This window comes from Aquabacterium sp., assembly GCF_016234775.1.
Lineage (GTDB): Bacteria > Pseudomonadota > Gammaproteobacteria > Burkholderiales > Burkholderiaceae_C > Aquabacterium.
This window is the reverse complement of record NZ_JACRAH010000008.1, coordinates 1-57,671: the sequence shown is the minus strand read 5'-3', so window position 1 is coordinate 57,671 and position 57,671 is coordinate 1. Positions and strand designations below refer to the sequence as shown.

The 57,671-nt window shown below is 60.6% G+C and carries 54 protein-coding genes and 3 tRNA genes (1 of these 57 running past the window's edge); 31 read left to right on the top strand and 26 right to left on the bottom strand.

What is annotated here, in order from left to right; translation table 11 throughout:
- The 3 genes from HY836_RS03425 to HY836_RS03415 form a co-directional block, all read right to left on the bottom strand.
- Positions 1 to 86 carry the 5' end (the start) of a hypothetical protein gene (locus HY836_RS03425; protein ID WP_290673594.1) on the bottom strand. 2,770 nt of this gene lie to the left of the window's left edge, so 86 of the gene's 2,856 nt are visible here — the first part of the coding sequence; its start codon is at positions 84 to 86; the stop codon falls past the left edge of the window.
- Between the two features lie 259 nt (positions 87 to 345).
- Positions 346 to 1,704, bottom strand: a complete 1,359-nt coding sequence (locus HY836_RS03420; RefSeq protein WP_290673592.1) for a hypothetical protein — start codon at positions 1,702 to 1,704, stop codon at positions 346 to 348.
- Complete coding sequence (locus HY836_RS03415) at positions 1,704 to 2,414, bottom strand: hypothetical protein (protein WP_290673590.1); 711 nt, start codon at positions 2,412 to 2,414, stop codon at positions 1,704 to 1,706. Before HY836_RS03415 ends, HY836_RS03420 begins: the two co-directional genes overlap by 1 nt.
- Positions 2,415 to 2,713: 299 nt before the next feature.
- Between HY836_RS03415 and HY836_RS03410 the strand changes: the two genes are divergently transcribed.
- The 10 genes from HY836_RS03410 to HY836_RS03365 all read left to right on the top strand — a co-directional run bounded on the left by HY836_RS03410 (position 2,714) and on the right by HY836_RS03365 (position 12,740).
- Positions 2,714 to 3,220 carry a HipA domain-containing protein gene (locus tag HY836_RS03410; protein ID WP_367114615.1) on the top strand — a complete coding sequence of 169 codons (507 nt, stop codon included), beginning with the start codon at positions 2,714 to 2,716 and terminating at the stop codon, positions 3,218 to 3,220.
- Between the two features lie 374 nt (positions 3,221 to 3,594).
- On the top strand, positions 3,595 to 4,065 hold the full coding sequence (locus HY836_RS03405; protein WP_290673586.1) for a helix-turn-helix domain-containing protein: 471 nt from the start codon (positions 3,595 to 3,597) through the stop codon (positions 4,063 to 4,065).
- On the top strand, positions 4,065 to 4,646 hold the full coding sequence (locus tag HY836_RS03400; RefSeq protein WP_290673584.1) for a PIN domain-containing protein: 582 nt from the start codon (positions 4,065 to 4,067) through the stop codon (positions 4,644 to 4,646). Before HY836_RS03405 ends, HY836_RS03400 begins: the two co-directional genes overlap by 1 nt.
- A 239-nt stretch (positions 4,647 to 4,885) precedes the next feature.
- Positions 4,886 to 8,344: a type VI secretion system Vgr family protein gene (locus tag HY836_RS03395; RefSeq protein ID WP_290673582.1), complete on the top strand. Its 3,459-nt coding sequence runs from the start codon at positions 4,886 to 4,888 to the stop codon at positions 8,342 to 8,344.
- 41 nt (positions 8,345 to 8,385) lie between these two features.
- Positions 8,386 to 10,704 (top strand): phospholipase D-like domain-containing protein, encoded by a 2,319-nt coding sequence (locus tag HY836_RS03390; protein WP_290673580.1) that lies wholly within the window; start codon positions 8,386 to 8,388, stop codon positions 10,702 to 10,704.
- Positions 10,701 to 11,024 (top strand): hypothetical protein, encoded by a 324-nt coding sequence (locus tag HY836_RS03385; RefSeq protein ID WP_290673578.1) that lies wholly within the window; start codon positions 10,701 to 10,703, stop codon positions 11,022 to 11,024. Before HY836_RS03390 ends, HY836_RS03385 begins: the two co-directional genes overlap by 4 nt.
- 25 nt (positions 11,025 to 11,049) lie before the next feature.
- Entirely contained in the window at positions 11,050 to 11,421 is a 372-nt protein-coding gene (locus HY836_RS03380; RefSeq protein ID WP_290673576.1) for a hypothetical protein, read from the top strand.
- A 43-nt stretch (positions 11,422 to 11,464) separates the two neighbouring features.
- The gene (locus HY836_RS03375; RefSeq protein ID WP_290673574.1) at positions 11,465 to 11,638 is read left to right on the top strand and encodes a hypothetical protein; all 174 of its coding nucleotides are present in this window, start codon (positions 11,465 to 11,467) and stop codon (positions 11,636 to 11,638) included.
- Entirely contained in the window at positions 11,625 to 12,209 is a 585-nt protein-coding gene (locus HY836_RS03370; RefSeq protein WP_290673572.1) for a hypothetical protein, read from the top strand. The genes HY836_RS03375 and HY836_RS03370 overlap by 14 nt, the downstream gene beginning before the upstream one ends.
- Before the next feature lie 3 nt (positions 12,210 to 12,212).
- Complete coding sequence (locus tag HY836_RS03365; protein WP_290673570.1) at positions 12,213 to 12,740, top strand: hypothetical protein; 528 nt, start codon at positions 12,213 to 12,215, stop codon at positions 12,738 to 12,740.
- A gap of 765 nt (positions 12,741 to 13,505) precedes the next feature.
- On the opposite strand, the gene HY836_RS03360 is transcribed toward HY836_RS03365, so the two are convergent.
- Both HY836_RS03360 and HY836_RS03355 read right to left on the bottom strand, forming a co-directional pair.
- Positions 13,506 to 14,540 carry a site-specific integrase gene (locus tag HY836_RS03360; RefSeq protein WP_290673568.1) on the bottom strand — a complete coding sequence of 345 codons (1,035 nt, stop codon included), beginning with the start codon at positions 14,538 to 14,540 and terminating at the stop codon, positions 13,506 to 13,508.
- Between the two features lie 230 nt (positions 14,541 to 14,770).
- Positions 14,771 to 14,846 (bottom strand) — tRNA-Arg (locus HY836_RS03355).
- A 137-nt stretch (positions 14,847 to 14,983) separates the two neighbouring features.
- Here HY836_RS03355 and HY836_RS03350 point away from each other — a divergent pair.
- Positions 14,984 to 15,520, top strand: coding sequence for a c-type cytochrome (locus HY836_RS03350; protein ID WP_290673566.1), 537 nt, complete (start codon positions 14,984 to 14,986; stop codon positions 15,518 to 15,520).
- A gap of 107 nt (positions 15,521 to 15,627) precedes the next feature.
- Here HY836_RS03350 and HY836_RS03345 read toward each other — a convergent pair whose 3' ends face one another.
- The 9 genes from HY836_RS03345 to HY836_RS03305 form a co-directional block, all read right to left on the bottom strand.
- Positions 15,628 to 16,179 (bottom strand): DUF2946 family protein, encoded by a 552-nt coding sequence (locus HY836_RS03345; protein ID WP_290673699.1) that lies wholly within the window; start codon positions 16,177 to 16,179, stop codon positions 15,628 to 15,630.
- A 32-nt stretch (positions 16,180 to 16,211) separates the two neighbouring features.
- Entirely contained in the window at positions 16,212 to 17,237 is a 1,026-nt protein-coding gene (locus HY836_RS03340) for an alpha/beta fold hydrolase (RefSeq protein ID WP_290673564.1), read from the bottom strand.
- 20 nt (positions 17,238 to 17,257) lie between these two features.
- Entirely contained in the window at positions 17,258 to 17,716 is a 459-nt protein-coding gene (locus tag HY836_RS03335; protein WP_290673562.1) for a nuclear transport factor 2 family protein, read from the bottom strand.
- Between the two features lie 30 nt (positions 17,717 to 17,746).
- Positions 17,747 to 18,631: a formyltetrahydrofolate deformylase gene (gene purU, locus HY836_RS03330; RefSeq protein WP_290673560.1), complete on the bottom strand. Its 885-nt coding sequence runs from the start codon at positions 18,629 to 18,631 to the stop codon at positions 17,747 to 17,749.
- Between the two features lie 113 nt (positions 18,632 to 18,744).
- Positions 18,745 to 19,587, bottom strand: coding sequence for a PEP-CTERM sorting domain-containing protein (locus HY836_RS03325; protein ID WP_290673558.1), 843 nt, complete (start codon positions 19,585 to 19,587; stop codon positions 18,745 to 18,747).
- Positions 19,588 to 19,814: 227 nt separating this feature from the next.
- The gene (locus tag HY836_RS03320; RefSeq protein ID WP_290673556.1) at positions 19,815 to 20,030 is read right to left on the bottom strand and encodes a zinc-finger domain-containing protein; all 216 of its coding nucleotides are present in this window, start codon (positions 20,028 to 20,030) and stop codon (positions 19,815 to 19,817) included.
- Between the two features lie 20 nt (positions 20,031 to 20,050).
- Positions 20,051 to 20,974: a branched-chain amino acid transaminase gene (locus HY836_RS03315; protein ID WP_290673554.1), complete on the bottom strand. Its 924-nt coding sequence runs from the start codon at positions 20,972 to 20,974 to the stop codon at positions 20,051 to 20,053.
- Between the two features lie 106 nt (positions 20,975 to 21,080).
- Positions 21,081 to 22,286 carry an acetate/propionate family kinase gene (locus HY836_RS03310; protein ID WP_290673552.1) on the bottom strand — a complete coding sequence of 402 codons (1,206 nt, stop codon included), beginning with the start codon at positions 22,284 to 22,286 and terminating at the stop codon, positions 21,081 to 21,083.
- A 6-nt stretch (positions 22,287 to 22,292) separates the two neighbouring features.
- On the bottom strand, positions 22,293 to 23,702 hold the full coding sequence (locus HY836_RS03305) for a bifunctional enoyl-CoA hydratase/phosphate acetyltransferase (RefSeq protein ID WP_290673550.1): 1,410 nt from the start codon (positions 23,700 to 23,702) through the stop codon (positions 22,293 to 22,295).
- A gap of 173 nt (positions 23,703 to 23,875) precedes the next feature.
- On the opposite strand from HY836_RS03305, the gene HY836_RS03300 reads away from it, so the two are divergent.
- Both HY836_RS03300 and fdhD read left to right on the top strand, forming a co-directional pair.
- Positions 23,876 to 26,191, top strand: a complete 2,316-nt coding sequence (locus HY836_RS03300; protein ID WP_290673548.1) for an FdhF/YdeP family oxidoreductase — start codon at positions 23,876 to 23,878, stop codon at positions 26,189 to 26,191.
- The gene (gene fdhD, locus HY836_RS03295; RefSeq protein WP_290673546.1) at positions 26,188 to 27,000 is read left to right on the top strand and encodes a formate dehydrogenase accessory sulfurtransferase FdhD; all 813 of its coding nucleotides are present in this window, start codon (positions 26,188 to 26,190) and stop codon (positions 26,998 to 27,000) included. The genes HY836_RS03300 and fdhD overlap by 4 nt, the downstream gene beginning before the upstream one ends.
- Here the strand turns inward: fdhD and HY836_RS03290 are convergent.
- Complete coding sequence (locus tag HY836_RS03290; protein WP_290673544.1) at positions 26,984 to 28,201, bottom strand: GGDEF domain-containing protein; 1,218 nt, start codon at positions 28,199 to 28,201, stop codon at positions 26,984 to 26,986. The two genes, fdhD and HY836_RS03290, sit on opposite strands and share 17 nt — an antisense overlap.
- 219 nt (positions 28,202 to 28,420) lie before the next feature.
- Here HY836_RS03290 and HY836_RS03285 point away from each other — a divergent pair, with 219 nt between their 5' ends.
- The 16 genes from HY836_RS03285 to HY836_RS03210 all read left to right on the top strand — a co-directional run bounded on the left by HY836_RS03285 (position 28,421) and on the right by HY836_RS03210 (position 46,226).
- Entirely contained in the window at positions 28,421 to 29,983 is a 1,563-nt protein-coding gene (locus tag HY836_RS03285) for a DUF2306 domain-containing protein (protein ID WP_290673542.1), read from the top strand.
- A gap of 31 nt (positions 29,984 to 30,014) precedes the next feature.
- Complete coding sequence (locus HY836_RS03280) at positions 30,015 to 30,923, top strand: alpha/beta fold hydrolase (RefSeq protein ID WP_290673540.1); 909 nt, start codon at positions 30,015 to 30,017, stop codon at positions 30,921 to 30,923.
- 65 nt (positions 30,924 to 30,988) lie between these two features.
- On the top strand, positions 30,989 to 31,888 hold the full coding sequence (locus HY836_RS03275; protein WP_290673538.1) for a LysR substrate-binding domain-containing protein: 900 nt from the start codon (positions 30,989 to 30,991) through the stop codon (positions 31,886 to 31,888).
- Between the two features lie 76 nt (positions 31,889 to 31,964).
- On the top strand, positions 31,965 to 32,537 hold the full coding sequence (locus HY836_RS03270) for a hypothetical protein (protein ID WP_290673536.1): 573 nt from the start codon (positions 31,965 to 31,967) through the stop codon (positions 32,535 to 32,537).
- Between the two features lie 7 nt (positions 32,538 to 32,544).
- Positions 32,545 to 33,756, top strand: coding sequence for a glycosyltransferase (locus HY836_RS03265; RefSeq protein WP_290673534.1), 1,212 nt, complete (start codon positions 32,545 to 32,547; stop codon positions 33,754 to 33,756).
- Positions 33,757 to 33,924: 168 nt separating this feature from the next.
- On the top strand, positions 33,925 to 35,355 hold the full coding sequence (gene epsF, locus HY836_RS03260) for a chain length determinant protein EpsF (RefSeq protein WP_290673532.1): 1,431 nt from the start codon (positions 33,925 to 33,927) through the stop codon (positions 35,353 to 35,355).
- Positions 35,356 to 35,360: 5 nt separating this feature from the next.
- Positions 35,361 to 36,233 carry a polysaccharide biosynthesis tyrosine autokinase gene (locus HY836_RS03255; protein ID WP_290673530.1) on the top strand — a complete coding sequence of 291 codons (873 nt, stop codon included), beginning with the start codon at positions 35,361 to 35,363 and terminating at the stop codon, positions 36,231 to 36,233.
- A gap of 28 nt (positions 36,234 to 36,261) precedes the next feature.
- Positions 36,262 to 37,173 (top strand): exosortase B, encoded by a 912-nt coding sequence (gene xrtB, locus HY836_RS03250; RefSeq protein ID WP_290673528.1) that lies wholly within the window; start codon positions 36,262 to 36,264, stop codon positions 37,171 to 37,173.
- Positions 37,170 to 37,898, top strand: coding sequence for an exosortase C-terminal domain/associated protein EpsI (locus HY836_RS03245; RefSeq protein WP_290673526.1), 729 nt, complete (start codon positions 37,170 to 37,172; stop codon positions 37,896 to 37,898). Before xrtB ends, HY836_RS03245 begins: the two co-directional genes overlap by 4 nt.
- A complete protein-coding gene (locus HY836_RS03240) occupies positions 37,895 to 39,172 on the top strand; it encodes a hypothetical protein (RefSeq protein ID WP_290673524.1) in 1,278 nt (425 codons plus the stop codon). Before HY836_RS03245 ends, HY836_RS03240 begins: the two co-directional genes overlap by 4 nt.
- Complete coding sequence (locus HY836_RS03235; protein WP_290673522.1) at positions 39,169 to 40,359, top strand: glycosyltransferase family 4 protein; 1,191 nt, start codon at positions 39,169 to 39,171, stop codon at positions 40,357 to 40,359. Before HY836_RS03240 ends, HY836_RS03235 begins: the two co-directional genes overlap by 4 nt.
- Positions 40,331 to 41,380: a glycosyltransferase gene (locus HY836_RS03230; RefSeq protein WP_290673520.1), complete on the top strand. Its 1,050-nt coding sequence runs from the start codon at positions 40,331 to 40,333 to the stop codon at positions 41,378 to 41,380. The genes HY836_RS03235 and HY836_RS03230 overlap by 29 nt, the downstream gene beginning before the upstream one ends.
- Positions 41,377 to 42,564: a glycosyltransferase family 4 protein gene (locus HY836_RS03225; protein ID WP_290673519.1), complete on the top strand. Its 1,188-nt coding sequence runs from the start codon at positions 41,377 to 41,379 to the stop codon at positions 42,562 to 42,564. Before HY836_RS03230 ends, HY836_RS03225 begins: the two co-directional genes overlap by 4 nt.
- On the top strand, positions 42,564 to 44,177 hold the full coding sequence (locus HY836_RS03220) for a hypothetical protein (protein ID WP_290673517.1): 1,614 nt from the start codon (positions 42,564 to 42,566) through the stop codon (positions 44,175 to 44,177). Before HY836_RS03225 ends, HY836_RS03220 begins: the two co-directional genes overlap by 1 nt.
- Positions 44,178 to 44,185: 8 nt before the next feature.
- A complete protein-coding gene (locus tag HY836_RS03215; RefSeq protein ID WP_290673515.1) occupies positions 44,186 to 45,175 on the top strand; it encodes an acyltransferase in 990 nt (329 codons plus the stop codon).
- Between the two features lie 28 nt (positions 45,176 to 45,203).
- Positions 45,204 to 46,226 carry an acyltransferase gene (locus HY836_RS03210; protein ID WP_290673513.1) on the top strand — a complete coding sequence of 341 codons (1,023 nt, stop codon included), beginning with the start codon at positions 45,204 to 45,206 and terminating at the stop codon, positions 46,224 to 46,226.
- Here HY836_RS03210 and HY836_RS03205 read toward each other — a convergent pair.
- Both HY836_RS03205 and HY836_RS03200 read right to left on the bottom strand, forming a co-directional pair.
- On the bottom strand, positions 46,183 to 47,697 hold the full coding sequence (locus HY836_RS03205; RefSeq protein WP_290673511.1) for a DUF1501 domain-containing protein: 1,515 nt from the start codon (positions 47,695 to 47,697) through the stop codon (positions 46,183 to 46,185). The two genes, HY836_RS03210 and HY836_RS03205, sit on opposite strands and share 44 nt — an antisense overlap.
- 4 nt (positions 47,698 to 47,701) lie before the next feature.
- Complete coding sequence (locus HY836_RS03200; protein ID WP_290673509.1) at positions 47,702 to 49,576, bottom strand: DUF1800 domain-containing protein; 1,875 nt, start codon at positions 49,574 to 49,576, stop codon at positions 47,702 to 47,704.
- A gap of 154 nt (positions 49,577 to 49,730) precedes the next feature.
- On the opposite strand from HY836_RS03200, the gene HY836_RS03195 reads away from it, so the two are divergent.
- Positions 49,731 to 50,864 (top strand): glycosyltransferase, encoded by a 1,134-nt coding sequence (locus HY836_RS03195; RefSeq protein ID WP_290673507.1) that lies wholly within the window; start codon positions 49,731 to 49,733, stop codon positions 50,862 to 50,864.
- Here the strand turns inward: HY836_RS03195 and HY836_RS03190 are convergent.
- Together HY836_RS03190 and HY836_RS03185 are read right to left on the bottom strand one after the other, a co-directional pair.
- Positions 50,837 to 51,718, bottom strand: a complete 882-nt coding sequence (locus HY836_RS03190) for a glycosyltransferase family 2 protein (protein ID WP_290673505.1) — start codon at positions 51,716 to 51,718, stop codon at positions 50,837 to 50,839. The genes HY836_RS03195 and HY836_RS03190 overlap by 28 nt on opposite strands.
- Positions 51,711 to 52,211: a putative colanic acid biosynthesis acetyltransferase gene (locus HY836_RS03185; RefSeq protein WP_367114611.1), complete on the bottom strand. Its 501-nt coding sequence runs from the start codon at positions 52,209 to 52,211 to the stop codon at positions 51,711 to 51,713. The genes HY836_RS03190 and HY836_RS03185 overlap by 8 nt, the downstream gene beginning before the upstream one ends.
- 276 nt (positions 52,212 to 52,487) lie before the next feature.
- Between HY836_RS03185 and HY836_RS03180 the strand changes: the two genes are divergently transcribed.
- On the top strand, positions 52,488 to 53,747 hold the full coding sequence (locus HY836_RS03180) for a glycosyltransferase WbuB (RefSeq protein WP_290673501.1): 1,260 nt from the start codon (positions 52,488 to 52,490) through the stop codon (positions 53,745 to 53,747).
- A gap of 73 nt (positions 53,748 to 53,820) precedes the next feature.
- Here HY836_RS03180 and HY836_RS03175 read toward each other — a convergent pair.
- The 7 genes from HY836_RS03175 to rpsM all read right to left on the bottom strand — a co-directional run bounded on the left by HY836_RS03175 (position 53,821) and on the right by rpsM (position 57,670).
- A tRNA-Met gene (locus tag HY836_RS03175) sits at positions 53,821 to 53,897 on the bottom strand.
- Positions 53,898 to 53,992: 95 nt separating this feature from the next.
- Positions 53,993 to 54,069: transfer RNA gene (locus HY836_RS03170), tRNA-Met, on the bottom strand.
- A gap of 120 nt (positions 54,070 to 54,189) precedes the next feature.
- A complete protein-coding gene (gene rplQ / locus HY836_RS03165) occupies positions 54,190 to 54,570 on the bottom strand; it encodes a 50S ribosomal protein L17 (RefSeq protein WP_290673499.1) in 381 nt (126 codons plus the stop codon).
- A gap of 209 nt (positions 54,571 to 54,779) precedes the next feature.
- Entirely contained in the window at positions 54,780 to 55,766 is a 987-nt protein-coding gene (rpoA, locus tag HY836_RS03160) for a DNA-directed RNA polymerase subunit alpha (protein ID WP_035036291.1), read from the bottom strand.
- 142 nt (positions 55,767 to 55,908) lie between these two features.
- Entirely contained in the window at positions 55,909 to 56,532 is a 624-nt protein-coding gene (rpsD, locus tag HY836_RS03155) for a 30S ribosomal protein S4 (RefSeq protein WP_290673497.1), read from the bottom strand.
- Positions 56,533 to 56,876: 344 nt separating this feature from the next.
- A complete protein-coding gene (rpsK, locus tag HY836_RS03150) occupies positions 56,877 to 57,281 on the bottom strand; it encodes a 30S ribosomal protein S11 (RefSeq protein WP_035036296.1) in 405 nt (134 codons plus the stop codon).
- Between the two features lie 35 nt (positions 57,282 to 57,316).
- Complete coding sequence (gene rpsM, locus HY836_RS03145; RefSeq protein WP_290673495.1) at positions 57,317 to 57,670, bottom strand: 30S ribosomal protein S13; 354 nt, start codon at positions 57,668 to 57,670, stop codon at positions 57,317 to 57,319.
- Position 57,671 lies beyond the last annotated feature (1 nt).

Sequence of the window (57,671 nt, the reverse complement as noted above, 5' to 3'; positions counted from 1 at the left end):
ACGACGGGCAACGCTGATGCCACTGTTCCGGCCAGAGCCTGCAACAGAGTCAAGGCCCTGAGGCCCTTGCGGATAGGTTTGGTCATGGCTTGCTCCTCGGGCTCGCGCTGTGTCGCGCGATCAGTGACAGAACGAAAGGGACGCTCTGACTCTAAAAAGCGGCAAGAAGAGACGGAAGGCGGGAAGCGATGATTTCTACGTGCTCTCGCCCCATTCACCCCGACTTGAGGAGTGAATTCATGTACAGGAAGAATCTAACGGCAGATGGAAAACCCGCTTACTAACCCCTTCGGGCAGGCTCATCATCACGGTCGCTGCGAAGCCTGAATCACGAATCAAAGCCCGCTACTTCGAGCAAGTTTTCCAGGACTGTCCCATCCCGTATTTGGCGCAGCCGCAAGGCGTTCGGCCTGCGCTCACATCCGCCAGGCAGGCTGCGCGCTCCTTGTCGTCGAGCGCCTTCCTGCGTGCGTCTTCTTCCCGTTGGCGGGCCAACGTGTCGGCTTGCACCTGATCACGAGCCAGGTCCTGCTGGCGCAGGGCTTCGGTGGCCTTGCGTTGCTGTTCTTCGCGCTCACGCTCCTGCTCTGCCCGGTTGCTCACCAGCGTGAGTCCGCCCCCCGGCATCCTCGACGTACCAGACACCGAGCCCTTCCCGGTCATTGCCTTCCCTTTGGCATCGGCCACGGCACCCGAGCCTTTGACGGCCGTGGCGCCCGTCGCAGTCGACGAAGATGAATCTGAAGCCAAACTCGAATCCCCACCCGGCCGGCGATCATCGTCATCCGCCCGTGATGCCGACGTGGACGCGCCCCCCATCGACACACCGCCACCCCGATGCCCGATACCCAGGGCCGAATTCACCGCCCGCTGATTGGCTGCCTGCTGCCGGTTGACCGAATCGACGCCTTGCTGAATCGCGTCGCCGTTTTGAGCGATGAACTCCACACTCGCGGCGGCCACGTTGGCCGTGGCCCTGATCGTCTTGCCCACACCAAGCAACAAGGCCTCACCAATGGATCGCGTGTTGTCCACGTTGCTGTCAGCGGCCAGGGCCTGCAGCGTTACGGAGGCTTTTTGCCGGTCGACAGCATCGGCGTAATCGGCCCGGATGCGCAAGAGCAGCGACTGGATGTTGCGCTTGAGCACCTTGTCCAGCGTTTCGGTCAGGCGATCGTGCACGATGATGCGGTTCGATCCGGCCCGTGTTGCAACGGTCCAGCTTGCAAGCTGCTCGTCACCACGCATCAACTCATATCGGATCTTGGCCGCGGCCACCAGCGTGGCGCCGGTCACGATGCTCTCTTGCTCTGCCCGGCGCCCGGCCGTGCTGTTGCGTTCGAAGGCCAACAGCGTGGCGCGAATGGCAAGGCGGTCCTTCGCATCCGTAGAAAACAAGCCACTTTCCTGAAGCGATGTTTTCAGGAAATCTCGGAAAGTGCCCATGCGATCGCTCACCAGCATGTCATCGTGGCCATCTGCGTTGAAGTAGTCGCCGCAGTTCATGCAGACCTCGCCGCGCTCGAAGCTGACGCGCCCAAGGCGGAAGTTAAACAGCGCCTGCGGCGAGCGGGCCAGGGCCACCTCTTCGGCCGTCCACGCCAATGGCTCAAGCGCATGACTGGGCAGCGCGATCAGGGCCAGCGCGACCATCACACAGCCCCGAGCCAGCAAGCGTCGCAACAAGCCAGTGTGGCAGCTCATCACTTTTCCTCCAGCACGCCGTCGTCGTCGATCTGGATCAGGATGTTCTTCATGCAATTGGCCGCCAACGAGGCGTAGGCATCGGTCAACTGGCGCTTGTTGGTCTCCAGTTCGCGGGCATCCAGGTAGTCGACCTGGGCCAATTGCTTGGTGCAATTGAAGCGCAGAACCTTGCCTTTGCGCGGATAGACATCGACGACCACATCGAGCATGATCGGATCCACGCCGCTGAACCCGCGCGCGGCGTTGAAGCCCCATTCAAACACCTTGCCAATCGGGTTTTCGACGGCGGTGTAGGCCATGCCTGCGGAAGTTCCGCTGTAGCAGCCGATCCAGTAAGACATCTCAAGACCGCCCTTTCCCATGGGCTGCCCTGGAACAACGGGTTTGACTTGCGTGAACCCGGAGAAGAAGGATTCGACTGGCTGTTTCTCTTTCAGCCCCGCGCAATAGTCGAAGACGGCTGTCGAGTAGTTGAGCGTGCCACCAATGAGTTGCCGTTGTTGGGATACATAGACCCCGCGGATGTGAAGGGCGCGCCCATCAAGGGCCTCGCGTACATCCCGCTGGGCACGCTGATACCGCGTCTCGTCAACGTTGACGTGCTCGGCGCGGGGTATGGGCATGGTCGCCTGGCCGCAGGCCGTGAGCAAACAGACGCTCATCAGGGCGACAGCGACACCCCGCATGGACAAAACTCGATCGCGCATCACACCAGCCTGCATCGAAACGACCTTTCTTTGACTGCTTTGCCAGTCAAGTCTAGCTGAGTCGGTGATGCTGACGGCACCCGTCGCATGGTCCAACTGCACATGGCAAAACGCGGCGTTGCCTGCCGGTGGACAAAATGCAAAGAAATACCGGGTCGCAGGCTTGGCCAACACAGGCAACCGGCTGATCGTCAACATTGAAAATGCAAGCCGACAGTCCAACGCCAGAAGGTCCTTGACTTGCTGGACATCCTCGGCCTGGAAGTGATCGTCCAGCCCAAGACATCCAGAACGCTGGGATGCAGAGAACAAGGGCCTGGATGTCTTCTACGGAGATCCGCCAGCACAGCACACGCGCCGCCGTGGATCTGCAGGCCCTGGTTCAATGGATTTTCTTCACCATCTATGTGGGCAACAACGACAGCCACGCGAAGAACTTGTCGATGTACACCCTGCCTGGCGAAGGCGTTCGTCTCACCCCGTTTTACGACTTGATGTGCACACGCCTCTACCCAGGGCTGTCCAAAGAATTCGCCGTCAACATCGGGGAGCAGGTGCCTCCCGGCCAGATGGGACATGCGGCGTTACAAGGCCTGGCGAAAAAACTGGGCATGAAGCCTCGATACATTCAAACCGTCGCGCAGGAACTCGCCACCAAAATCCCCATGGCCATTGATCAGGCCATTGAGGAACTCACGCCAACGCTCTCGGCAGGAAGCCGCACCTTCGCAACGCACTGGGGACACGAGGTCAAGTCGAACACCCAAGAAGCGGCGACTCGATTTCAAGAGAACACCAAGGCCTAGTCCCCGACTCTCAAGAAAAAAGCACCTGACCTTACGGGCAAGTGCTTGATTTCAATGACATTCATTGGCGCGCCCGGCTGGGATCGAACCAGCAACCCCTGCCTTCGGAGGGCACTCCGACACCCGCGGGAGACACTAAAAACCCCGCTAAATCAACAACTTGCGTTATCGACATGTACCGGATTATACCGGGACATCACCGACAAAGTGTCGGAAAAGTGTCGGAGCGCCGGGGGTTCGACGCTGGCGCCTGGCGCTTTTCACTTGATTCACATGCTGCATTTATTGCACTTATGGATTAAAGTGCCGATATCGAACAGACAGCCTTGAGGCCTCCATCGGAGGCCCGCAGATGGCTGCACCGGAGGCCCAGAATGTCAACACTAGAGCGCAACGGAGAGATCCTGCCCCCAGCCATGTCTGCGCAAGACGCGGAGATGGCCCGTGCCGCACAGCGATGCATCATGGCTGCCCTGGATCACTCCCGGGCGGCATCCATCATGCTGACCGACGACGAAGGTAATCAGCCCGTCATCCAGGTGCCCCCTCAGGCCCTCAAGATCATTGCTCAGGTGCTCGGCGCCATGAGCGAGCGTCGGCCCATCGTCGTCATGCCATCCAAGCAAGAGGTCTCGACCGTGGAAGCGGCCAACTTTCTGAACGTCTCGCGCCCCTTCGTCATCAAGGAAATCGAGCAAGGGCGACTGCCCTACCGGATGGTGGGCACGCATCGCCGCATCGCGTTTGACGACCTCACTCAGTACGCCGAAAAAATGCGAGCGCACCAACAGTCGGCGTTGGATCGCATGGCTGAAAACGCCAATGAACTGGGCCTGGACTACTGATGGCTGGTCACGCACGCTACACAGCGGTGTTGGACGCTTGCGTGCTGTACCCGTTGGCTTTGTCAGATGCATTGATGAGCCTCGCGTCCAAAGGACTGTTTGCAGGGAAATGGACCACGAGGATTGAAGATGAGTGGATTCGCAACCTGGAGAAGCAGCGCCCCGATCTGGTCGGACGCTTGACAACCCGGCGCGACGCCATGCGGGAAGCCGTCCTGGACTGGGAGGTGCCAGAAGCAGCCTGGCAGGCGCTGGCGCCTTCGCTGGAACTGCCAGATCCTGACGATGTGCATGTGCTCGCTGCGGCCATCGCTGGTCATGCAGATTGCATCGTGACAGCCAACCTCAAGGACTTCCCTGTCGAGCAGGTGGGCCAGTTCGGCATCGAGGTCATTCACCCTGACGACTTCATCGTCAAGCAACTTGATCTGGACCTGTTCACCGCCCTGGCCGCGTTCCGCGACATGCGCGCACGTTGGAGACGGCCCAACGCCACACCGGAAGAATTCGCCCAAGCCATGGAAAAGAATGGCCTGGTCGCTACGGCTGAAAGGCTGAGGCAGGCGCTCAGCCTGTTGTGAAGCCCAGACCTGGAATTTCAAGGCAAGCTTGCTGGACTGCACTCAAGCGCTGGCGCACACGCCATATCGACCGATCCGCCGCGGAACGCGGCACCTTGGCCGACTTCCCGTGCACTTGCATCGCAGCGACCGTTACAGGCCGTTGCATGTACACCCTTAGGAGGTAAGCGCCCTCGCCTCCCAGGCGCTCAAAATCCTGCCTGAAGTTCAATTCAAAACAAAACATCAGGGAACCCGACATGGGTCTGGATTCATCCAATATTCCGGGTGGGCTATCTGCCATCCAATCTGCGCTCACAGGTACGTTGGCCTCGATCATTGGCCAATGGGGCACCGATACGCGCCTGTACACCCTGTCCGCCCCCAGTAGCGAACGCAGCCTGCCCGCTGATCTGATGGTCGAAAGCTTCGTGCTGCACGAGGCCGTGTCCCAGCCATTCAGCCTCTACATCAATGCCCTGGTGCTCAACGCCCATGTGGCGCTCAAGCAGCTCTATGCGCGCCCCATCACCTTGCACACTACGCTGGCTGATGGCAGCCGCGCGCGGCGTAGCGGCTACGTGGTTGAAGCCGATTCGCTCGAGTCTGACGGTGGCTTTGCCCGCAAGGGCCTGCTCGTTCAGCCGTGGATAGCGCTGCTGGGTCACACGCTCAATAGCCGCGTCTGGCAAGAAAAGTCGATCATCGAGATCGTTGAAGATGTGTTCGCAGACCACGTTGCCATCGCTGCGTGGCGCTGGGACGAAGATGTCGCGACCTATGTTGCGCAAGGCATGTTTGCCCGCAACTCGGGCCAGCGCGCCTACTGCGTGCAGTACCGCGAGAGCGACCTGGCCTTCGTCAGCCGCCTGCTGGCAGAAGAAGGCATTTGCTGGCGTGTGGAAGAGGATGAGTCTGCACCAGGTGGCCACGCCGTCGTCTTCTTCGTCAACAGCGCCAACCAACCGCAAGATGCCAGCAGCGCCAGCAGCCTGGGTGGCCAAGGCATCCGCTTTCATCGCAGCAGCAGCCAAGAAGCGCAAGACAGCATCCAGGCCATGGCCGCCGTGCGCAGCTTGGGAACCACAGCCACCGTGGTGCAAGGCTGGGATTACCGAAGCAACAGTGCCATCACGGCTGACGTGCCCACCAACCATGCCTGGGGCGGCGATGAGGCCACCAGCTTGCAAAGCTGGCTCACCAGCTACGACCCGACGGGCGACTACCTCTTTGGTAACCAGGCAGAAGCCCAGTTCGTGGCCACCCGCCTGCAGGAAGCGCACGAAGCCCGGTACAAGACCTGGTTGGGCCGAGGTACCGTGCGCACTTTGCGCGCCGGTACCTGGGCCGCCATCACGCAATCCACCCTTGACCCGCTGGCTGTGTTTGGTCTCGACGACAGCGACAAGGAGTTCTTCTTTTACGGCGTGGATGCCATCGGCGTGAACAACCTGCCCAAGGACCTCAGCGACACGATCGTGAAGTCGCTGGGCCAGGCCGAGTTGCCGCAGTTGAGCGTGTCGGTCGATCAACAGCCGGTGGACACTTCCTCTCTGCACAAGCAGGCTGCTCAGACCGGCTTTGCTTGCCAGTTCCAGGCGTTACGCCGCAACGTACCTTGGCGCGCCGTGTTGCTGGACGACACCGGCCAGCGCCCTCGCCCGCGCCCGACGGCACTTGGCCCTCAAACCGCCATCGTGGTCGGCCCGGATGGCAGCACCGCACCCAATGGCGCAGATGAGCTGTATACCGACAAGCTTGGTCGCGTCAAAGTCAGGTTCCATTGGCAGACCAATCCGTATGCGCCGCAGCGGGCCAACAGCGACCACAGTTGTTGGGTGCGCGTCATGCAGCGCTTCTCGGGGCCAGGTATGGGCCATCAGTTCATTCCGCGTATCGGGCATGAAGTGCTGGTTGGCTTCTTGAGCAACGACATCGACCGCCCATATGTGCAAGCCAGCCTTTACAGCGGCCGTGGCGAAGGCGGTGTGCCACGCACACCGGGCGGGCAAGCTGGCGAAGCCGACACCAGCTCGTTTGCGGAATCAACGGATCACCGGCCCAGCGCACAGATGAACCTGGTGGGCTCGGGCAGCGGTGGCAACAGCCCTGCCTGGCATGGCGCAGCACCCAGCGCTGCCACCGAAGGATCAGAAGGCCAGAACAACGCGGCCGCGCTCAGCGGCGTCAAGAGCAAGGAGTTCGGCGGCCAAGGCTACAACCAACTTGTATTTGACGACACGCCCAACCAAGGCCGCATGCAGTTGCACAGCACGCAAGCGCAAACCTGGCTGCAGATGGGCCACCTGCTGCACCAGGCCGATAACCACCGCGGCAGCTTTAGAGGCCTTGGCTTCGAGTTGCGCACCGACGCCTGGGGCGGCATGCGCGCCGTGCGTGGCGTGATGCTCAGCACCTATAGCCTGAACAACGGCCTGGGCCAGACAGGCGAAGGCGCTGGCGACAACGCGGCTGGCATTGCGCTGGCCAAACAGATGCAGCAATTGGCCAGCACCTTCCACCAAGCGGCCACCACGCACCAGACCGTGGGGCTGGCCAGTGCGGCTGGCAGCAGCAAGGCCAACCAAAGCGCCTTGGATGAAAAGCTGGCGCCCGCAGCGGCTTTGACCAAGAGCTTGCGAGGCATGGTCAGCAACACCAGCTTGAAAAACGCTGTGTCCGATGCAGCAGACAAAGCTATCGGTACGAGCCGAGACAAAGTGCCGCACATGGCAGACCCCAACATTGCCATCATCGGCAAGGCCGGGGTAGGCCTCACGGCGGGCCAAGACCTACACCTCAGCAGCGATGACACCACTACCATCGCCAGCGGACAAGATACGCACTGGGCCGTTGGCGGCCAGGCGCGCATCCACACGGGCCAGGCCATTGGCATCCTGGCCGGAGCCATACAGCCAGGCAGCGATGCGGTGGGCAAGGGCCTGACGCTGATCGCTGCCCAAGGTCCGATCGATCTTCAAGCGCAGGCGGGGTCTGCGCAAATCGCAGCCAAACAAGCACTCGAGTTGAACACAGCAAACGGCATGGTCAACATCACGGCGGCCAAAAAGGTGACACTGGCTGTAAGCGGCGGGGCCAGCATCACGATCGGTGGCGGCAACTTCACGGCGCAATGCCCAGGCAAGATCACAGTGCAGGCAGGGATGAAGTCCATGGTGGGGGCAGGGACGATAAGCTCACCCTTGCCCAGCATGCCCAAATCTACACTTGAGTCCAAACCTGTTCGGTTTGCCCTAAAGCTTCAAGACTTCCCTGGCTCTCGGGGCATTGCACCCAGCGGCCAAGCCTGGAAACTTGTCGTGGTCGATGCGTTTGCTGCGATGGATATCGGGCACGGGCAGATCAACCCCGCCGTGTACTCACCAGATCATTGGCATGAAACCTTGTTTGAGGGATCAACAGGGGCAGATGGCGGGCTGCAATTGACTCAAGAGCAGCAAATCAAGCTGTTTCAGAAGGTCTCTCAAAAACCTGGCCTTGTTTGGCTGATCAGCGGTCTGACTGCGATGCCACTGAGTCCATCGCTGTGGACAACGGATAACAAGCTGCCGAATCCGAAGCGTCAATTGGATGCGATGAACTTCGCCCCAGATGGGCGATATATGGAGCAGACGCAGCAAGCGTACCTAGAAGAACTGGCCAAGCGTGACGCGCAAGTGGGTGGGCTGGGGCAACTCAAGCCAAAGACCGATCTTTGAGCAGTGAATCGCAAACGCAATAGCAGGACAGGGAGCCGCAAATGGCAGACAAATTCACCGCGCAATTGACGCCTGACACCATCACGACGATCAGCGGCCAGTACTTCGACCTGGATCAGCCTTTTGCTGTGCCTCGCTACCAGAACGAATGCAAGGCCTACACCACTGGCCGCGACTACATGAAGGCGGTCGCCGATGCAATTCGTGGAGCAAAGAAGTTCATCTTCATCACTGACTGGCAATTGGACTATGACGTTGAACTAGACAACCGAGGTGATCCCAAGCACCCAGGCCGACTGTCCGAACTGCTGGCCGATGCGTTGCAGCGCGGCGTGCATGTTCGAATTCTCTGCTACGACTCGATTGCCAAGGTGCTAGACACGCACGATGACAACACTCAAGCAATTTTGAGCAAGCTAAACAAGGGCAAGGGTTCTCTGCAAGTGATGCTGCAGAACCCCAACACCGGGCGCGCGGCATCCGCTGATATTGACCTTGAGAACCCCAACTACAAAGTTAAAGACTCAAACACTTTCTTTTCACACCATCAGAAGTCCGTGGTCGTCGATGGTCAGGTCGCATTTCTGGGTGGCCTTGATTTGGCCTATGGCCGATGGGATACAAATGCGTTCGATGTCGTCATCGATCGAAGTCTGCATGTCATCAACGATGCATACAACATGCAAATCGCGTGTGCCCGCCCACTCACACCGTTAGAAGTGAAGCTTACGAAGGAGGTTGGCGGTCGCCCGGGTTTTCAAACTCCGTTCAAGGCGGCGTATGACGAAAAGCTACTGGATGAAACCTATCAACCACGGCAGCCCTGGCAAGATGTGGCAGTTGGCATAAATGGCCCTGCGGCATTCGATGTGTTCGTGAATTTTGTGCTGCGCTGGAATAGCTTTGCAGGCTCTGGAACGAACAGCTTTGATGGGAGCATGAATAGTGCGTGGTTCGAGAAAAGTGGCTCTCCCGATTTGCTGGTTGATCCGCTGAAACATGGGAACGGAAGCGCAACGGTGCAGATTTGTCGTTCTGCATCGTCGGCCCAACTGCGTGACGAACTGCAGCTGTGGGATACACATCACAAGTACGTTTGCGACGACTGGAAACAGCCGGACAAGAAGCGTCGCCAAATCATCGAAGCCGCCCGAAAGGACTGGAGTTCTCAGCACCAAACTAGCATCCGCGACGCGATGATCCAATGCATCAGATCAGCTCAGGCGTTCATCTACATTGAGAACCAATTCTTCATGTCGAACTGTGGCTCGGACGAAAGAGGCTCGCCCTGCCCATCCAGCAACCCATTGATCGGTGAGCTGGCGAATGCCATTGGCAAAGCGATCTACGCTCAAAGGCCATTTCACGTTTATCTCGTGTTGCCTGAACACCCAGAAGGCATGCTTGAGGAGGACGGACCTGTTTCGCAAGGCTGGTGGGCATTGCAAGGTGTCAAGAGAGCCAGCAATAGCCTGGTCAATCGCATCAATGCGACCATCTTGGCTAAGAACCGCAAGGCATGGGGGCTTGAGCATCAACCGAATAGCAACGAGGCCATTCGGGTGCAATTGGAAGCCCATGGGATGCAAGACAAGTGGCGCGAATACTTGACTGTTCTCAACCTGCGCAATTTTGGGCATACAGCCAGCACAGTGGTCACTGAGATGATTTACGTACACTCCAAGTTGCTAATCGTTGATGATGCTGTTGCGATTCTTGGAAGCGCCAACATCAACGATCGCAGTCTCAATGGCAATGGCGACACTGAGTTGGCTGCAGTGATCGTGGACGATGCAGGCGCAAGCATCAACAACGTTGGTCAGGGCATAAAGGTGATCACGCGCAAGTTCGCCAAAGACTTGCGCATACGCTTGTGGGAAAAACATTTGGGCATGTCTGTAGATCAACGGACCACAGGCGTGAGCAAACAAAGTGCTCCTTTGGGAATCAAGCTTGATCAACCTCTGGACGTCGGTACCATCGCAGGAATCCAGAAACTTTCAGCTGCCAACCGCGCGGCCTACAACGAGGTGTTCACACACACACCACGAGATGCCTTCAAAACGATGGCTGAAGGGCGACAAGCTTTTAAGGTTCATTACAAAGATCGCAACGGAAAGCTCCATCAAAAGTTTTCTGCCAGTGCCAGGCCTGATCTACAGCCAGCTTTCATGACTGCTCCAGGTGTTCACGCGGTCGTGGCGGCGATCAACAAGTTGTCCTCATCGGTAAAGGGCTTTTGGGTTGAGATGCCGCTGGATTGGGGCACCGGCCAAGTAGCTACGCCCAAGGCTCCTGTGAGCCCAGCGATGATCGCTCGCGCAGAAGCGCCGGCAAAGGAAGGTAGGGTGTCCGCGTGAATCACAAGGAAGTTCTTGATCAACTCTTTTATCCCTTCGCTGCGATCCTCAGCGTAAAGGTTTGGGCGGCATTATTTCTCGTGTTTGCGGTTGGATGGCTTGTCGCAAGTCGAGCTCTCAAGCTCAGCCTGTTTCCGAGCCTATCTGCTGCTTTGTGGTGGGTGATCATTGGTCTGACCTGTGCCTCAATCGTGCTTGCGGCTGCTCTCTTTTTCCTGACACCGTATGGCCCAGATGGATACAGATTTGTGTTCACCTTGTTTGTGGTGGCTCCACTGCTTGTGGCCTCTGCAATCATTTGGTTTTGCAAGCCGGTGTAAGGCCATCTAGTGATGGGAGGAGGCGATGCAAGACCTACTTGACGCGGCTCTTGTGGGGTTCGTGGCCATATCCGAAAGCCAGTTCATTTTGTGGTTGGCCGTGTCCTTCTTTGCATTTGCCTGCTTCTCGCTATTCGATCGACCGGCAAAGCAACAGCTGTACTTCACCGTTGCCCTTGTGTCGGCACGACGAGTGGCAGGCTTAGGTATCGGGCTGATCGTCGCTTTCCTGGTTACGGTGCTGTTGATGGCGACTGGCGTCGACAAAAAATATTACTTCTTGCTGTTCGAGTTTTTCAGTGCAGCTTGGCTTCCCACGACGCTACTTATTGCCTGTCTTTTCATGTACGAACGGACTTTTGCCGCTCATTCTGAGTACCCTTGCTCCAAGGTGTGACGTCGATCAAAATGTGGTGCCCCCAAAAGCGTAAGTACTTTGGATGTTCTTCGCCATCGGCATGGGTCGCAAAGAACTTCTAGATCATCTCTTCTATCCCTTCGTCGCGATTCTCAGCGTCAAGGCTCTGGCCGCAATCGTTCTTGTCTTTGCGGTCCAGATAGGTGTAACGGGCCAGCAAACCTATGATTCAGCACCACACCTTGAGACGCACTGAGGCCTTGCCTCAAGCGGTGAGCCGTCTTAGCAAACTGATTAAATTTGTAGCGTCACTGGCTTTCGCCTTACCAGCATTGGCCGCAGCCGCCAACGATGCCGCCTTACCTACTCTTTGCAAAGAAGGCGAGGCCGTTCTTTTCAACTGCTTGAACAAGCAAAAAATTGCATCCCTCTGTGTGTCACATGGGGCATTTAATGAGTCTGATCTAGTCAAGTACAGATTTGGCACGGCCAGCCGAATCGAGTTGGAATACCCGCGTGGCAACAATGGCTCGCATAAGCTCTTCTTGTTCAGTAGCACGGGGCACTCCGGCGGCTCCGAATCACACATCAAGTTTGTGAACGGGAGATTCACATATCTGCTTTACGACAAGATGATCCGCACAGGCTTTCCTGGCGACCCTGGCAATTCTGATGGCACGAACAACCCATCAATGAGTGGCGGCGTCATCGTGCTGAAGAAGGGCTCAAAGGCCTCTCGACTTTCGTGCCGCAACAACGTTTCTATTTCGTCGGTTGCATATCAATCGCTCGAGAAGGAAGATTTTCAGGACGGCTTAACTGATTGATTGATGCTGGGCATGGCAAGACGAAAACCCACTACCGACGAGCTGTACGGCATTCGCCGAGTGCAACGCAAGAACTGTTTGGGCTGGTCTGTTGAGTTACATCGAAACGGTGAGATCTTCCGCAAGACCTTCACCGTATTTCGCTTCGGCACCGATGAGAACGCCCTGGCGGCAGCGCAGGCCTGGCGTGATGATGTTGCCCTAACCGCCCGCCCCACAACCTTGGCGGAGTACTCGTCCCTGCACCGAAGCAACAACACCTCAGGCCATCCAGGGGTGTACCTGATGCGCACAACCAAGCTCGACATTCATGGTCAGGAACGCGTCCATGTGGCGTGGGAGGCCCGAAGCCCAAATGGCTTAAAGCCTGCCCGGAAGCGCAGCTTTGCTGTCCTGCGCTATGGCCATCAGGAAGCCTATGACATGGCGGTCCAGGCTCGCGAGGCGTTCGTCAGCGAGCTTGAGGGATTTCTTCAGCGCCAAGTGCCCAAGCATTTGCAACTGGGATCAGCCCCGCCACCAACACGGTAGCCTCCACCGAGAGGTCTGCCGCGCCTTCAACGTAAGCCCTGTTGAGCCACAGCCGCGCTTGTATGAACACCTGCACATCTTGCTTATGAGCCGGATGCCTTGTCCGAGTCTTGGTCCGATTCGTGTCCGATCATGGCAGGCTCGGGAAAAGAATCGGCGATCTTGTCGGGGCAGCACTCGGACAGCACCAGGGCCTCAAGGGGTGGCTGGACGCCACCCACGGCCCTTATCCCCGCTGGACGCGGGGCTTGCCGCCCGATTGCTGTCCGGGGTCGCGCCTCCCCCTGCCGATGGCTTCGCCACCGGCACCCCGCTACGCGGGGGCACCCTGCGCGGCAGGCTCCCTACGGAGAGTGCTTCGCACGTCCCCTCCACTCGGCCCTATGGGCTGAGGCTGGACGCCTCACCTTTGCCCAGGGTGCCCCCGCGCCTGCGGCGTGGGGGAGGCGGGGGCTTTGCCCCCCGCTCAGACACCGGCGCTGGGGCGCCTCAAATCGCTGGGGCGATTTGTGTCTGGCGGCTCCCCCCCAGCCCTTCGGCAACCTGGCTGGGGCCAGGTGCGCCTCAGGGGGCTGCGCAGCGCCTGCTGCTTGCCCCGTTGCACAGCAACGGCACCCATATAGGGCCACCTTGAGTCGTGATGGCAGATACATGAATCTGATAGTTGATATCAGATACTGATAGGTGAATCTGATATCACTCGGTGAGCTCCCACGTAGACAGGGGGCCAACGAGTCTCCGAGAGCCTCCTGTCCAGCCCAACCATTACCCGGCCAACTTGCGAGCCAAGTCCTCCGGCCGCGGGTGGTAGTACCGCTTGAGCATCCGAAGGTCCTTGTGTCCCGTCACGCTTGAGAGCTCCAGGATATTCGTCAGTTTCTCTGCCAGCCGAGATGCGCCTTCGTGCCTGAGATCATGAAAATGAAGGTCATCCAATTCCGCCCTCTTGGTTGCTCGCTGCCAAGCCAACTTGAGCGCGTTCTCGCTGACGTTGAACACTGGTCCCTCGGTTTTCACAAGGGACTTGAGTACGTCGATCGCGCCGGGTGACAAGGGAACGTGGCGTGAATCGCCATTCTTCGTATCAGGCAGGAAGGCCACCCTCGCATCCAAGTCGATATGGCGCCAGTCCAGCCGCAAGATTTCACCTCTGCGCATGGCCGTCTCGATGGCCAACTCGACAATCGGGCGAAGCCATTTGACTCTGCACCCACCTGGCACCTTGGGGGAATAGGTGCAGGCCTTGAGCAACCGAGCCTCCTCTGACTGAGCCATCGGATCGCTTTTGACATCGGCCAACGTCAAACGTCGGCTTCGCGCGTTGACGACCTTGGGCCGCTTGACCAACTTGAACGGGTTGTTGGCGATCACCACGTCCCACTCCCGCATGGCATGGTCCACCACCTGTTGCAGCAAACCAAGTTCGCGAACGACCGTTGCCGGCATCACGTCGGCCAGCCGTTCGTCCCGCCATGCGGCGATCGTCTTGGGTCTCAGGTTGCAAACGGCCGTCTCAAAGAACCTGTGCCGCGCCAGGGCCTTGAGCCGCAACGCTTCGACACCGGCCCCTTTGTGACTCGGGGTGACATCCCTCACGTACAGATCAACGAACTCCGACAGTGGCCGCTGATTGGCCTGTGTCGGCGCCACGAACGTGCCGAGCCTCATCTCGGACTCGAGCTTGTGGGCCCAGTTTCGGGCCTCGCTCTTGGACTCGAACGTCTGGCTCTGACTTGGAAAGCCAGCACGCCGAACCTTCGCTTCCCACTGGTAATCGCCTCGCTTATAGAAGCTTGCCATCTTCAATCTCCGACAGGTCATGCATCCAAAGTGTCGGAAAAGTGTCGGAGAAATGGCCCGTATAAATCTGGACTGGTCTGAAAACATTTCAAAGACGTTTTGCAAAGCCAACCCCGATCAACACTGCCATGCGCTTCGGTTCATCGTGAATCCTTGCAGATCAACAACTTACACGCACCCACACAACAAAAAAACCCGACCCGCTTTTGGCAGTGTCGAGTTCATGGAGGTGGCGCGCCCGGCTGGGATCGAACCAGCAACCCCTGCCTTCGGAGGGCAGTACTCTATCCATTGAGCTACGGGCGCAGCAAACCAGATTCTAGCAGTCAGGCAGCACGCCACTTTTGGATATGGCCGGGACAAGACTTATAATCCTCCTTTCGCCGGACCGGATTCCTCCTGACCGGGTCACATCCATACAACCAGCGCCTCCTGAACACCCCATGAGCCAAGCGCCCCAATCCCAAGAGTCCGGCCACCACCAAGGCCCGATCAGCACCCCTCAGCAACTGATTGCTGCCGTGCTGGCTGCGTTCATCATCCCGGTGGTCATCATCGGCCTGCTGGTGAACTATGTGTCCTCCAGCAACAAGTCTGCTGCAGGCAGCGATGCGCTGAGCGCCCAGGCGGTGTCGCAGCGCATCATGCCCGTGGGCACGGTCGAGATCAAACTGGTGTCTGCCAACGCCGGCCCCCGCTCTGGCGAAGAGGTCTACAAGGGTTCATGCACCAACTGCCACGCTGCCGGCATGATGGGCGCCCCCAAGTTGGGTGACGCTGCCGCCTGGGGCCCACGCATCGCCCAAGGTGAAGCCAAGCTGCTGGAGCACGCGCTGAAGGGCTTCAACGCCATGCCGGCTCAAGGTGGCGGTGATTACTCTGACCTGGAAGTGCAACGCGGCGTGGTCTACATGGCCAACGCTGGTGGCGCCAAGTTCTCCGAACCCGCCGCACCTGCTGCCGCTGCTTCGGCCCCCTGATCCGGCGCGCTGATCGCCCATGAAAAACCGGCTCCAGGGAGCCGGTTTTTTATTGCCTGGCCACTGCCTTTGTATGGCGGCACCATCCACCATGCACCCCAGCGGCATCACCCCTTGACAGCGGGCTGAGGGCTCAAGCAATAGTTGAACCGTGCCGGCATGTCGGCAAAGGGCATCTCCTCAGGTGCCCACACCCCTGCCTCGACGGCATCGGCAGCGGCATCCATGTCCATCGAGCGCACCACGCCAAAGCCCAGATCCGTATCCAGGAAGAGGCGACCGTGCTCGTCCAGCCAGCTGGAGCGGATCTCGTGCGCCGGCTTGCCTGTATGCGATTCAACCGCAAAGCGGGCCCGCTCGCCCTCGCCGTGCTTGTGCACACCGAACACCAGCGGCGTGGCCTCCAGTTGCAGGTAGACACGCTGCGGGCCGTTCTGGAAGAACCAGGCGCCCTGCTCGTCGTGCTCGTAGTTGCGGTGAATGAATTCCTTGAGCTTGTCGTGCGTGATGCGGCTGCCCTTGACTTGCGGGAAGGGGCCTGTGGCCTGGATGCGGTCATCGCGCATGTACCAGTCACCGCGGGCATCCAGGGCCAGCCAGCCATAGCAGTCCGGCACATTGGGCCACTTCTTCAAGGCGGCTTTGACGATGTCGTCCATGATCGTGTCCTCAGTCTGATCTTGTTGTTCGCTCAAGCCGGCAATTGTTGCTTCAACCAGTGGCCAACCGCATGAGGCAAATCGGCGACATGTCCCGGGAATCGACCAGCTGGAAAGCCCACATGCCCACCCTCGTGAGGTTGCCACAAAGTCACCGCGGGGCCTACCTCATCGCGCCCGGGCAGGCTGGAAGCCGGCACGAACGGGTCATTGCGGGCATTGAGCACCAGCACCGGCACATCGCGCATGGCCTTGAGCCCTGGTTTGGACGAGCACCGCGCCCAATAGTCTTCCGTGCTGGCAAAGCCATGCAAGGGGGCCGTGAACACATTGTCGTACTCGTACAGATCCCGCGCTGCGCGCAGGGCCGCCTCATTGGCCAGGCCCGGGTACTGCTGAAGCTTGGCCAGCGCCTTTGGCTTCATGGTGTTGAGGAACATGCGCGTGTAGATCTGGCGGTTGAAGCCACGCCCCAAGGCATGCCCGGCAGCCGCCAGATCCAGCGGAGCCGAGATGGCCGCCAGCGCCTTGACCACCTGAACGGCTTCGCCATCCGCCTCCTGCGCCCAGCGCAGCAAGGCATTGCCCCCCAGCGACACACCCACCACCACCGTGGGGCCCACATGCGCCAGCGACAAGCGCCTCAGGATCCAGTCGATTTCTTCGTGATCACCTGAGTGATAGGTACGCGGCGCACGGTTCAGCTCGCCGGAACAGCCGCGAAAGTGCGGCACCACGTAGTCCCAGCCCAAGGCATGGGCCCAGTGGGCAAAAGCGCGCGCGTAGTGGCTTTGCGAGGAGCCCTCCAGGCCGTGGAACAACACCAGTTGTACGCGAGGCTTCGCGGCCGCATCGGCCTCTTCGGGTACCTTGCTGGCAGCCAGAAAATCCACGTCGATGAAGTCACCGTCCGGTGTGTCCCAGCGCTCGCGCCGATAGGCCACGGGCACATGGCCGTGATCGACATGCGCCTTGCTGTACAGCGCCGGCCAGATGGTCTGCACATTGCCAGCCAAAGCACCATGGCCAGCCAGCCAGTGTGGAGCGCGGTACTGCATGGTGGTAGTGGCGACCTGATTCAGTGCAGGATGGTGCGCGGCTCGGTGATGTCCGGCAGGTCCTGCGGCAAGCCGGCGCTGGCGTGGTGCGCCGCCATGCGCCAGCCCAAGGCCGTGCGCACGAACACATTGGTGGCGATCACGTAAGCGGTTTCCAGGCCGCGCTCGGTGGTGGCCTGTACCTTTTCAGTCACGTGGTGGATGGCCAGCGTGGCGGTCTCCATGCGGCGCACATGGTGCACCTGAACATGCACGGGGCCATTGACGAACACGGCCTCGAACCCGGCCCGCACAGCGACCGTCCCCACCACGCGCGGCCCGCCAGGATGCACACAGGCGATCTCTTCGTCGTCAGCCCACACGGACATCATCTTGTCCAGATTACCTTGCTGCATGGCCTCGTAAAACGAGGCTTCGGTCTCATCGGCCGTGCTCATCAAGGCTGCCTGGGAGACTTTGCGGGCGCGCGGATCGTTCATGGTCGGGTCCTGCCGAAATGAAGAAGCTTGCTACTTGAAGACGACGGTCTTGTGACCGTTCATCAGCACGCGGTGCTCGGTGTGCCACTTCACGGCACGCGCCAGCACCACGCATTCGACGTCGCGGCCCACGGCGGTGAAGTCCTCGGGGCTGAGGGTGTGGTCCACGCGCTCGACATCCTGCTCGATGATGGGGCCTTCATCCAGATCGGCCGTCACGTAGTGGGCCGTGGCACCGATCAGCTTCACACCGCGATCGTGCGCCTGGTAGTAAGGCTTGGCGCCCTTGAAACTGGGCAGGAAGCTGTGGTGGATGTTGATGGCTCGGCCCTTGAGGAAGGCGCAGAACTCGGGGCTGAGGATCTGCATGTAGCGGGCCAGCACGACCAGGTCGATGCCTTCCTTGTCCACCAGTGCCTCGACCATTTTTTCCTGCTCGCGCTTGACCTCGGCGCTGGACCCCGTGGGCAGCGGCAGGTGGTGGAAGGGGATGCCATAGCTGGCAGCCAACTCGGCGTAATCAGGGTGGTTGGAGACGATGGCCGGGATGTCGATGGGCAACCAACCCGAGCGCCAGCGGAACAGCAGGTCATTGAAGCAGTGCCCGTGCTTGCTGACCATGATCAGCACGCGGGGCTTGCGGGACAGGGCGTTGATGCGCGCCGTCATGCTGAACTGCTGGCGCACATGGCCGAACAGGTTATCCAGCGTGTCGACACTGGCCAGATGGGGCGGCGCTTCGAAATGCACGCGCATGAAGAACAGGCCTGTGCTGTCTTCGCTTTGCACATCACCGAACTGCTGCGAGTCGATGATGTTGCAGCCCGCCTGGTACAGCAGGCCGGAAACGGCGTGGACGATACCCTTGGCGTCCTGGCAGGACAGGGTCAGAACGAATTCTTGCGAGGTCTTCATGGTGACGCAGATTGTAGAGTGCGTCCATGAAACTGCTCAGCGACTCACGCAATCTCCAGGCATCCGAACTCAGTCACCCACACGATCGGATCCTGGCGAACGCAGAAACAGGCTCAAGCCACCTTGCGGCGACGCGACACCACCACGGCCACCCCAGCCAGGACCATGGCGATGGCGCCAGGTTCCGGCACGGCCGAAACCTCCGACACTTTCAGTGAGGTGCCCGAGATCACGAACTCCACCCAATGGGTGTTGCCGTCGTTGAAACGGCCCTCAGGGCAAAGACCAGCCCTGGAACCACCATCCAGACACATGCCGTTCTGAATCAAGCGCACGCTCGCCTCGAACACACGACTGGGTGCTGCCAGGGCGGTGAAGCTGTTGGCCGGATCGAAGTTGCGTTGGCCGCCGAACATGTCGTCGCCATAACGCTGGTAAGCCGAGATCTGAACCTTTTCAGCGCATTGCCCATCATTAGGGCACCAGGCCGTGCGCGCATCCATGCCAAACAGGCCGTAGCTGTCGCCCTGCCCCCATACCGGGTCGTTCTTGGGATTCTCCACAAACAGGCGGTGATACTCGCTGGCACCGCTCACATCCACGGCCAAAGTGACGCCATTGACCGTGAAGCTCGCCGAGCGGATGGGGCCATTGCCCACCGTCCCCAGGAAGCTGGGGTAGGCCGGTGCGTGATAGAAGTACCAGTTCGGCTCGTTGCCTGGGTAGTTGGGCCTGGCCAGATCCGCGTCGTAAATGACGGAGACGCTGGCGGCCATACCGTTGAGGTTGTAGCCGGTATGGGGGCCGGTGTAGACCGAGTTCAGATAGGCGTCGTAGCCGGACGAAATCGTGCCGGTGACCGTGACCTGCATCAGCTTCTCGGCGCGCGCAGCACCCGATACGGACAAGCCGGCAACCAGTGCCAGCACCGAGGCTGCAAGTGATTTGTTGATCATGACCCGAGCCCCCTGAAAGGCAAGAAATTGTGAAATTGGTCACAGTTTCCATGATCTCAACAGGGTGATGAAACCCCTTGAAAAGGGGGAATGCGGTCAGCTTGCGTGTATTCCCCCTGGCACACGGGGCACCACACCCCGGGCATTCCCGTATCGCAGGAAATAGCCCGCCCAGAAACACAAAAGCCCGGCACAAGACCGGGCTTTTGTTGAAGCAAACGCGAAGCTCAGTGGCCGTGGCCGATGTGCTCGCCTTCCTTGACCTTGTAGACGGTGCCGCAATAAGGGCAGGTGCCCTCGCCTTCGTGGGCCACGTCGATGTAGACGCGGGGATGGTGATTCCAGATCGGCATCTTCGGGTTCGGGCAGAAGACCACGCCGGGGCCCTGCACGTCGGCCGCCGTCACTTCCACCACAGCCTTCGGTTTTTGCGTGTTGCTCATGGAGGTGTCCTTGGGATCTATCAGACCTTGGTCAGCCACTCGGCGTACTTGGGATTGCGGCCGTTGACGATGTCAAAGAACGCCGCCTGGATCTTCTCGGTGATGGGGCCGCGCGAGCCAATGCCGATCTGGACGCGGTCCAGTTCGCGGATCGGGGTCACTTCAGCGGCGGTGCCGGTGAAGAAGGCCTCATCACAGATGTAGACCTCGTCGCGGGTGATGCGCTTTTCCTTGATCTCCAGACCCATGTCCTTGGCGATCGCGAAAATGGTGTTGCGGGTGATGCCGTTCAGGGCGCCCGCCGACAGGTCAGGCGTGAAGATCACGCCGTTCTTGATGATGAACAGGTTCTCACCAGCGCCTTCGGACACGAAACCGGCGCTGTCCAGCAGCATGGCTTCGTCGTAGCCGTCATCCGTGGCTTCCATATTGGCCAGGATGGAGTTGGTGTAGTTGCTCACCGCCTTGGCCTGCGTCATCGTGATGTTGACGTGGTGGCGGGTGTAGCTGGAGGTCTTGACGCGGATGCCACGCTTCATGCCCTCTTCGCCCAGGTAGGCGCCCCAAGTCCAGGCGGCCACCATGACGTGCACCTTGGCACCCTTGGGGCTCACGCCCAGCTTTTCAGAGCCCAGCCACACCAGAGGGCGGATGTAGCCGCTCTCGAGGTTGTTGGCCTTGACCACATCGAGTTGAGCCTGGCTGATCTGCTCTTGCGTGAAGGGCATGGGCATGCGCAGGATCTTGGCGCTGTTGAACAGGCGCTCGGTGTGCTCGCGCAGGCGGAAGATCGCCGGGCCGTTGACCGTGTTGTAGGCGCGCACGCCTTCGAAGGCGCCACAGCCGTAGTGCAGCGTGTGGGTCAGCACGTGGATCTTGGCATCGCGCCACTCCACCATTTCGCCGTCCATCCAGATCTTGCCGTCGCGATCGTCCATCGACATGGGAAATCCTCTCAAAGGGGGTTGCGCCCCGTGAAATTGGGAGGGGTCGCTCATCGAACCTTAGATTGTAGCGCTGCTACGCCCCCTATCCCGTGGGCGCATCCCCCTAGGACGCAGCCAGCACCAGGCGTGCCGTGTGGCGGGCAATCATCAGCTCTTCATTGGTGGGGATGACCCAGACCGTGACGCGGCTGTCCGGTTTGCTGATGCGCAAGGCCTGCCCGTCGGCCACGGCTTGCACATTGGCCGATTCGTCCAGGTCGAAGCCCAGCCAGGCAGCCTGGCGGCAGACCTGCTCGCGGATCGGCGCGGCGTGTTCACCAATGCCGGCGGTGAACACAATGGCATCCAGCCCGCCCAGGGCCGCTGCCAGTGAACCCAGTTCGCGCCCGATGCGGTACACGTAGAGCTCCACCGCCTCACGAGCCTTGTCGCTGTCGCTGTCCAGCAAGGTGCGCATGTCCGACGACAGACCAGACACCCCCAGCAAGCCAGACTCGCTGTAGAGCAGATGCTCGATCTGGCGGGCATTCAGGCCGCGCTGGTCCATCAACCAGATCAGCACGCCCGCGTCGATGTTGCCGCAGCGGGTGCCCATGGGCAGGCCATCCAGGGCCGTGAAGCCCATCGTGCTGGCCACACTGAGCCCGCCTTGCAAGGCGCACATGCTGGAGCCATTGCCCAGGTGCATCACCACCGTGCGCCCTTTGGCGGCATGGGTATCGACATGCGGCAGGCGCGAGGCGATGTACTCGTATGACAGGCCATGAAAGCCATAACGGCGCACGCCCGCCTCGTGAAGTTCGGCGGGCAACGCAAAGCGTGTGGCCACCTCCGGGTTGCCGGTGTGGAAGGCCGTGTCAAAACAGGCGACTTGCGGCAGATGCGGCGCCAGCTTGCGCAAGGCCTTCACGGGCGAGAGGTTGTGCGGCTGATGCAGCGGTGCCAGCGAGATCAAGCTGGCCAGCTCCGCCATCACGGTATCGTCCAGCAGCACGGGCTCGTGGAAGTGCACGCCACCATGCACCACGCGGTGCCCAACGGCTTTCAGGTGGTGCCCATCCAGAAACGGCGGCAAGGCTTGCAGCAGGTAGGCCAGGGCCTGCTCGTGGCCCATGTGCTCACCATGCGCCCAGCGTTGCTCCAGCAAGACCTGGTTGCGGGCGTCCTTGGCGATGGCATGGGCACCGTTCGTGCTGTTCCCCAGGCCCTCCACCTGACCATGCAGCAGCGGCTTGAAGGCCTTGGAGGTGAACACCGAAAACTTCAGGCTCGACGAACCCGCGTTGATGACGGCAATGGCGTCGGTCATGTCCGGCTACCCCTGTTGACCGCCGGATGCGGCCTTGGCACGCGAATGCGCCAGCAGCTTGAGCACGGCGGTGGACGCCAGCCGGGTGCGCACCGAATCAGCGCGGCTGGTCAGCACGATAGGCACGCGCGTACCCAGCACGATGCCGGCGCTGTCGGCCCCCGCCAGATACTGCAGTTGCTTGGCCACCATGTTGCCCGCCTCGATATTGGGCACGACGAGGATGTCCGCCAGGCCGGCTACCGGCGAGTTGATGTGCTTGGTACGCGCGGCTTCCACGCTCACGGCATTGTCAAAAGCCAGGGGGCCGTCCACCAGGCCGCCGGTGATCTGACCACGATCGGCCATCTTGCACAGCATGGCAGCGTCGATGGTGGCGGGCATGTCGGGGTTGACCGTCTCGACCGCAGCCAGGATGGCCACGCGCGGCTCGGGCACACCCAACACATGAGCCAGGTCGATCGCGTTCTGCACGATGTCGACCTTGTCGACGATGGTGGGCGCCACGTTCACGGCGGCATCGGTCACCAGCAGCATGCGCGGGTAGGTGGGCACGTCCATCACGAAGACATGGCTGATGCGGCGCCCGGTGCGCAGGCCCGTGGCCGAAGGCACGACGGCCCCCATCAGCTCATCGGTGTGCAAGCTGCCCTTCATCAGGGCCTGAACCTCGCCATTGCGGGCCAGCGCCACCGCCTGCTCAGCGGCGGCGTGACTGTGTTCCGTGTCCACCAGGCGATAGGCCGAGATGTCCCAGCCTCCGGCCTTGGCCACGGCCTCGATCTTCGCACGTGGCCCCACCAGCACAGGGTCGATCAGGCCGTGCTTGGCCGCTTCAAGCGCACCGGCCAGCGAATCGGCATCACAAGGGTGCACCACTGCACAAGGAACGGGCGGATAGCTTTCACACGCGGTGAACAGGCGGCCGAACACATCGTTGCGGCGCAAGATCACGGCAGCTTGCTCGCGTTGGTCCACGGTCTGATTGCGGGTGGGCGCCACCACCGTCACCCGCCCGTTGAGCAACACGGTCTCGCCACGTGTCACCACACAGTCCAGCAGCAGGCGATCAGGCGGCAGCTTGTTCATCACGGTGACCTTGGCCTGCAACTGGTCGCCCATGCTGACCTGCCCCGCGTACTCCAGATGATGGCCCACGATATTCGTACCGGGACCAGGCAGGCGGCGCTTGATCACGCCATGGATGAGCGCCTCTGCGCTCACCCCCTCACAGACCGGATCCCTCAGGCCCGCAGGTTGGCCATCCGCCGCCAGCCAGGAGGCGTCACCCGACACCAGGGCCAGCAACTCCACGTCATCACGTGTGACGCTGTAGTCCACGCACACGCTGGCGCCCACGTTGATCTGGTCATAGGTCTGGTTGCTGAAAGTGGTCACGGCGTTCACATCGTTCATGGTTGGCGGCATCCATGTTCTGCGGAAATGATGACAAGCATAGGTCAGGAAGGCCCAGATGGCGTGTGGCCATGCTCAGGCATCTGCACTCGCTTGATGCAGGTCCAGATATTGCCAGTACCTGATCGCCTGCGTACAGTGCGCAGGACTGTTCATTTCAAGGCGGATGCAAGGTGAGTGAATCCAAGATCGAGGTCTACAAGGCGCCCGCCGGTGGCTGGGGGGCCTTGCGCAGCGTGGCGAAACAGCTGTTGCAGCACCGCATTGCCGCCAAGGGTGCCCGCACGCTGCTGTCGGCCAACCAGCCTGACGGCTTTGACTGCCCGGGCTGCGCCTGGCCAGACCGCGAGCACACATCCACTTTCGAATTCTGCGAAAACGGCGTCAAGGCGGTGGCCGCCGAAGCCACGGCCGAGCGCGCCACACCCGAGCGCATCGGCCAGCACACGGTGACCGAGATGCTGGCCTGGACCGACCACGCGCTCGAAGACATGGGCCGCCTGACCGAACCCCTGCAGTACGACGCCAGCACGGACCGCTACCGCGCCATCACCTGGGATGAGGCCTTCGCCCTGATCGCGAAACACTTGCAGGCCCTGCCCTCGCCCGACCAGGCCATCTTCTACACCTCCGGGCGCACCAGCAACGAAGCGGCTTTCCTGTACCAGTTGTTCGTGCGCGCATACGGCACCAACAACTTCCCCGACTGCTCCAATATGTGCCACGAGCCCAGCGGCATGGGCCTCAAGGAGAGCGTGGGTGTGGGCAAAGGCACCGTCACCCTGGAGGATTTCCAGCTGGCTGACGCCATCGTGATCTTCGGACAGAACCCCGGCACCAACCACCCGCGCATGCTGGGCGAACTGCATGCCGCTGCACGGCGCGGCGCCCGCATCCTGAGCTTCAACCCCTTGCGCGAGCGCGGGCTGGAGCGTTTTGCGGATCCGCAGAACCTGCTGGAGATGGCCACACTGAGCGGCACGCCCATCACATCGGACTATTTCCAGCTGCGCGTGGGTGGCGACATCGCGGCCATCAAGGGCATCAGCAAGGCCCTGTTCGAACTGGACGATGCCGCGCGAGACGCGGGCAGCCCCAGGGTGCTGGACCTGGACTTCATCGCAGCCCACACCAGTGGCTTCGACACCTTCGAGGCCGATGTGCGCCGCGAAACGTGGGCCTTGCTGGAAGCCGAATCGGGCCTGCGCGAAGCCCAGTTGCGCGCGGCCGCCACCGTCATGGCCACGTCGGACAAGGTCATTGCCTGTTGGGGCATGGGCATCACCCAGCACCGCCATGGTGTGGCAGCCGTTCAGATGATCAGCAACCTGCTGTTGATGCGTGGCCACATCGGCCGCCCCGGTGCCGGTCTGTGCCCCGTGCGTGGCCACAGCAATGTGCAGGGTGACCGCACCATGGGCATCTATGAAAAGCCGTCCAAGGCCTTTCTGGACCGGATCGCGCTGGTCTTCGGCTTCGAGCCGCCACGCCATGAGGGCTTTGACACCATCGGCGCCATCGAAGCCATGCGCGATGGCCGCGCCAGCGTGTTCTTCGGCATGGGCGGCAACTTTGCCGCCGCCACGCCCGACACCGAGGCCACACACGCCGCCCTCAGGCGATGTGCCCTGACGGTGCACGTGGCCACCAAGTTCAACCGCAGCCACCTGGTGCACGGGCGTGAAGCCCTGGTCCTGCCCTGCCTGGGGCGCACCGAGATCGACATGCAGGGGGGCGTCCCGCAACACGTCAGCGTGGAAGACTCGATGAGCAAGGTGCACCTGTCTGCGGGCATCAACGCACCCGCATCGCCCCATCTGCTGTCCGAACCCATGATCGTGGCCCGGCTGGCCGAGCTCACCTTGCCCCACAGCCGCACACCGTGGCGCTGGCTGGTGGAAGACTACGACCGCATCCGGGATCGCATCGCCGACGTGTTCGACGAGTTCAAGGACTTCAACGAGCGCGTGCACAAGCCTGGCGGCTTTCGCCTGCGCAACACCGCCAGCGAACGCGTGTGGATGACCAGCACGGGCAAGGCGCGCTTCATGCCCCATGCCGTGCCGGTGGACACCGCCTTGCACAAGGCGCGCGCCGAACTGGGCGCCGACGTGTTCACGCTGACCACCATCCGCGCCCACGACCAGTACAACACGACCGTGTATGGCCTGGATGATCGCTATCGGGGCGTGTACGGGCAGAGACGGGTGCTGTTCATCAACCCCGCTGATCGCGCAGACAGGGGATGGGCCGCTGGCGCCTGGGTCGACATCCACAGCTGGGCGGAGGACGGACAGACGCGACAGGCCAGGCAATTCAAGCTGGTGGACTATGACATCCCGCGCGCCTGTGTGGCCGCCTATTACCCCGAGACCAACGCGCTGGTGCCACTGGACAGCCATGCCATCGGGGCACGCACACCCACGTCCAAGTCGATACCCGTGTGCCTGCACCCTTGCGATACGCCTGCAGAGGCCTGCGCCACATGAACGGCCACGCCACACGTGCAGTCCACGTCATGCGGCACCGGGCCAACCAGACGGACTGGGCCACCGATCAAGTCATCTGCGAACGGCCCGTGGCCATGGTCTTCAACGGCATCTCGCACGCGGTGATGATGACCACGCCCACCGAGCTGGAAGACTTCGGCCTGGGCTTTGCCTTGTCGGAAGGCCTCATTGCCACGCCCGCAGACTGCCACGACATCGAGCTGCATGACAGCGACATGGGCACCGAAGTGCGCATGCAGATCAGCCAGCGTGCCTTCGCAGCCTTGCAGGCACACCGGCGCACGCTCAGCGGCCGAACCGGCTGCGGCCTGTGTGGCCTCGACAGCCTGCAGACACTGCAAGACCAGCTCCCTGATCCCCTTTCAATGTCAGGCAGATCCCCCACGCCACCGGCCAGCCTCATCCTTCAAGCCGTGAACGCCCTGCAAGCTCGTCAGGCCCTGCAAACCGCCACGGGCGGCTGCCATGCTGCCGCCTGGGCCGACCTGCAAGGCCAGGTCCAGTTCTTGTGTGAAGACGTCGGCCGCCACAATGCGTTGGACAAGCTCATCGGCAAGCTGGCGCGTTCGCACTGGGCACCTGATCAGGGGTTCGTGGTGATCACCAGTCGCGCCAGCCACGAACTGGTCAGCAAATGCGCGCGGGTCGGCATTGGCGCCCTGGCCGCCATCTCCGCGCCGACATCCATGGCCATCGACCTGGCGTGCCGCACAGGCCTTGGGTTATACGGCTTTTGCCGTGGTGATCAGGCTGTGCACTACACCGCACCGTTCACGACGCACTGCTGACGTTGACAGCGTCGGAAGGCCCGCCAGTGAGCGCAGGCTCCAGCGCCAGTTCGGTGCGATTGCGCCCCAGTGCCTTGGCCCTGTAAAGCGCCTCGTCCGCCCGCTCAATGGCCTTGTCCATGGCTTCCAGCGGCATCAACTCGGCCACACCGGCTGAAAACTGCACACGCAAACTGGGTGCCTGTTGCGGTCCTGCCGCTTGTGCCAACCCATCGCGAACCCGCTCCATGGCTGTCACAGCCTCATCAACTCGGGTTCCTGTCAGCAGGACCAGAAACTCCTCGCCACCCCAACGGGCCACCAGATCGGTTTCGCGCAACACCTTGCGCACCTCCTGGGAGAACAGACACAAAACGTCATCGCCCACGGCATGGCCATGACTGTCGTTGATGCGCTTGAAGTGATCCAGGTCGATCAAAGCCAGAGAACAACCTGACCCGTTGCGGGACTGCAGCTTGACGTGGTGCATGATCATGTCGCGCATGCAACGGCGATTGAGCAGGCCGGTCAGTTCGTCCCGGTCGGCCAGCGTCTTGATGTGCGCCAACGCCAGGATCAGGTCATCCTTCTGCTGGTGCAGTTTGGCACGCATGCTGGTGAGTTGCGCCCCGAGCAGGGACACCGGCGGCAGAATCGTCAACAGTACGATGAAGTGAACCAGCTCGGTCGTCGGGTCATATGTCTGCGGCCACAGGATACCCAGCATGGTGGTCGTCACCCCCATCACCAGCAAGGCGTTCACGCTGACAAACAACTGTCCGCGCAACTTGAGCTTGAACATGGCGAAGAAAAGGATGATGACCTGCAGCGATAACATCGCGCCGCGCACCGGGCTCATCACCGCATAAAACAGCGCGCCCGAGAACTGCGCCGCCACGATCTGGGATCCCGTCAGCGACGGATCCTGAAAGCGGCGGTTCCAGCCACTGCGCAGCGCGCCGTAATAGCTGAGCGCAATCAGCAAGCTCGTGATTTCATACACGCGCACGCCAGCATGTGAAAGTTGCCAGCGGCGCAAACCGAACTCGCACAATCCCCACCCGACGGCATACACAAAGGTGGCCAGCAGGGAGCGGCCAATGCGCACGCGCTGCTTGGGGTCATCGCTCAACACCGCGTTCAAAAGCCAGGTCGAGACGGGCCGCCGTGCGTGAGACGCACGGGCATCCCCCGGCTGAGTATGGGTAGCAAGATCAGGCATGACAAGAGGGTGTCGGCACGCCAGGCCCCGCCTTGAGATGCGGACAAGGGCCGGATTGTTCAAGCTACGTCGAAGCGTGAACAGGGGCACGCAGGCCACGGTTTAGCGCAGCTTAAGCGCGAGCAAGGAATCATCGTTTGTCACAGGTATGGCCAGACCATAGAGTCGAGCCCGCTCATGGTCAACTCGTCCATGAGGCTTGCCCAAGGCGCACCGACGATGTCATCTTCCTCTCCCACACTTCGAACGGCCCCCAAGGCCTCGTTCAACTGGCTGTCCACGCTTTATGTGGTGCTCATCGCCCTGATCATGTCCGGTACGGGCTGGTTGGCCCTGCGCGAAGGCAACACGCGCTACATGCTGCCGTTCCGAACCGACCATGTGGCGGAACTGGCCAGCCAGCAGGCTCGTCTGCTTCGGCAGCAGCCCACGATGGAGAACATCGAAAAATACAGCCCTGAACTGGCCACGCTGTCCAAAGGAACAGATGCGCAGCGCTTCGTGGACTCCAGGCTGATCGAGCATGGTCTCTACCTCGCGCAGATGCCCCGCCTCAACCAGATCCTGCTGACATCTCACATCTTCACGGGCGTGGCCTGCATGCTGTTGGGGGGATGGCAGTTCTGGCCCGCCTTCAGAAAGCGCTTCATGCGCCTGCACCGCCTGATCGGTGGCATCTATGTGGTCACGGTACCGATCTCGGTGCTCCTGTCCTTCGCCTACCTGACGGTAACCGCGCCGCACAATCTGTACACGCGGCTCACCGCCTGGGTGGCACTGTGGCTGTTCGGTACCGTGGCACTGGTGTCGGTTGGTGCGGCCGTCCACGCGCTGAAACAGCGTCGCATCCACGAGCACATGGGCTACATGGCCCTGTCTTTCGCCTGCATGCTGGTGGCGCCCATGCTGCGACTGAACTGGGTGATGCTGGCCTGGCTGTTTCCGCACATCGATCAGGAAACCCTGAGCCTGGTCACCATGGGCATCATGATGCCGGAATGCCTGCTCATCGGCTATGGGCTCATTCACGTCAATCGCCAATACGACCGCACCATGACGCGCCGGACGCCATCCGACATGACACGCATCGCGCAACAAACTTTCCAGCGCGCCATGCCGCTTTGGTATGCACTTGCTGCTGGCGCACTGGTAATCAGCGTGATGCACTTTGCATATGGCCTGGGCATGTCCGGCACAGAGAGCGCAAACAAGATGGTGAACGCAGCCTTGCTTGATCGCGAAGCCCTCGCGCTGCGCGATCACCCCCTGGTTCGCATTGCCTTTGCCTTGTCTTCCAGCCTGGCATTGCTGCTCGGCCTGCATCTGTTCAACCGCCTGCTGAACCAGGCCCCAGCGAAAACGCTGCATGCCAGCTTGAAAGGCATGGCGCGAGGCATGCTGATTTTGTCGATGCTGGCTGGCACCGGCGCCATCTACCTGGGCTGGCACATCGGTCTGGCACCTGCCCAGCAGTGGCTCTCTGGCGGCACGCTCTACACCACCAGTGGCGCCTTGATCCTGCTGTTCGCTGCCGTCATGGCGGGCAACATCGCCAAGGGACATCTGGCCATGTTGAAGGAAAGCCTGGCCTTCCTGTTGTGCCTGCTGCCTTTCGCACCGCTGCTGCTGATCTACCTGTGGGTGCTGCAATGGCTGCCAATCCCTGCGGACTACATCCAGCAAGGGCAAGGCTATGTGCTGGCCGCAGGTTCGTGCGGCACGCTGATGTTTGCCGCCATGTTCTACGCCGTGCTGGGCCAGGCCAGCCGGGAGCATGGCTGATCCTCGGCGCCGAACACAGGACGCCCATCCCATGAAAAAGCCAAACTTGTTTGTCGATGCAGCGCCAGGCGTCCGTCTGGCCGTCCATACCTGGGGGCAGGCCCCCACGGCCGAACAACCCCGCGAAACCTTGCTCTTGCTGCACGGCTTTCCCGACCGGGCCGTGTTCTGGGAAAAGGTAGCAACAAAACTGTCCAGGTCCTTCTACGTCGTGGCATACGACATGCGCGGTTGCGGCCAATCGTCCCACATCACCGGCCGTCGCCATTACCACTACACCCCGCTGATCAACGATCTGTACGCCGTGATCAAGGCTGTGAGCCCCCAAGGCAAGGTGCATCTGGTCGGCCACGACTGGGGCGCACTGTATGGCTGGGATGCCATTTACGATCCCCGTGCGGCCCGCCACATTGCCTCCTTTGTGACCATGGCCCCCAGCCTCAATCAGGTGGGCCTGTGGATGCGTCAGCGCCTGCTGCGCCCAAGCCCTGGCAACCTGGGGCAACTGCTGCACCAGGCCATGGTCAGCAACGGGCTGATGACCTTCTTCACGCTGCCCATCCTGCCGGAACTGATGTGGCGATCTGGTATCGCCACGAAGATGTTCCACTTCTTCATGCGGCGTTTTGAACGGCTGGCCTATGAACCTCAAGAGGGCGTGGAAGGCGATGCGATGCGCTACCTGGGCATCTACCGCGCCAACCTGCTGCAACAAGTGATGCGCCCTCAGCCCGTCAAGACCACCCCCATTCCCGTTCACGCCCTCATCGCCTCTCGCGACCCTTTCCTGCCCCCTCGCGTGTTCGAGGGATGCAGGCAGTGGGCCACGCACTACAGCGAAAGCCATGTGGATGCCGCCCATTGGGCACCACTGAGTCAACCGGGGGCCTTGGCGCGAACGATTGGCGCCATGGCCAGGGCACATTCCGTCTGCACATGAAGCCCCATCTGGCCAGCAGTGATAATGAAAGGCGCCATACAAGCAGCACCACTCATCCGTCCCGTATGCAGAAACCCCCACCGCTTCAACTGCTCCCCGCTTTCGAAGCGGCTGCTCGCCTGCTGAGCTTCAGCAAGGCCGCAGGCGAATTGCATCTGACCACCGCAGCCATCAGCCAGCAAATCAAACAGTTGGAGGGGCATCTGGGCATGCCTCTGTTCCGTCGCCTCACCCGGCGAGTCGAGTTGACCGACGCAGGCTCGGCCTTTGCTGAAGTGGTAGGCCAGACCTTGAGCACCTATCGGGTGGGCCATGCCGATCTGCTGCATCGCTACACACGCCCTGTACTGCGCTTGAGTGCCTCACTGTTCGTGGCCCACGAACTGCTGATCCCGCGTCTGGGTGAGTTTCAATCGACCTACCCCCATGTCGACGTTCGCCTGGAGGCCAGCATGGATCTGGTCGATTTCGAGCATGACCCGGTGGATGCAGCCATCCGCCTGGGCAGCGGCAACTGGCCCGGACTGGTGGCCTTGCCCTTGTGCACCTGCCAGGCCACCTTGGTGGCATCGCCTGAGCTGCTGCGTGACAAGCCGATCCACAATCTGGCTGACCTGAAGCAGCACACCCTTATCCATCCTCGCCAGAACCACGCTGACTGGGATGTCGTCGCCCGCTTCGCCAACCTGCCCCGACTGGAACGGCAGGGCGATCTGATCCTGGACTCCGACCTTGCCGCGCTCAAGGCGGCAGAAGCCGGCCTGGGCGTCACCTTGATCGTGACACCAACCGGCGCGCCGTTGTTGCGCTCGCGCCATCTGAGCGCAGTGATGCCGCCAGTGACACTGCCTATGCAGGCCTACTTTGTCTTCCGTCCCAACGATGGCAAGGAAGCCTTGCTGATGGACGCCTACAACTGGATTCGTCAGACCATCAACAATTTCGCCGACTCGACCACCATATAGTCCAATCGGCTCAGGCCGGTATGAATGGGTGCCACAAGGAGATACGAGCATGGAGGCCTGACCAACCTGCAACGCCATGACCACATCAAGCAGCGCCTCAACCCCACCGCTCGAGCATCTGAACCATGCCGGTTGGCGGCATGCCTTGAGCGTGCTGGGGGCGCTGGCCCTTTGTGGCTACATTGATCTGGCCACCGGCTACGAGATCTCGGTCTTCCTGCTCTATGTGATTCCCGTGGCCCTCGCCACGCACTGGGCAGGAGCCCGCGCAGGTGTACTGACCGTCATCCTCGCCACTTGCCTGTGGTTCTGGGCGGATCACCTGAGTGGCCACCCATACAGCCAACCCTGGTTTATCTACGTCAATGCGGTCAATCGCATGGTCTGCTTTCTGCTGGCTGTCGCGGCCATTCGACATGTGAAAAGCCGAAACCAGGCCTTGAAAGAGCAGATCCAGGCCCTCCAGGGTGAGGTTTCGCTGTGCAACGCCTGCCAACGGGTGTGCGCGCAAGACGACTACTGGCGCCCATTTGAAAGCTACCTCACCGAGGTGGTAGGCGCCCAGACCCACCACAAGGTCTGCCCGGACTGCGCGCGGCGCCAGTACGCCCGAGCGTCCTACCGATCACAGCCCGAACAAGCCGGTTAAGCGCCTCATGTCATTTCGTATCCTGCATTGCATTTCATCGGTTGACCCCAAAAAGGGAGGCCCCATCGAGGGCGTCAAGCAACTGTCAACCATCAACCGCAAGCATGGGCATCAGATCGAGGTGCTCTGCCTGGATCACCCGGATGACCCCTGGGTCCGCGACTGCCCCATCACCTGCCACGCCATGGGGCCCAGCCACATCGGCAGCTACCAGTACAGCCCACGCTGGGTACCCTGGCTCAAGGCCAACGCCCACAGATTCGACGCCGTCATCGTCAACGGCATCTGGCAATACCATGCCTTCGGAACCTGGAAGGCCCTGCACAACTCGGCCACCCCCTACTTCGTGTTCACGCACGGCATGCTGGACCCATGGTTCAAACGCACCTACCCGCTCAAGCATCTCAAGAAATGGCTGTTCTGGCCCTGGGCCGAGTACCGCGTCTTGCGCGATGCCACGGCCGTCATGTTCACCTGTGAAGATGAACGTCGCCTGGCTCGCCAATCCTTCTGGCTGTACAAGTGCGACGAATACGTCGTGAACTACGGAACAAGTGCCCCGCCAGACAACGTTGCCGCCCAGACGGCCGCCTTCCGCCTGCGCTTTCCGGAGTTGAATGACAAGCGCAAGCTGCTCTTCCTCGGCCGCGTTCACGAAAAAAAGGGCACGGACATCCTCTTCAAAGCCTTTGCCGCCCAAATCAAGAAAGACCCGATCGGCATGGCCAAGGTGCAACTGGTCATGGCCGGACCGGCCGATCACGACTACGGCAAGCAGATGCAAAAGCTGGCCCGCGAACTGGGGCTTGAGGCACACGTCACCTGGACGGGCATGCTGACCGGCGATGAAAAGTGGGGCGCCTTCCGCTGTGCAGATGCCTTCATCCTGCCGTCCCACCAGGAAAACTTTGGCATTGCCGTGGCCGAAGCCATGGCCTGCGGCCTACCCGTCCTCATCTCCAACCAAGTCAACATCTGGCGAGAGATTCAACAGGCAGAAGGCGGCCTGGTCGATGTCGACACGCAAGAGGGCACGGAAAGGCTGATCGAGCGCTGGATGCAGACCCCCCCTCAGACGTGGGATCGCATGCGTGCCAATGCCGCCCAGTGCTTCAAGCAACGTTTCCTGATTGACCGCACCGCCGAATCCTTCATTGATGCCATGGAGGTATTTGGCATGCGACACCATGGCAGCCCACCCAAACTGGCTGCAAACTGATGCGAACCAAACTGTCATCAATCAGTCATATTTCCGCTCACCCTGATCGCGTGACACATCGATGAACAAAGGCTTCTAAGCCATTTGGCTCAGACTACGTTTTGTCATACTTGGTCTCTACACTCCGCGTCCATCAGCCTCAAGACCAGTTTCGCCGGAGTAGAACCAGTGACTTTTTCGCAGCTCTTTGCCATCTTGCGCGCGAGATGGAAGGTGGCATCGCTCACCTTCTTCGTCGTGTTCGCGGGCGTCGCCATCTACACGTGGCAAATGCCTCGCAGCTACACGGCACAAGCTTCCATCGTCCTGGATGTCAAGAACGCCGATCCCATTGCGGGCGTTGTGTCTCCCAGCCTGGCCACACCGGCCTACCTGATGACGCAAGTCGACGTGATCAGCAGCAGCCGCGTCGCCCGCCGGGTTGTCAAGGACCTGCACCTGACCGATTCGCCGGACATGCGCACCAAATGGCAGGTTGCCACCAACTCAACTGGTGACTTCGATGCCTGGCTGGCCACCATGATCCGCAACAGCCTGGAAGCCCGCCCATCACGTGGATCCAATGTGATTCACGTCAGCTACAAGGCGGCTGACCCACGCTTCGCTTCGGTCGTGGCGAACGCCTTTGTCCAAGCCTACATGGACACCATCGTCGAGTTACGCAATCAACCAGCAAGACAGTCCAAGGATTTTCTGGATGCCAATGCTCGCCTGGCTCGGGAAGCACTGGAGCGGGAACAGGCCAGACTGTCCAGCTACTTGAGCAACCAGGATCTGCTGGTCACCGATGAACGTCTGGATGTCGAGACGACCCGACTCAACGAACTGTCCAATCAATACGTGATGATGCAAGCGGCCGTCGCGGACTCCAGCAGCCGCCAGTATGCGGCCCGGACTGAAGGCGACAAGTCACCAGACGTGATGAACAGTCCACTGGTATCTCAACTCAAGGGCGAACTCATTCGCCAGCAGACCGCATTGGAGCAACTGGCCACCCGCCTGGGCGACGCCCACCCCTCCGTCCTGGAGCTGCGCACCGGCATATCGGAAACCTCTCGCAAGCTGGATACGGAGATTCGCCGTGCCACCAGCAGCGTGGGCGTGGGCAACAGCGTCAACCAGTCTCGTCTGCTGCAGGTCAAGGCTTCACTGGATCTGCAACGCAGCAAAGTGCTCAAGCTCAAGGCCATCCGGGACGACGCCGCCATCCTGCAGCGTGACGTTGACAACGCCCAACGCGCCTATGACGGGATCCTGGCCCGCATGAACACCAGCAACCTGGAAAGCCAGGCCAATCTGGCCAATGTGTCCATCCTCGAAACGGCAGCTGCACCTTCCATACCTTCCAGCCCCCGCATCTTCACGAACCTGACCTTGGGCGGTTTGGTCGCATGGTCCATGGCGATGGCCCTTGCACTGCTGATCGAGCACCTGGACCGCAGATTGCGCGTAGCGGGCGAGGTTGAACACATGCTCAATCAAGCCGTGATCGGCAGCATCCCCTCCTTTGCCAAGCGCAAACAGGGCATCGGCAGCATCGGAGAACGCTTCCAGCTCAAGTCGGCACCCGCCTTGAAAGCTCTGCCCAACGAGGCTTGACGATGATGAATTCAACTACCAACAACTCGTCCCAACGAGCCCAGGATGTCGATACCCTGGGCGAGATCCTTCAGCGCACCAAAGGCTTGACCGCCGAACAGGTTGAACGAGCACTGGACTACCAGCGTCAGCACGGTGTGCGTTTCGGTGAGGCTGTCGTGGCATTGGGCTGGGCTCATGCAGACGATGTCATCTGGGCACTGGCGCAGCAGTTCCATTACCCCTACGCTCCCGGTGGCGGCGCCAAGCTGCACAGTGAACTGGTTGTGGCCAACGACCCGTTCTGTGATGATGTCGAGTCATTCAGGGATCTGCGCTCACAACTGGTCCTGGGCGTGCTGGGCGATCCTGGCCAACGTCGGGCCCTGGCTGTCAGCAGCTCCGACACCGGTGATGGCAAGACATTCGTGGCCGCCAACCTGGCGGTCGCCTTCAGCCAGTTGCCAGGCCGCACACTGATCATCGACGCGAACTTGCGCCAACCCAGATTGCACAAGCTGTTTGGCGTGGAGCCCCGGACAGGCCTGACCAACATCCTGGCCGGCCGCTGTGAGCACAACGTGATTCAGCCAGTCGAGCAATTGGCCAACCTGTACCTGATCCCTGCCGGCGTGCTGGCCCCCAACCCCACCGAACTGCTACAGCGCGCGTCGTTCAGCCTGCTGCTGCGCGAACTGCTTGCCAAGTTCGACCACATCGTGGTTGACACGCCCGCATTTTCCGCAGGTTCGGATGCACGCATCATCGCCGTCCATTGTGGTGCAGCGCTTCTGGTTGGGCGCAAGAACTACAGCCGCATGCCGAAGATGCAGTCCTTTGTCAAATTGCTGAACAAAAGCAATGTGAAGATCGCTGGCGTCCTCGTCAACGAACACTGACGAGTACGACCACTAATTAGCTCACGCCATGACTGCTGTGATTTCATCGGTAACGTCTCAGACATCGACGCGCAAAGTCGTCTGGCCCATGGATGTGCTGGCCTTGTTCATGGGACTGGCCGCACTGTATGCGCCCACTGTCTACGGCCTGTTCCAGGAGGGCTCGGCGGGCTTGTGGCATCAAGGTGAACACAGCCATGGGCCTGTCATGCTGACCTTGTCCATCTGGTTGATGCACAAGCGATGGCAGGACTTCGACAATCTGGCCCATCCCCCCAAGGGGCAATGGCTTGCATGGCCGGTATTGGCACTTGGCGCTGCGCTCTTCATCGCCGGCCGATCACTGGGCATCATTTACTTCGAAGTCGGCTCCTACATCCCGATGTGCGCTGCGGTGATCCTGCTTGTCGGGGGCACACCATTGCTCCAACACCTCAAGTTCCCCGTCTTCTTCAGCCTGTTCATGGTGCCCCTGCCAGGCTTCCTGCTTGACCCGATCAGCCACTTCATCAAAGAGCGCATTTCCATGCTGGTGGCCGACCTGCTCTGGGCATTCGACTACCCCATCGCACGAACGGGCGTGGTGCTATCCATCGGCCCCTATCAATTGTTGGTGGCCGATGCCTGCGCAGGCATGCGCACATTGTTCATGCTGGAAGCCATGGGCATCTTCTACCTCAACGTCGTCAAGCACAGTTCCTGGATGCGCAACATCGGGCTGGCACTGCTCATCATCCCCATCTCCTTCACCGCCAACATGATCCGTGTGCTCGTGCTCACGTTGATCACCTACCACTTTGGAGATGAAGCCGGCCAGGGCTTTCTTCACGGCTTTGCCGGCATCGTGCTGTTCGCATCAGCCATGTTGTTGATGATCGGGCTCGACTCCCTGTTCCGCATGATCTCTTTCACCAAGCCAGTTGAAGAGGTCCGTGCATGAACACCTTTACCCTGCCCTTCACGCCAAGCCGGATTCGACCGGCCATCCTGATCGCCATACTGGGCTTGTTCGCACTGGTATTCGGCTTCGGGGAGGGCCTCAAGCCCCGCCAGTTCTGGTCCGATGAGATCGGCAACCCGGTCTATGAGCACATCATTCCTCGCCAGTTTGGCGACTGGACGGAACTGCCAGGACGTGGCGCCGCCGTTGTCAACCCGGTTCAGGCCGAGATGCTCAACAAGATCTACAGCGAGACCGTCAGCCGCATCTATGTGAACCGGCAATCAGGACGCGTGCTGATGTTCTCTCTGGCCTACGGCAAGGATCAGTCCACCGACACCCAGTTGCACACGCCGGAGATGTGCTACCCGTCTCAGGGCTTCAGGGTGGAGAGCGAGCAGTTGCACGATATCGCCATGCCGGGCGGCCAAATGCCCATCAAGCGATTGTGGACCAGCACCAATCAGCGCGCAGAACCATTGACCTACTTCGTGCGCAACGGCGACTACATCACCACCAAAGGCTCGCTGGACCGCAATCTGGCTCGGCTGGGCGTGGCCATCAGAGGCTACAAGGTGGACGGCCTGCTCGTTCGGGTTTCTGAAGTCAGCCGCCGTGACGACACCTTTGCCTTCCAGGACGCCTTTCTTCGGGACCTGATCGCGGCCATGCCTCCAAGCGACCGATTCAAGCTGATAGGAAAGCTGGCCTTGGAGCGCCCATGAGTCCCTTGCTGGCGAGGATTGTGGCCGCCATGGGGGCCGGCGCTTTCGGGCAGGCTGTCAATGTGCTGATTCAGCTGGCTTCCTTGCCCCTGTTTCTGTACCGATGGGATCTGCCGACCTACGGTACCTGGTTGATGCTGTCTGCTTTGCCAGCCTACCTCTCGATGGCCGACGTCGGGATGGTCTCGACCGCAGGCAACCGCATGACCATGGAAATGGCACGTGACCGTGTCGATGTGGCCAGTGCCGTCTTTCACAGCGCATCGGTTTTCATGGCCATCACCTGCCTGGTGACAGCGATGCTGGCCACGCCGGCCGTCCTGCTGTTTCCCTTACCCGGGCTCACCAACATCGACGAGCGCACAGCCCTGCTGGCGCTGATCTACAGCGTGCTGCTGACACTGATCGGTGGCCTGGCCGACGCCATGTTCCGTGCCACTGGTCGCTATGCACTCGGCGCCTCGTTAGGCACACTGGTCAGGCTGGCAGAGTGGCTTGGCTGGATCGCGGGCCTGCTGATATGGGGCTCGTTTGCCAGCGTGGCCCTGTGCGGTCTGGCAGCACGAACAGGCGGCGTGCTGGTTTCCGTATACATCAGCTCAAGAAAGGCCAAAGGGCTGCGATGGGGCCTGTCAGACGCGAGTTTTGCCGAGGTGCGCGCCATGGTGAAGCCCGCCCTGTCCTTCATGCTGTTTCCCCTGGCCAATGCCATCAGCTTTCAAGGGGCCACCTTGTTGGTCGGCCATCTGTTTGGTACCACGGTGGTGGCCTTGTTCAACACCTACCGCACGATTGCACGGGTCGCGGTTCAAGTCACCGGCACATTCGGCCACGCTCTGTGGGCGGAGTTCGCCCACCTGTTCGGGCAAGGTGGCGCCCACGCTGTCCGAGCGCTCTACATGCGGTCGACCTGGCTAGGCATCGCCATCTCCGTCACCTTGAGCCTGGTGCTCTATGGGATGGCCCCTTGGCTGCTTGACGTCTGGACCCATGGGCGAATTGATTTCGAGCCCATGCTCATGTCCTTGCTGCTGGCGTATGCCGCCGTGTGCGGAAGCTGGCACGTGCCTCGTGTCCTGCTCATGGCCACCAACCAGCACATTGCGCTGTCCGCGTGGGTGCTCGCAGCGGCCGGCGGCGCAGCCGTACTGGCCTATGGCCTGGGCCACATCTGGGGCATCACGGGTGTAGGCATGGGCATCTTGCTGGCCGAGATGGCCATCGCGCTGGGGTGTATCGGCATGGCCCGCAGGATGATGGTGAGGCCAGTATGAAGGTCGTGCTGTCCGTTCCTGGCAAGTTCCACACTTTCGACCTGGCCAGAGAGTTGCACGCGCGACGCGCACTGGCGGCCGTGTTCACAGGTTACCCGCAGTTCAAACTGAAGCATGAAGGCTTGCCGCGCGACCTGATCCGGACCTGGCCCTGGCTTCAGTCCTCCTACATGGCCATGCCCGCCAAACACCGGCTGGGTCCCAAGCTGATCAGGGAATGGGAGTGGGCCATCCGGCTGTCTCTGGATGCCTTCGTCAAGCGTCAGTTGCCACCCTGTGATGTCTTTGTCGGTCTGTCAGGATCTGCCCTGCAAAGTGGGGTGCAGGCCCAATCGATGGGGGCCCGCTATGTTTGTGACCGCGGTTCGGCACACATTCGCACCCAGGATGCACTGCTTCGTGAAGAGGCCCGGCGTTGGGGCCTGCCCTTCGATGGCATCGATCCCCGCGTCATCGAACGAGAAGAGGCCGAATACGAACAGGCCGACTGCATCACCGTGCCTTCGTCCTTCAGCGTCCAATCCTTCATCGACAGAGGCATGGCGGCTTCAAAAATCAAGCTGCTGCCGTATGGCGTCAACCTCGGCACCTTCGCCCGTAGCGGAGAACCAGCCAAGGGACGGCTGGATGTGCTGTATGTCGGCGGCATGAACCTCAACAAAGGCATCCCCTATCTGCTGCAGGGCTACCAGAGACTGCGGCATCCCGCCAAGTCACTCACATTCGCAGGCACGCCCTCCGACGCCTTGATTGAACGCATGCGCGCGCAGGGACTGTGGTCCGAGGACATCCGCGTTCTTGGACATGTCCCGCAAGCTCAATTGAAGGACCTGATGAGCCGCAGCCACGCGATGGTGCTGGCCAGCGTGCAGGAAGGATTCGGCATGGTGCTGTCACAAGCCATGGCCTGCGCCTGTGTCGTGATCGCATCGGCACACACGGGCGGCCCCGATCTGCTGACGGACGGGGAAGAAGGTTTCATCGTCCCGGTGCGCGACGGCAAGGCCATCGGAGATCGCCTGCAACAGTTGGCAGATCAACCCGAACTGCAAAAGAACATGGGCGACAAGGCCATCCAACGCGTCAAACAAGCTGGCGGATGGCGAGAGTACGGCGACCGCGCCTGCGACATTTACAGAACTCTGAGGGAGCCACACGGTGCGCGTGCTGTATCTGGGGGCCACTGACCCTGCCTCGACATCGCGTCATCGAGCGGACGCCTTGCGCCGCATTGGATGCGAAGTCCTTCACATCGAGCCCTTTGATGCGGTTCGCGCTGCCATGAAGGGCCTGCAAGGTGCCTTGCACTACCGCACCGGCTACCTCTTTACCCATGCCCGCCTGGCCAACTGGCTTTCCGCACAGTTGCATGGGCAGGGTCACTTTGACTTGTGCTGGGTCGACAGCGGCGAGCTGATCAGCAAGGCTGCCCTGGACGTGGTCCGCCAGTCCACCAGGCGCATCGTGCTGTTCAACCACGATGATCCGACCGGACCACGTGACCGCCTGCGATTCCAGACACTTCGACGCGCCATTCCCTCGTATGACTTGTGTCTGGCGGTGCGCGACATCAACGTGCCCGAGTTCCGTCACCTGGGAGCCAGAGATGTGCTGAAAATCTGGCGCAGCTATGACGAGGTGGCCCATCGCCCCCGGGATCCTTCAGCGCCAGTGGCCCAGGCATACCGCAACGACATCGTCTTCATCGGTCGACAGATGGACGGCGAAGGCCGAGACCTGCTGATGCAGCACCTGATCCGAAACGGTCTGCGCCCAGCGATCTGGGGCGACAACTGGCAACGATCGAGCATATGGTCAGAACTCGAGCCCTACTGGAAGGGCTACAGCCTCTCGGGACAGGACTATGTCGATGCCATTCGCGGCGCGTCCATCTGCCTGGGCATGCTGTCCAAAGGCAACCGGGATCACCACACCACCCGCACGATGGAAATACCGGTAGCCGGCGGCCTGTTTTGCGCGGAACGCACCCAAGAACATCTGGCGCTGTACCGCGATGGCGTGGAAGCGGCCTTCTGGTCGTCGCCCGATGAATGCGTGGAGGTCTGCAAAGCCTTGCTGGCGCATCCACCGGTCCGCGAAAGCATCCGTCAGGCCGGTCAAGGGCGTGTGTTGAACAACCGCGTCGGCAATGAAGACATCTGCCGTGCGGTGCTCGATCGACTTGGCCTCATCCGGCAGGCAGCATGAAACGCATACTGATTTTCGACAGCCACCCGGTGCAATACAAGGCGCCGGTCTACCAGGCCATGCAGGCACTGCACCCCGATTCATTCGAGGTCATCTATGCAACCGACGTCTCTGTACGCCAGGGTCATGTCGACCGCGAATTCGGCAAGGAAGTGGCATGGGACACACCGTTGTTGAGTGGCTACCGCTATCGCGTGCTTCACAACGAACGGGGCGTACCACTCAGCTCGCCTGCCAGCCTCACCGGCCGGGGGATCTTCAAGCTGCTGCGAACAGAGCGGCCCGCCGCTGTGATGCTCACCCAGGCCCGGTACTGGTTCGACCACACAGCCTATCTGTCTGCACTGGCTTTGCGCATCCCCATATTGATTCGTCAGGAAACACAGGACGACATGTATGCAGGCCAACGCTCTCCACTCAAGGAAGTGGTACGCAAGACAGCCTACCGCCTGCTGTATGCGCCGGCCCGTCATGCCTTTGCCTTTGGTCAACTCAACCATGCGCACCTGACACGCCACGGGGTACCCGATCAACGAATCTCTCATGCCAGGTTCTCGGTGCCCAACCCCCTGTCTGGTTGGCGAGATGAACAGCGCTGGTCTGCGCGTCGCGCCCTTCGCGACAGCATGGGGCTGAGCGACGAGCACATCGTCCTGGGCTTCTTCGGCAAGCTCATCGACAAGAAGAACCCTGAGCTGCTGTTCGAATGCCTGCCTCATCTGCCGCAAGCGGTTCGCGCGCGCCTGCACATCATGGTGGTAGGCGCCGGTGAGTTGCAAGAACGAGTCGCACGATTGGCGGCCGATGCCCTGCAACGCCACGGCGTGACATGCAGTTTCATGGGCTTCATCAACCAGAGCAAACTGCCCGACTATTACCTGGCAGCCGATATCGTGGCCTTGCCCTCTCGCCGCATGGGTGAGGCATGGGGGTTGGTCATCAACGAGGCTCTGCAAGCAGGGTGTGGTGTGGTGATGAGTGACGCCGTGGGTTGCATGGCGGAGTTCGGGCAACTGGAACGTGTGCGGGTCATCCCGGTTGGCAGCGCGGCAGGCCTGGCGAGCGCCATCGATGCGCTGGCGCCATACCGACGCAATTTTCACTGGGCGAGTTCGCACATGCAGCGCTATTCCAGCGAGGCTGCAGCACAGGCCATTCAGGCCGTTTTCAAGAGGTATGTGTGATGCAAGTTTCACCTCTGCGTTGGACCAGGAAAGACCTCTGCTTTGCGCTGCTGCAGCTCGGCGCACTCTGCGCGTTTGTCATCCAGCTGCTGATCAGCGCCGACCCGGTCAACCTCGAATGTGTGGGCTGGGTGGTGATCTCGTCATCACTGGTTTTTCAGTATCTGTGGCGCAGCAATTCACCGGAACAGTACCCGGTTTCTGCATTGGCCCTGCTGGGCCTTTGCGTCACGACTGTGTATGCCGCGCTCCTTGCCCAGTCGGTGGATGGCGCCCCACTGATCGAACTGCTACGTTGGCCTCAGACGACATTCCGTGTGCTGGCCGCCGTGCTCTTCCTGAGCGTGCTGGGCCACTGGATCTATCGGCATCTGGCGGCCCCTCAGGCTGGCGCACAACGCATCACTCGGCTGGTGCACCGTCCATTGAAGATCGTGGCGATCCCGTCCGTGCACATGATCTGGCTGATGTCAGGTGTGGGCGCCTATGCGTTGGCAACCGGTGGTGGCGTCGCCACGGGTGACGTCGGTGGCAAGGCCTTCCAGGCCTTGAACTTTCTGGCTTACATGCCCTTCCTGATTCCGATCTATCACCGGCAATACGGTGCCCGATACTGCACCATGAAGACTCAAGGTCCGCTCATTGCGGGGTATGTGGCCTTGCTGTGCGTGATCGGCATGGCATTGAATGCACGTCAACTGATGGTCATTGGTCCCGTTCAAGCGCTGCTCATGTATCTGGTCTATGCCTGGCGTGACGAGCGCCCCGTCACCAGATCGACCGTGAAGTGGTTGCTGGTGTCCGCCGTCTCGCTGATGATCGCCATCGCCATGTTTGCGCAACTGGCCACCGCCATGGTGCTGGTGCGCGACAAGCGCGACACATTGAAACCGTGGGAGTTGATCAAAGAAACCGTCACGACCCTGACTGACTCTGCGCGCATGGCCCAGTACAGGCAGGACGCGCTGCTTGACGCCCGCTACAAGGTGTTCGACGAAACCTATTTGTCCAACCCGGTCATGGCCCGCTTTTCGGAAACCAAGTTCCACGACAACACCATCTACTTTGGTACCAGGCTGACGGATCGGGATCGCTCGGAGCTGTGGGATGCCACGATCGACAAGAGCCTGGCCATTCTTCCCCAGAACCTGCTGGACGCCCTTGAGATCCGCGTTGAAAAGGACGATTACGCCTTCTCCTTTGGCGACTACTACCGCTATCTGAACGAGGGCCTCGACAACACACTGGGCGGTTTCTCGGTCGGATCCGTATGGGCGCATTTGCTGGGCTTGTTCGGTATCGAGTGGTTCCCGGTCGTGGTGTTGCTGCTGGTGATACCTTCCAGCATGTACCTGGACAGCTTTGTCACACGTGAGCAAGGCGTCGTCAACATCGCCCCCGTGATCATGTGCTCGGCCTGGAGCCTGTTCTCCTATGCGCTGGGCAGTGAGTCCCTGGCATGGAAGATCGGCTTTTACTTGCGTGACATACCGCAGAAGATGCTGCTCTATACCGTGATGTACCTGATCATCATGTGGGGTACGCAGTTGTTCGGGCGCCGGCTGGATGCCACCCTTGACGATCAAGCAGAGGCTCGCGGAGAGCCCACTTGACAACCGGGATGAGCAGGGATCCCTTTGGCGACAGCATCAGAGGTCTGGCCATCATCGGCGTCGTGGCCATACATAGCCTGGACAGCGTCCTGCCAAGCGCGCTTTACCAGGCTGTCTCGGCTTGCTTGCGCTGGTGTGTACCTGCCTTCATCTTCCTGACCGCGTTCTACACCGCCGCACCGAACTGGACAACCACGGGGGAGTTCGTCGCACTCTGCTTGACGCGAATCCAACGGCTCGCCTGGCCATTCATCCTGTACAGCGCCCTCTACCTGCTGCTGAACAAGCAGCCATTCGAGATCCCCCTGAACAAGCTGTTCACCACGCACCTGAGCGGATACGGATGGCCTGGCCAATACTATTTCATCATCCTCTTTCAACTGACCCCCATCGTGTACTGGCTGGCACGCAGAGGCGTGACCGCGCATGAACTCGGGGCGATCTGGGTACTGGGGCTGGTGGTCTACGCCTGGGCCCCCATGGGATACCGCGAGTTTCCGTTTCTATCCCAACTGGCAGATCGCCCCTTCCCGTACTGGCTCCCATATGTCGCGCTCGGGGTCTACAGCGCCAGGCACCGCGATGTATTCAAGTTGATCGCGGCGCGAATACCCGCCCATACCGCGCTGATCGTCGGGCTGCTCGCCCCCCTGATCCTGATCTGGGCTGGCCCGCAAGAAGGCCATGAGAGTCCTTACCTGAGACCCCAGGTCCTGATCGCCTCGACACTCTTTTTGGGCGCAGCACGCCTGGTCTGCGATCAGCTCACGCCACCGCGCTGGCTTCAGTACATTGGTCGCTACTCGCTCGCCATCTTCTGCCTGAACCCCTTGTTCATCTGGTTGCTGCGGTCCCATCTCCCGGCCTTGAACTCAACGAGTCACCCATGGTCGCATGCGGCGCCACTGGCACTGGTCTTTGTAGCGCTTGTCATCGCGGCGTCGCTGATAACCGGCAAGCTGTTGCAACTCATCGGCCTGCGCAAGCTGGTTGCCTGACCACATCACCAAGCTCCCCGAGATACCCGTGAAAGCAATCAGCGAACTGCGCAGCGAATTGATGGGGCTGGCCATCATGTGGATCATGCTGTATCACATGGGCTTCAAGCTCCCGCTGTTCCTCGCCCCAGTCACCGCGGTCAAGATGCTGGGGCTGACAGGCGTGGACATCTTCTTTCTGCTGTCAGGCCTGGGCATCAGCTTCAGCTGGCACGCTGACCCCAACACAGCGCGATTCCTGCAAAAGCGCCTGGTGCGCATCGCGCCTGTGTTCTGGACACTGGTGCTGTTCTCGCTGATTCGCGACAGCATGCTGACTTCACTGGCCCTCCAGGACATGACGCGGTTCATCGGCCTGGACTTTCTGCTACTTGGACAACTTGACCGCTGGTTCGTGCCGGCGATCCTGCTTTGCTATGGCCTGTTCGTGATCGTTCAGAAGGCTCGCACGTGCAGCAGCTTGAAGCAAGTCTTGCTGCTCTGCCTTGCCGGCGTGTTGATGCTCGACCTGTTGCTGCCGGACAGTGAACTGGATCACCTGCTGATCCTCACCGTGCGACTCCCGGTGTTCCTGCTCGGCATCTTGATCGGCCAACATTTGATAGAAGGCCGCGCGGCCATGCTCTGGCAAAGCTGGAAGCTGAACGGTGCGCTGTTGCTCGGGGGGCTCGCGCTCTGGGCCACAGTGGCATTGGTGGTGCCCAATCCTGTGGCCTGGCGATATGGCCTTTGGTGGTATCCCACCGCGCTGATGGCTTATCCCGTTTGCCTGTTCGCAGCACAATGGCTGACAACGATGCGCACGGAAGGCGCCTTGAGAACCTGCTTAAGGGTGTTCGGACAATACAGCCTGGAGTTGTACCTGGTTCACGAGTTCATCTACAGCCTGGCCCCGCACCTGGGCATTAACTCCGTGGCGATCAATGTGTGGCGACTGCCCGAGTACCTCATCTACTTCCTGCTGTCAGCGGTGCTCGCAGTCTGGATGGGCCCCCGATTTGCCCGACTCAAGCTTTCATCAAAGGCAGAAAGCGCCCTGACCCGAAGTTGACCAGGTTCGGGAAAATGCCCGTCAGATCGTTGTCCCCCACGCCAAACCAGCGCCCCAGCGAGGCACCATACTGATCGACAGACAGGCGCGGCAACAACACACCATTGGTCAATTGATCCGGGCTTGAGTCGAAGTCATTGTTGGCCATGTTCTTTCGTCCCAGAACGGGAAAATCGCCAATGATGTCCCCCCCCTTGACGGCACCGCCCATGACGATATGGTGTGCGCCCCAGCCATGGTCTGTTCCATCACCGTTGCTGGTAAATGAACGCCCGAAATCCGATGCCGTGAAGGTGGTCACCTGGTTGTGCATGCCCATCTGCCCCAAAGCCTGATCGAAATAGCTGAGTGCATGATTCAATCTGGCCAGCAGATCTGCGTGGCTTTTGTTCTGCGTATTGTGGGTGTCAAAGCCACCCAGTGACACGAAGAACACCTGGCGCTTCAAGCCGAGAACTTGTTGTGCCGCAATCGTTCTGGCCACAGTCTGTAATTGCTGGGCCAGAGGGTTGAACTGCGCCCCACCTGCCAGATTTCGATAGTTCAACATCGACGGTGCGCCGAAGGCCTCCGCCCCCGGCAGCGCCACGCTCAGCAAGCGCTCGTAGGTGATGCTGCGCCTGGTCACATCAGCAAGATCGGCGGAAAGCAGGTGGCCATTGCGGGTACGGCTGACCACGCGCTCCAAAGCAGCACCAACCACATCCGAATCGTAGACCCGCAACTGCCCCGTCTTCGCCCCTGCACCCCCAACTCGGATCGGCCCCGTCTGGGCCAATTGGTACTGCCTGACCGAATCACCCGAGAGCCAGACCGCATGGCCGGACAAAGATATCGCCGTGAACATGCTGCTGCCATTGCCACTGGCAATCGCATCTGCCAGACGTCCACCCCATCCAACAGTGGCCCCCTCCGGCGCCATGGCCATCCACGTGCTTTGCTGGTCGTTGTGCGAGAACAGCTTGCGTGGCCTGTCCTTCTGGCCTTTGACATAGTCGGATTTGGCAAGAGGCCCACACAGCGGGCCCACATTCGCCACGATGGCCAGCCGCTTGTTGGCAAAAAGCGCAGCCGCATCACCCAGCATCGGGTGCAGCGCAAAGCTGCGTCCCTCCTGCGCCGTCACCGGCGCAATCGGCAGAACCCCACCCAGCCAGGCTGGCGACCCAGGCAACTGGGCGCGATCGGGCGCCACGCCTTTGCGCAAAGCGATGGACTCCGGTTGCTGGTTGCGCGTGCTGGTATAGGCGGCCCAGGAGGGCTCGTCAGTGGCCAGAACGGTGTTGAAGGCGTCATTGCCACCATGGAGGAATATGCAGACCAGCGCCTTGTAGTCAGTGGCTGTGGTGGCCGCCACCGCACTACTGGCCGCGAGCGACATGGCAAGCGGGGCAGCGCACCCCGTTGCGGCCCATGCCGCCGACTGCCTCATGAACAGACGGCGGTCAGCTTGAAAATCAACATGGTTCATCGATCTACCTCTGAACTTGGTACTCAGGTGATGCGGCGGTCAGCAGCAGCGCCGTCCACAAGCGATGCTGTCGTGTGCGTGCGATCTGCTCCGTTGTCGGTGGGCTGCTCACACGGAACTCGACGGACGTCACCGCCTCCCTCAGCTCCTGGGCCAGCTCCTGCGGCATCGTGCCGTACATCAGCAGCTGGTTCAGCTCCTCCACCAATTCGGCAGGCCGATCGGTCAGCCTGGACAGAGGATGCTGCGGATCGGCATTCGCCAGGAGCTGAATGTCCTGCCGCGGCCCGGCGCCTCCATAGCCTGATGAGCCCAAGCCACCCCACATGAAGGACGTCAGGAAGTTGATGTAGCCCGCCGCGCTGGTCTCGGTACTGATCTGCAACTCGGGCGTCAGCAAACCGGCCCTTGCCATGCGTGAGCCAGGCATCACATAGGCCGGCCTGAAGAAGTTGAAAACGGAAGAAGAGGCCATGGGCGATTGGCCGAGCGACGTGCCCGGATCTTCCAGGCTGGTGACCAGAAACATGCCGCTGTCCGACCTCACGCCAATGGCCCGCGCCAAAGCCGTGAACCTCAAGATCGGCTCCCTCACCTTGCCAAAGCTGTTGCTGCTTAACGCGGACAGGTTGCGTGCCTCCGGATCCAGGTAAACGGCCCGGACCATGGCCCTGAGACTGCCGCCACTGCGATCAAAGGCTTGTGCCACTCTCTGAACATACGCGGGGCTCGGGTTGCTGGTGATCAGCCGCTGAATCAACTGTTTGCCAATGAAGGGCCCCACATTCGGGTGAGCTGACAACACATCCAGTGCCACATCAAGATCTGATTGCGGCGAAGAAAACAGGCTGGCGCCAATGACGGTCCCCAGGAACCGCTTCTCCGATCTGGAATGGTAGAGCGCATAGCCACGCATGTCCGTCACATACTGCTGGGGCAGCGACGGGTCGGAGGAAAAGCAGGTCGGGGTCAAACCTTGAGGGCACCACCAACTCCACCCGGTGAAGACCTTGGCCAGGCCTGTGATGTCGGCGGGGCCATAAGTCTCGATGGGTTGCCCCGCCGCATCGGTCTTCAAGGAGCCATCCTTGTTGAGCTGGTACAAACCGATCGAGAAGAGCTGCATGATCTCGCGCGCGTAGTTCTCATCAGGCACGCGCCCGGAACTGGCGTTCTCGCCGCGATTCTTCATGTGCGACAGATAGCAGCCCATGACCGGATTGAGGCTCACGGATGCCAACAGATCACGAAATGAGCCGAAGGCATGCCGCCCCAACATGTCCAGGTATCCGGCCACACCTCGGCTGTAGGCGTTGTCGCCGCAACTGTCCTTGATGGACACGACAAATATCTCGGACAGGGCAAAGGCCACCCTTTGGCGTAACTGGTCCTTGCTGGTCAGTGCCTGGCGCATGAAGCTGCCGACCACCTCGCCACTGCTGGCCCTTTGTCCAGGACGAGCCTGCTTGATGGCGTGATCGCTGAGATCCCAGGCCTGCACATGCGACATGGTGCTCAGTGGCATGTCGAACTGCTCATCCAGCCACGCCGGAATGCCGACCGACATGAGATGGGACACCTCCTCCGGCGTGGGGCCAAAACTGGCCTGCGTCAGAAAGCGTGTGGCCTCCTGCCGCGATAGTTCGCCCTGTCCTGAAGTCGCCGCTGCCTGGATGAATGCCTGGCTGGTTGCAGAACCGTCAGCATGGGTAGGCGAAGCGCTGCAGGATGGGCACCCCCCACCACAGGCAGACAGCAACAGCCCAACCATCACCAGACACAGACCATGAGCCATTCGGATCATGTACTCGCGCATGCCTTGATCTCCCATGCCAACAGGCTTGAATTCGATCAGGATGATCACGGTTTGGCCGCGCATCCGATAGGTAGAAAATCCGCAAAGCAGCAAGCTATTACAGGCGCTTACCGATTCGTCACGTCGTCATCGCGTCACATCCAGCGAGCACACTGACAGCCCTCCATCGCCTGAACCCGCCCACATGAATCTGGTCTTCTTCTGTCATCCACCATTCATGCGGTCGCAAAGCATGCCGCGCTTTGCCAGGATGGTTGGCGAGGCCATGCAAGACAGAGGGCATCAGGTGACGTACTGGGCGCCGCAAGACAGGTTTCACCGGCTCTTCGCGCATACGCGCCTGGCCAAGTGGGCCGGCTATGTCGATCAGTACCTGCTGTTTCCACTGGAGGTCAAGCGCAGACTGAAGTCCTGCCCACCTCAGAGTCTCTACGTGTTCTGCGATCAGGCCCTGGGGCCGTGGGTGCCACTTGTCGCACACCTGCCGCATGTGGTGCATGCCCATGATCTGCTGGCCTTGCGCTCGGCGTTGGGCCTCATCCCTGAAAATCCCACATCCTTTACCGGTCGACTCTACCAACGCTATATCCGTCATGGCTTTCAGCGGGCGAGGCACTTTATCAGCGTCTCGCATCGAACCCGCCGCGACCTCGATACCTACGGCGGTGTCTATGCCCTCACATCCGAGGTGGTCTACAACGGACTGAACTACCCATACAGGCCCATGCGACGTGACGAAGCCCTTGCCACCTTGCAAGGTGCAGGCGCTCCGCTCGGCGAGCAAGGGCATATCCTGCACATTGGCGGTGGCCAGTGGTACAAGAACACCGCCGGCGTGATTCAACTCTACGCACAGTACGCCAGCAGGCATGCGCACCCCTTGCCATTGTTGATGGTGAGTCCTCAGCCGACTGCTCCTGATGTCCTGGCTGCGCTGGCAGCCGTGCCAGCGCAAGGATCCGTCATCTTCAAGCAAGGCCTGGATAACGAAGCCGTGCGCGCCGCCTATTCGCTGGCGCGGGCCTTGCTGTTTCCCAGCCTGGCGGAAGGCTTCGGCTGGCCCATCATCGAGGCGCAGGCCTGCGGCTGCCCGGTGATCACCACCGATGAAGCGCCCATGAACGAGATTGGGGGGCCCTTGACCCAATATCTGCCTGTTCTGCGAACCGACACCAACATGGCCGAGTGGTCCTCAGATGGGGCCGATCGACTGGAAGCCTTGATGCAAGCACATGCAGCGCATCCGCAAGATCACCAGGTGCGCCTGCTCCAGTGGGCGGGGCAATTCACACAGCAGCAGGCCATCGATGCCTATGCCAGGATCTATGAAAGGGTGTTGGCCTGTCGCTGACCCTGCTGGCGCAACTCCTCGGCCTTGAGCACGATCATGTACTCGTAGATGGCGCGCAAGATGGCATAAACCAGACCCGCGCGACCATCGAGGAAACCGCGCTTGCCAATGTAGAGCCCCATGAACATCACCAGCGGCCGCAGTGGCATGCGGTAATAAAGGCCCTTCTGGTGAAGTCGCCGCACCTGGATGTCCCGCGCGAACACGGCTTTGAGCAGGCTGAACCGCATCTGTGCATCGTGGCCACCGACGATATGGCGCGCCTCCTCGGTGCTGTAGCCATTGTGCTTGCTGAACCAGTGGCTCATGCCTTTGCTGAAGGGGTAGTGATCAAAATGAGCATCCAACTCCCCGATATCACCATCGATGTGTGTGATCGGATTGATCACGCGCTCGTATGAGACATGCGCTGGCTTGAAGATTCGTACCTGATATGGCGTCACTGTGACGTGTCTGATCCAGGTGCCCAGAAAGTAGTCCTTGCGCAAGATGCGATAGCCCACAAACGCGCCCGGCGCAACAGACATGTGCCTCAAGGCCTTGACCAGGCTGTCTGTCGCACGCTCGTCTGCATCAAGCGCAAGCACCCATTCATGCTTGAAGGGAATATGACACAAGCCCCAGTTGCGGTGGCTGGCTTCGTCCCCCCCGAATGGCGCTTGGCTGTTCGGATAGCTTCGCTGCGTCACATGCGCACCCATGCTGCGCGCGATGTCAACCGTGTTGTCCGTGCTGCCCGAATCATAGACATGCACGTCATCACACCACGTCACACTGCGCAGGCAACCTGGCAGATCCGCCTGCTCGTTCTTCGTCAGTATCAGCACAGATACTTTGATGGCATCGTCAAGCACGCAACCTCCGCCGCTTGATCGCCCGGGCAGGATTGCCGGCATAGACCATCCACGCACCGTCGGCCGGCGTCCTGGTCATCACGGCCCGCGCACCCAACACGCAACCGGCCGGTACGCTCACACCTGGCCCCACAAAGGCCTCCGTGCAAATCCAGGCCTGCTCGCCAATGCAGATGTCCTTGGCCATCAACTGAAAGCGTGGATCATCGTAATCGTGTGTGCCGCCACACAGGTGAGCCCCTTGTGAGATCACGGCCTCACGCCCGATGCGCATGGCACCCATGTTGTAGAAGATGACGCGCTCACCCACGCCCACACGGTCTGCAATCTCAAGCTGCCACGGCGCCCAGACTCTGCACGAAGCATGAATGTGAACCTGGCGCCCGATGCGTGCACCGAACAGCCTCAGCAGACCGACACGCCACACATGCATGGGGCGCAGAGACGGTCGAAACAACAAGGCCCAGACAACGCCCCAGATGGCTCGCGCCACGCGGTTGCGCAGTGAAAAGGATGGGCCTGCACGGGAATCTGTTCCCTGGAGGATCACAAACGGGCTCCTGTGATGGCCGACAAGGCCGGGGACGGATCATGCGCCCGAGGCTTAACGCGACCATGTCCAGCCATGATCCTTTCGGCTCACGGCGAAGCACCAGGGGCGCATTCATCGGGCAAAAGCAACAGATCGACGTCCTCGCCGTTCGGACTACCCCCCGCGACTTGGTGGCGTTACACGCTTTTTGAATCATCCGAAGCCAAGAGGCCAAAGATGAAAATCCTGATCTACAGCGCAAACTACGCACCCGAGCCAACCGGTATCGGCAAGTACTCCGGCGAAATGGCCGAATGGTTGGTCACACAAGGCCACGATGTGCGCGTTGTCGCTGCGCCGCCCTACTATCCGAACTGGAAGATCGCCCAGGGCTATGGATGGCCCTTGTACCGCCGAGAGCGCATCCAGCAAGTCGATGTCTGGCGCGCGCCCTTGTGGGTGCCAGCAAAGCCCAATGGGCTCAAACGCGTGTTGCATACTCTCAGCTTTGCCGTCAGTTCTGCGCCGGTCATGCTGCGCCAACTGCTGTGGAGCCCTGATGTCGTACTGACGGTCGCGCCTGCGCTGGCCTGTGCCCCCATGGGATGGCTGACAGCCAGACTGTGTGGCGCCACGGCCTGGCTGCATGTTCAGGACTTTGAAGTGGATGTGGCCTTCCAGATGAGCCTGCTCAAAGGGCGCCACCTCAAACGCTTCACCTTATGGTGTGAACGTCACCTGCTTCGACGCTTCGACAAGGTCTCCACGATCTCAAGCAAGATGGCCGAGAAGCTGCGCAACAAGGGTGTGAACCCGCAAGCCATAGAACTGCTTCCGAACTGGGTCGATACCGCTGGCGTCAACCCCTTGAGCGCGCCCAGCAGCTACCGCGCCAGCCTGGGCATCCTGCCCGAGCAGACCGTGGCCATGTTCTCTGGCACATGGGGCAGCAAACAGGATCTCCTGGCCATCCCCGCCGCAGCGCGCCTGCTGGCGCACCGCCAGGACATCCAGTTCGTGATCTGCGGGGATGGGGTCATGCGCCCGGCCATTGAAGCCGCTTGTGCGGACCTGCCCAACGTGCATCTGCTGCCCCTGCAACCCAAGGAACAGCTCAGCGAGCTCCTCGGCATGGCCGACATTCACCTGCTCACGCAGAGCGCGGAAGCCGAAGATCTTGTTTTGCCATCCAAGCTCAGCGGCATGCTGTCCAGCGGCCGCCCCGTTGTGGCTACCTGTCATCCCCACACCGAGTTGGCACAGGTTCTGACCCATTGTGGCCTGATCGCCCGCCCGGGTTGTGCCAATGCACTGGCCGAAGCTGTTCAAACGCTTGCGGACGCGCCAGCCCAACGCGCCGAACTGGGCGTCCACGCTCGCAGTTACACCGAGCACAGCTTCGCCAAAGACAGCATCCTCGGCCGTTGGATGCATCAGTTCATCGTCAGCCGCATGCCGGCCACGGTGGGTGTGTACACCGAGAACAAAGCCAATTGACCGGCATACCCCGGGCGCCGACTTCCTGACCTGAAAAACAAAAAGGCCCTCGTGAAGAGGGCCTTTTTTTGATTGGTTGCGGGGGCCGGATTTGAACCAACGACCTTTGGGTTATGAGCCCAACGAGCTACCAGACTGCTCCACCCCGCGACTGATGCGGTATTCCGGCTTGTTTGTGGCCTTTCTGAAGGACCAGCCAGAGAACAAAAAAGCCTATCTACTCGACAGGCTCTTTTGAAAGAACTTGGTTGCGGGGGCCGGATTTGAACCAACGACCTTTGGGTTATGAGCCCAACGAGCTACCAGACTGCTCCACCCCGCGACAGAGAAAGCTATTATGGCACGACTTTGAAGATTTGGCTACAGGTCGCTCAAAACAAATAAAAAACCCGCAGCGCTTGCGCGTTGCGGGTCTTGTCAAGCCTGGAGAGGCCGCGCCAGCTTATTCAGCGGCTGCAACTTCTTCAGTACGCTCAACCAGTTCCATGTAGGCCATCGGTGCATTGTCACCAACGCGGAAGCCCATCTTCAGGATACGGGTGTAGCCGCCAGGACGCTTGGCGAAGCGAGGGCCCAGCACGTTGAACAGCTTGACCACGTTGTCGCGGTTACGAAGACGGTCGAAAGCCAGACGCTTGTTGGCCAGCGTGGGTTCCTTGGCCAGGGTGATCAGCGGCTCGACAACGCGACGCAGTTCCTTTGCCTTGGGTACGGTGGTCTTGATGGCTTCGTGCTCGATGAGCGAGTTAGCCATGTTGCGCAGCATCGCCAGACGGTGCGACGAAGTGCGATTCAGTTTACGGAGTCCGTGTCCGTGACGCATGGTGCTAGTCCTTTCTTTATAAAACCGACGGCCGTTTCAAGGTACCGCCGGGTGCACCGGATGCCCTGACGGGTCATCCACCTTCAAAAATACAAAACTCTGTCAAAGTCCACCCCCCCGATTCAGCGGCAGTCGCAGATCCAGCTTTGCTGGTCTGCTGACTGCGCCCCCTTGAGAGGGCCGCCGAAGGCGGTAGGGGGTGGGCTAGATCAACGCTTGTCCAGGCCTTGAGGAGGCCAGGCTTCCAGGCGCGAACCCAGAGCCAGACCGCGGGAAGCCAGAACTTCCTTGATTTCGTTGAGCGACTTGCGACCCAGGTTGGGGGTCTTGAGCAGCTCGGTCTCGGTGCGCTGGATCAGGTCGCCGATGTAGTAAATGTTTTCGGCCTTCAGGCAGTTGGCGGAACGCACGGTCAGTTCCAGCTCGTCCACAGGACGCAGCAGGATCGGATCGAAGTTCTGAGCCGACTTGGCAGGCGCGTCGAACGCGGCGATCTCGGAGCCTTCCAGCTGAGCGAACACAGCCAGTTGTTCCACCAGGATCTTGGCCGAAGCACGGATCGCTTCCTCAGGCGAAATGGCGCCGTTGGTTTCGATTTCCATGACCAGCTTGTCCAGGTCGGTACGCTGTTCCACACGGGCGCTTTCGACCGTGTAGCTCACGCGGCGAACCGGCGAGAACGAAGCGTCCAGCACGATGCGGCCGATGGCCTTGCTCGACTCTTCGCCATAGCGACGGATGTTGCCCGGCACATAACCACGACCCTTTTCGACCTTGATCTGCATGTCCAGCTTGCCGCCTTGGGACAGATGGGCGATCACGTGGCCAGGGTTGACGATTTCAACGTCGTGAGGTGTCTGGATGTCTGCGGCGGTCACGGGACCTTCGCCATCCTTGCGCAGCACCAGCGTGACTTCGTCACGGTTGTGCAGACGGAACACCACGCCCTTGAGGTTCAACATGATGTGAACCACGTCTTCCTGCACGCCGTCAATGGCGGAGTACTCGTGGAGCACGCCAGCGATGGTGACTTCAGTAGGAGCGAAACCGACCATCGACGACAACAGCACGCGACGCAGCGCGTTGCCGAGGGTGTGGCCATAGCCGCGCTCGAACGGTTCGAGCGTGACCTTGGCGCGGTGACCGCCGAGCGGTTCCACCTGGATGGCTTTTGGTTTCAGCAAATTCGTTTGCATGAGGTCTTCCTGTCAATACCCTCGGCTCGTTACACCGATAAGGCTGCTGGACCAACCGGAGCGGTTGCTCCGGCCCTGAAATACAAATGCACAAGGCCACGCGACACGACCAACAAGCCGTGAAGCGCAGCCACTGCGTGCATTAACGAGAATACAGTTCGACGATCAGCGATTCGTTGATGTCGGAGCCGAACTCATCACGGTCCGGGCTCTTCTTGAAGACACCTTCCAGCTTGGTGCCATCAACAGAAACCCAGCCTGGCAGACCGATGGAATCGGCCAGCTTGAAAGCTTCTTGCACGCGAACTTGCTTCTTGGCCTTTTCACGCACAGCGACCACGTCGCCGGTCTTGACCAGGAACGAAGGGATGTTCACGACTTGACCGTTCACAACCACACCCTTGTGACCCACCAACTGGCGAGCTTCGGCGCGGGTGGAGGCAAAGCCCATGCGGTACACGACGTTGTCCAGGCGGGATTCCAGCAGAACCAGCAGGTTCGAACCGGTGTTGCCCTTGCGGCGCTCGGCTTCAGCGAAGTAGCGGCGGAATTGCTTTTCCAGCACGCCATACATGCGCTTGACCTTCTGCTTTTCACGCAGTTGCAGGCCGAAGTCGGAGGTACGCGAACCGGAAGTACGGCCGTGTTGACCGGGCTTGGTGTCGAATTTAGCCTTGTCGCTGATAGGGCGGCGTGCGCTCTTCAGGAACAGGTCGGTGCCTTCGCGGCGGGCCAGTTTGGCCTTGGGTCCGAGGTAACGTGCCACTTTTCGTGTCCTTGTAATGTCTGACGCCGGTGCCGCCTCAAATACGGTTGACCAACGCGAGTCTGGCGAATCACAATCGCGCAGACGGTGGGCTTCAAATCAGGTAGCCGGCCGACAGGTGCCCCACTCTGCCAAAGCGTCAAAGACGCGGCAAAAAGTCACACCAAATCCGCCCTCTACCACAGAGAACTTGCGATTATAGCAAGTTGCGCGCGCACTTGTACATGACTGTCTTGCGACTTTGTCAAGATTGCACAACGCGCGAACCTCGCACGCGCTGCTGCCAGAGCGTGCGAGGTATTGATCTGATCAGGCTTGAGGCCCGACCAGTCATATTGACAGCATCAGATGCGGCGACGCTTCTGAGGACGGCAACCGTTGTGAGGAACGGGCGTCACGTCGGAGATCGAGTTGATGCGGATGCCCAGCGAAGCCAGAGCGCGCACCGACGATTCACGACCAGGACCGGGGCCCTTGATCTCGACGTCCAGGTTCTTGATGCCTTGTTCTTGAGCAGCGCGGCCAGCCACTTCAGCGGCCACCTGGGCTGCGAAGGGGGTGGACTTGCGGGAGCCCTTGAAACCTTGACCACCCGACGACGCCCAAGACAAAGCATTGCCCTGACGGTCGGTGATGGTGATGATGGTGTTGTTGAACGAGGCGTGCACGTGGGCGATGCCGTCCGCAATATTCTTGCGGACCTTCTTGCTCACACGACGGGCAGCGCTGTTCGCAGGTGCTTTAGCCATGATGTCTTTCTCTTGAACTCAGCAATTAGCCCAGATCACTTCTTACCAGCGATCGCCTTGCGCGGACCCTTGCGAGTACGTGCATTCGTGCGAGTGCGTTGGCCGCGCATAGGCAGGCCGCGACGGTGACGGAAGCCGCGGTAGCAGCCCAGATCCATCAGTCGCTTGATGTTCATCGAGAGCTCGCGACGCAGGTCACCTTCAATGGTGAGCCTACCCACTTCTTCTCGAATTTTTTCCAGGTCGCTATCAGTCAATTCCTTGATCTTCTTGTCGAAGGGAATGCCTGCAGCCGTGCAGATTTTCTGCGCGGTTGTGCGACCAATGCCGTAGATCGAAGTCAGACCGATTTCGGTATGCTTGTGCGGCGGAATGTTGATGCCAGCAATA

Coding starts and splice junctions, on each gene's coding strand:
- HY836_RS03220 (WP_290673517.1), top strand. CDS start 42,564: ATGCAAGTTTCACCTCTGCGTTGGACCAGGAAAGACCTCTGCTTTGCG.
- xrtB (WP_290673528.1), top strand. CDS start 36,262: ATGACTGCTGTGATTTCATCGGTAACGTCTCAGACATCGACGCGCAAA.
- rpoA (WP_035036291.1), bottom strand. CDS start 55,766: ATGCAAACGAATTTGCTGAAACCAAAAGCCATCCAGGTGGAACCGCTC.
- HY836_RS03280 (WP_290673540.1), top strand. CDS start 30,015: ATGAAAAAGCCAAACTTGTTTGTCGATGCAGCGCCAGGCGTCCGTCTG.
- HY836_RS03360 (WP_290673568.1), bottom strand. CDS start 14,540: ATGGCAAGCTTCTATAAGCGAGGCGATTACCAGTGGGAAGCGAAGGTT.
- HY836_RS03270 (WP_290673536.1), top strand. CDS start 31,965: ATGACCACATCAAGCAGCGCCTCAACCCCACCGCTCGAGCATCTGAAC.
- HY836_RS03215 (WP_290673515.1), top strand. CDS start 44,186: ATGAGCAGGGATCCCTTTGGCGACAGCATCAGAGGTCTGGCCATCATC.
- HY836_RS03320 (WP_290673556.1), bottom strand. CDS start 20,030: ATGAGCAACACGCAAAAACCGAAGGCTGTGGTGGAAGTGACGGCGGCC.
- HY836_RS03390 (WP_290673580.1), top strand. CDS start 8,386: ATGGCAGACAAATTCACCGCGCAATTGACGCCTGACACCATCACGACG.
- HY836_RS03365 (WP_290673570.1), top strand. CDS start 12,213: ATGCTGGGCATGGCAAGACGAAAACCCACTACCGACGAGCTGTACGGC.
- HY836_RS03245 (WP_290673526.1), top strand. CDS start 37,170: ATGAACACCTTTACCCTGCCCTTCACGCCAAGCCGGATTCGACCGGCC.
- HY836_RS03335 (WP_290673562.1), bottom strand. CDS start 17,716: ATGAACGATCCGCGCGCCCGCAAAGTCTCCCAGGCAGCCTTGATGAGC.
- HY836_RS03380 (WP_290673576.1), top strand. CDS start 11,050: ATGCAAGACCTACTTGACGCGGCTCTTGTGGGGTTCGTGGCCATATCC.
- fdhD (WP_290673546.1), top strand. CDS start 26,188: ATGAACGGCCACGCCACACGTGCAGTCCACGTCATGCGGCACCGGGCC.
- HY836_RS03415 (WP_290673590.1), bottom strand. CDS start 2,414: ATGCGCGATCGAGTTTTGTCCATGCGGGGTGTCGCTGTCGCCCTGATG.
- HY836_RS03315 (WP_290673554.1), bottom strand. CDS start 20,974: ATGTCGATGGACGATCGCGACGGCAAGATCTGGATGGACGGCGAAATG.
- purU (WP_290673560.1), bottom strand. CDS start 18,631: ATGAAGACCTCGCAAGAATTCGTTCTGACCCTGTCCTGCCAGGACGCC.
- HY836_RS03235 (WP_290673522.1), top strand. CDS start 39,169: ATGAAGGTCGTGCTGTCCGTTCCTGGCAAGTTCCACACTTTCGACCTG.
- HY836_RS03405 (WP_290673586.1), top strand. CDS start 3,595: ATGTCAACACTAGAGCGCAACGGAGAGATCCTGCCCCCAGCCATGTCT.
- HY836_RS03410 (WP_367114615.1), top strand. CDS start 2,714: ATGCAGAGAACAAGGGCCTGGATGTCTTCTACGGAGATCCGCCAGCAC.
- rplQ (WP_290673499.1), bottom strand. CDS start 54,570: ATGCGTCACGGACACGGACTCCGTAAACTGAATCGCACTTCGTCGCAC.
- HY836_RS03345 (WP_290673699.1), bottom strand. CDS start 16,179: ATGGACGACATCGTCAAAGCCGCCTTGAAGAAGTGGCCCAATGTGCCG.
- HY836_RS03375 (WP_290673574.1), top strand. CDS start 11,465: ATGTTCTTCGCCATCGGCATGGGTCGCAAAGAACTTCTAGATCATCTC.
- HY836_RS03180 (WP_290673501.1), top strand. CDS start 52,488: ATGAAAATCCTGATCTACAGCGCAAACTACGCACCCGAGCCAACCGGT.
- HY836_RS03420 (WP_290673592.1), bottom strand. CDS start 1,704: ATGAGCTGCCACACTGGCTTGTTGCGACGCTTGCTGGCTCGGGGCTGT.
- HY836_RS03305 (WP_290673550.1), bottom strand. CDS start 23,702: ATGAACGATGTGAACGCCGTGACCACTTTCAGCAACCAGACCTATGAC.
- HY836_RS03200 (WP_290673509.1), bottom strand. CDS start 49,576: ATGCGCGGCCAAACCGTGATCATCCTGATCGAATTCAAGCCTGTTGGC.
- HY836_RS03325 (WP_290673558.1), bottom strand. CDS start 19,587: ATGATCAACAAATCACTTGCAGCCTCGGTGCTGGCACTGGTTGCCGGC.
- HY836_RS03255 (WP_290673530.1), top strand. CDS start 35,361: ATGAATTCAACTACCAACAACTCGTCCCAACGAGCCCAGGATGTCGAT.
- HY836_RS03290 (WP_290673544.1), bottom strand. CDS start 28,201: ATGCCTGATCTTGCTACCCATACTCAGCCGGGGGATGCCCGTGCGTCT.
- HY836_RS03205 (WP_290673511.1), bottom strand. CDS start 47,697: ATGAACCATGTTGATTTTCAAGCTGACCGCCGTCTGTTCATGAGGCAG.
- HY836_RS03275 (WP_290673538.1), top strand. CDS start 30,989: ATGCAGAAACCCCCACCGCTTCAACTGCTCCCCGCTTTCGAAGCGGCT.
- HY836_RS03340 (WP_290673564.1), bottom strand. CDS start 17,237: ATGCAGTACCGCGCTCCACACTGGCTGGCTGGCCATGGTGCTTTGGCT.
- rpsK (WP_035036296.1), bottom strand. CDS start 57,281: ATGGCTAAAGCACCTGCGAACAGCGCTGCCCGTCGTGTGAGCAAGAAG.
- HY836_RS03265 (WP_290673534.1), top strand. CDS start 32,545: ATGTCATTTCGTATCCTGCATTGCATTTCATCGGTTGACCCCAAAAAG.
- HY836_RS03310 (WP_290673552.1), bottom strand. CDS start 22,286: ATGACCGACGCCATTGCCGTCATCAACGCGGGTTCGTCGAGCCTGAAG.
- HY836_RS03225 (WP_290673519.1), top strand. CDS start 41,377: ATGAAACGCATACTGATTTTCGACAGCCACCCGGTGCAATACAAGGCG.
- HY836_RS03350 (WP_290673566.1), top strand. CDS start 14,984: ATGAGCCAAGCGCCCCAATCCCAAGAGTCCGGCCACCACCAAGGCCCG.
- HY836_RS03400 (WP_290673584.1), top strand. CDS start 4,065: ATGGCTGGTCACGCACGCTACACAGCGGTGTTGGACGCTTGCGTGCTG.
- HY836_RS03395 (WP_290673582.1), top strand. CDS start 4,886: ATGGGTCTGGATTCATCCAATATTCCGGGTGGGCTATCTGCCATCCAA.
- HY836_RS03195 (WP_290673507.1), top strand. CDS start 49,731: ATGCGGTCGCAAAGCATGCCGCGCTTTGCCAGGATGGTTGGCGAGGCC.
- HY836_RS03285 (WP_290673542.1), top strand. CDS start 28,421: ATGTCATCTTCCTCTCCCACACTTCGAACGGCCCCCAAGGCCTCGTTC.
- HY836_RS03240 (WP_290673524.1), top strand. CDS start 37,895: ATGAGTCCCTTGCTGGCGAGGATTGTGGCCGCCATGGGGGCCGGCGCT.